The sequence below is a fragment of the Ruegeria sp. BA12 genome, from assembly GCF_056539625.1.
In genome coordinates this window covers 1-57671 of record NZ_JBQFVF010000007.1, presented here as the reverse complement: position 1 = coordinate 57671, position 57671 = coordinate 1, and the positions used below count along the sequence as shown (strand labels likewise).

The 57671-nt window shown below is 56.3% G+C and carries 42 protein-coding genes, 1 pseudogene and 1 riboswitch (1 of these 44 running past the window's edge); of the genes and pseudogenes, 21 read left to right on the top strand and 22 right to left on the bottom strand.

The features are described from left to right. Positions 1 to 943, top strand: partial view of an ROK family protein gene (locus tag ACR0B0_RS14175; RefSeq protein WP_413247492.1) — the 3' portion only. Its footprint begins 14 nt before the window's first position; the window shows 943 of its 957 coding nt (coding positions 15–957); the start codon falls outside the window, past its left edge; its stop codon occupies positions 941 to 943. Positions 944 to 1258: 315 nt separating this feature from the next. Here ACR0B0_RS14175 and ACR0B0_RS14170 read toward each other — a convergent pair whose 3' ends face one another. The 5 genes from ACR0B0_RS14170 to ACR0B0_RS14150 form a co-directional block, all read right to left on the bottom strand. Further along, positions 1259 to 2404: an ABC transporter permease gene (locus tag ACR0B0_RS14170; RefSeq protein ID WP_480648309.1), complete on the bottom strand. Its 1146-nt coding sequence runs from the start codon at positions 2402 to 2404 to the stop codon at positions 1259 to 1261. After that, positions 2401 to 3327, bottom strand: a complete 927-nt coding sequence (locus ACR0B0_RS14165; protein ID WP_480648307.1) for an ABC transporter ATP-binding protein — start codon at positions 3325 to 3327, stop codon at positions 2401 to 2403. Before ACR0B0_RS14165 ends, ACR0B0_RS14170 begins: the two co-directional genes overlap by 4 nt. Next, positions 3324 to 4286 carry an HlyD family secretion protein gene (locus ACR0B0_RS14160; protein WP_480648305.1) on the bottom strand — a complete coding sequence of 321 codons (963 nt, stop codon included), beginning with the start codon at positions 4284 to 4286 and terminating at the stop codon, positions 3324 to 3326. Before ACR0B0_RS14160 ends, ACR0B0_RS14165 begins: the two co-directional genes overlap by 4 nt. 353 nt (positions 4287 to 4639) lie before the next feature. Next, positions 4640 to 5515 (bottom strand): aminotransferase class IV, encoded by an 876-nt coding sequence (locus ACR0B0_RS14155; protein ID WP_480648303.1) that lies wholly within the window; start codon positions 5513 to 5515, stop codon positions 4640 to 4642. A gap of 11 nt (positions 5516 to 5526) precedes the next feature. Continuing rightward, a complete protein-coding gene (locus ACR0B0_RS14150) occupies positions 5527 to 7002 on the bottom strand; it encodes an N-acyl-D-amino-acid deacylase family protein (protein WP_170351264.1) in 1476 nt (491 codons plus the stop codon). Positions 7003 to 7566: 564 nt separating this feature from the next. Between ACR0B0_RS14150 and ACR0B0_RS14145 the strand changes: the two genes are divergently transcribed. After that, on the top strand, positions 7567 to 7755 hold the full coding sequence (locus ACR0B0_RS14145) for a methyltransferase family protein (RefSeq protein ID WP_170351265.1): 189 nt from the start codon (positions 7567 to 7569) through the stop codon (positions 7753 to 7755). Between the two features lie 135 nt (positions 7756 to 7890). On the opposite strand, the gene ACR0B0_RS14140 is transcribed toward ACR0B0_RS14145, so the two are convergent. From ACR0B0_RS14140 to ACR0B0_RS14130, 3 genes are all read right to left on the bottom strand, one after another. Continuing rightward, complete coding sequence (locus ACR0B0_RS14140) at positions 7891 to 8799, bottom strand: sigma-70 family RNA polymerase sigma factor (protein ID WP_170351266.1); 909 nt, start codon at positions 8797 to 8799, stop codon at positions 7891 to 7893. Next, on the bottom strand, positions 8796 to 9257 hold the full coding sequence (locus ACR0B0_RS14135; protein ID WP_170379721.1) for a carboxymuconolactone decarboxylase family protein: 462 nt from the start codon (positions 9255 to 9257) through the stop codon (positions 8796 to 8798). Before ACR0B0_RS14135 ends, ACR0B0_RS14140 begins: the two co-directional genes overlap by 4 nt. Positions 9258 to 9553: 296 nt before the next feature. Then, positions 9554 to 10339: a helix-turn-helix domain-containing protein gene (locus tag ACR0B0_RS14130; RefSeq protein ID WP_480648301.1), complete on the bottom strand. Its 786-nt coding sequence runs from the start codon at positions 10337 to 10339 to the stop codon at positions 9554 to 9556. A gap of 105 nt (positions 10340 to 10444) precedes the next feature. Here ACR0B0_RS14130 and ACR0B0_RS14125 point away from each other — a divergent pair, with 105 nt between their 5' ends. Then, positions 10445 to 10852, top strand: coding sequence for a hypothetical protein (locus ACR0B0_RS14125; RefSeq protein WP_170362711.1), 408 nt, complete (start codon positions 10445 to 10447; stop codon positions 10850 to 10852). Positions 10853 to 10930: 78 nt separating this feature from the next. Here ACR0B0_RS14125 and ACR0B0_RS14120 read toward each other — a convergent pair whose 3' ends face one another. From ACR0B0_RS14120 to ACR0B0_RS14110, 3 genes are read right to left on the bottom strand one after another with little or no spacing between them, the layout of a single operon-like run. Continuing rightward, on the bottom strand, positions 10931 to 11308 hold the full coding sequence (locus ACR0B0_RS14120; RefSeq protein WP_480648299.1) for a nuclear transport factor 2 family protein: 378 nt from the start codon (positions 11306 to 11308) through the stop codon (positions 10931 to 10933). Next, a complete protein-coding gene (locus tag ACR0B0_RS14115; RefSeq protein ID WP_480648297.1) occupies positions 11292 to 12284 on the bottom strand; it encodes a DMT family transporter in 993 nt (330 codons plus the stop codon). The genes ACR0B0_RS14120 and ACR0B0_RS14115 overlap by 17 nt, the downstream gene beginning before the upstream one ends. Beyond that, a complete protein-coding gene (locus ACR0B0_RS14110) occupies positions 12284 to 13234 on the bottom strand; it encodes a glutathione S-transferase family protein (protein ID WP_170351272.1) in 951 nt (316 codons plus the stop codon). The genes ACR0B0_RS14115 and ACR0B0_RS14110 overlap by 1 nt, the downstream gene beginning before the upstream one ends. Positions 13235 to 13346: 112 nt before the next feature. On the opposite strand from ACR0B0_RS14110, the gene ACR0B0_RS14105 reads away from it, so the two are divergent. Both ACR0B0_RS14105 and ACR0B0_RS14100 read left to right on the top strand, forming a co-directional pair. After that, positions 13347 to 14270, top strand: a complete 924-nt coding sequence (locus tag ACR0B0_RS14105; RefSeq protein ID WP_170351273.1) for a LysR family transcriptional regulator — start codon at positions 13347 to 13349, stop codon at positions 14268 to 14270. 367 nt (positions 14271 to 14637) lie between these two features. Beyond that, positions 14638 to 15393, top strand: a complete 756-nt coding sequence (locus ACR0B0_RS14100) for an SDR family oxidoreductase (RefSeq protein ID WP_170351281.1) — start codon at positions 14638 to 14640, stop codon at positions 15391 to 15393. Between the two features lie 173 nt (positions 15394 to 15566). Here the strand turns inward: ACR0B0_RS14100 and ACR0B0_RS14095 are convergent, their stop codons facing one another. After that, entirely contained in the window at positions 15567 to 15977 is a 411-nt protein-coding gene (locus ACR0B0_RS14095; protein ID WP_480648295.1) for a helix-turn-helix domain-containing protein, read from the bottom strand. 908 nt (positions 15978 to 16885) lie between these two features. Between ACR0B0_RS14095 and ACR0B0_RS14090 the strand changes: the two genes are divergently transcribed. Next, positions 16886 to 17677, top strand: coding sequence for an inositol monophosphatase family protein (locus ACR0B0_RS14090; RefSeq protein WP_425082295.1), 792 nt, complete (start codon positions 16886 to 16888; stop codon positions 17675 to 17677). Between the two features lie 3 nt (positions 17678 to 17680). On the opposite strand, the gene ACR0B0_RS14085 is transcribed toward ACR0B0_RS14090, so the two are convergent. From ACR0B0_RS14085 to ACR0B0_RS14070, 4 genes are read right to left on the bottom strand one after another with little or no spacing between them, the layout of a single operon-like run. Continuing rightward, positions 17681 to 18247 (bottom strand): histidine phosphatase family protein, encoded by a 567-nt coding sequence (locus ACR0B0_RS14085; protein WP_480648293.1) that lies wholly within the window; start codon positions 18245 to 18247, stop codon positions 17681 to 17683. Next, entirely contained in the window at positions 18248 to 19318 is a 1071-nt protein-coding gene (locus ACR0B0_RS14080) for an ABC transporter ATP-binding protein (protein WP_480648292.1), read from the bottom strand. Then, positions 19315 to 21531, bottom strand: a complete 2217-nt coding sequence (locus ACR0B0_RS14075; protein ID WP_480648290.1) for an ABC transporter permease — start codon at positions 21529 to 21531, stop codon at positions 19315 to 19317. Before ACR0B0_RS14075 ends, ACR0B0_RS14080 begins: the two co-directional genes overlap by 4 nt. After that, positions 21532 to 22557: an ABC transporter substrate-binding protein gene (locus ACR0B0_RS14070; RefSeq protein WP_170352083.1), complete on the bottom strand. Its 1026-nt coding sequence runs from the start codon at positions 22555 to 22557 to the stop codon at positions 21532 to 21534. A gap of 351 nt (positions 22558 to 22908) precedes the next feature. On the opposite strand from ACR0B0_RS14070, the gene ACR0B0_RS14065 reads away from it, so the two are divergent. From ACR0B0_RS14065 to ACR0B0_RS14040, 6 genes are read left to right on the top strand one after another with little or no spacing between them, the layout of a single operon-like run. Further along, positions 22909 to 23718, top strand: coding sequence for a DeoR/GlpR family DNA-binding transcription regulator (locus tag ACR0B0_RS14065; RefSeq protein WP_480648289.1), 810 nt, complete (start codon positions 22909 to 22911; stop codon positions 23716 to 23718). Positions 23719 to 23777: 59 nt separating this feature from the next. After that, positions 23778 to 24752: a phosphate/phosphite/phosphonate ABC transporter substrate-binding protein gene (gene phnD, locus ACR0B0_RS14060; protein WP_170352081.1), complete on the top strand. Its 975-nt coding sequence runs from the start codon at positions 23778 to 23780 to the stop codon at positions 24750 to 24752. A 60-nt stretch (positions 24753 to 24812) separates the two neighbouring features. Then, complete coding sequence (phnC, locus tag ACR0B0_RS14055) at positions 24813 to 25607, top strand: phosphonate ABC transporter ATP-binding protein (protein ID WP_170352080.1); 795 nt, start codon at positions 24813 to 24815, stop codon at positions 25605 to 25607. Beyond that, the gene (gene phnE, locus ACR0B0_RS14050; RefSeq protein WP_170352079.1) at positions 25604 to 26419 is read left to right on the top strand and encodes a phosphonate ABC transporter, permease protein PhnE; all 816 of its coding nucleotides are present in this window, start codon (positions 25604 to 25606) and stop codon (positions 26417 to 26419) included. The genes phnC and phnE (ACR0B0_RS14050) overlap by 4 nt, the downstream gene beginning before the upstream one ends. After that, complete coding sequence (gene phnE, locus ACR0B0_RS14045) at positions 26419 to 27234, top strand: phosphonate ABC transporter, permease protein PhnE (protein WP_170352078.1); 816 nt, start codon at positions 26419 to 26421, stop codon at positions 27232 to 27234. Before phnE (ACR0B0_RS14050) ends, phnE (ACR0B0_RS14045) begins: the two co-directional genes overlap by 1 nt. Further along, entirely contained in the window at positions 27231 to 28136 is a 906-nt protein-coding gene (locus tag ACR0B0_RS14040) for an HAD-IIA family hydrolase (RefSeq protein WP_480648287.1), read from the top strand. The genes phnE (ACR0B0_RS14045) and ACR0B0_RS14040 overlap by 4 nt, the downstream gene beginning before the upstream one ends. A gap of 177 nt (positions 28137 to 28313) precedes the next feature. On the opposite strand, the gene ACR0B0_RS14035 is transcribed toward ACR0B0_RS14040, so the two are convergent. Continuing rightward, positions 28314 to 28949, bottom strand: coding sequence for a glutathione S-transferase (locus ACR0B0_RS14035; protein WP_480648285.1), 636 nt, complete (start codon positions 28947 to 28949; stop codon positions 28314 to 28316). A 413-nt stretch (positions 28950 to 29362) separates the two neighbouring features. Here ACR0B0_RS14035 and ACR0B0_RS14030 point away from each other — a divergent pair, with 413 nt between their 5' ends. The 8 genes from ACR0B0_RS14030 (at position 29363) to ACR0B0_RS13995 (ending at position 38163) form a co-directional block, all read left to right on the top strand. After that, positions 29363 to 30319, top strand: a complete 957-nt coding sequence (locus ACR0B0_RS14030; protein WP_170352075.1) for an isopenicillin N synthase family dioxygenase — start codon at positions 29363 to 29365, stop codon at positions 30317 to 30319. Positions 30320 to 30691: 372 nt separating this feature from the next. Continuing rightward, positions 30692 to 31813 carry an aromatic ring-hydroxylating oxygenase subunit alpha gene (locus ACR0B0_RS14025; protein ID WP_480648283.1) on the top strand — a complete coding sequence of 374 codons (1122 nt, stop codon included), beginning with the start codon at positions 30692 to 30694 and terminating at the stop codon, positions 31811 to 31813. Then, positions 31810 to 33345 carry a choline-sulfatase gene (betC, locus tag ACR0B0_RS14020; protein WP_170393428.1) on the top strand — a complete coding sequence of 512 codons (1536 nt, stop codon included), beginning with the start codon at positions 31810 to 31812 and terminating at the stop codon, positions 33343 to 33345. Before ACR0B0_RS14025 ends, betC begins: the two co-directional genes overlap by 4 nt. After that, positions 33342 to 34136, top strand: coding sequence for an SDR family NAD(P)-dependent oxidoreductase (locus tag ACR0B0_RS14015; protein WP_170352072.1), 795 nt, complete (start codon positions 33342 to 33344; stop codon positions 34134 to 34136). Before betC ends, ACR0B0_RS14015 begins: the two co-directional genes overlap by 4 nt. Beyond that, positions 34136 to 35068, top strand: a complete 933-nt coding sequence (gene kce / locus ACR0B0_RS14010) for a 3,5-dioxohexanoate:acetyl-CoA acetone transferase (RefSeq protein WP_170393431.1) — start codon at positions 34136 to 34138, stop codon at positions 35066 to 35068. The genes ACR0B0_RS14015 and kce overlap by 1 nt, the downstream gene beginning before the upstream one ends. Before the next feature lie 10 nt (positions 35069 to 35078). Further along, positions 35079 to 36497: an aminobutyraldehyde dehydrogenase gene (locus ACR0B0_RS14005; protein WP_480648281.1), complete on the top strand. Its 1419-nt coding sequence runs from the start codon at positions 35079 to 35081 to the stop codon at positions 36495 to 36497. Then, on the top strand, positions 36497 to 37231 hold the full coding sequence (locus ACR0B0_RS14000) for an SDR family NAD(P)-dependent oxidoreductase (protein ID WP_480648279.1): 735 nt from the start codon (positions 36497 to 36499) through the stop codon (positions 37229 to 37231). The genes ACR0B0_RS14005 and ACR0B0_RS14000 overlap by 1 nt, the downstream gene beginning before the upstream one ends. Further along, positions 37231 to 38163 carry a 3-hydroxyacyl-CoA dehydrogenase NAD-binding domain-containing protein gene (locus ACR0B0_RS13995; RefSeq protein WP_480648277.1) on the top strand — a complete coding sequence of 311 codons (933 nt, stop codon included), beginning with the start codon at positions 37231 to 37233 and terminating at the stop codon, positions 38161 to 38163. Before ACR0B0_RS14000 ends, ACR0B0_RS13995 begins: the two co-directional genes overlap by 1 nt. Here ACR0B0_RS13995 and ACR0B0_RS13990 read toward each other — a convergent pair. Then, entirely contained in the window at positions 38141 to 38989 is an 849-nt protein-coding gene (locus ACR0B0_RS13990; protein ID WP_226688868.1) for a GlxA family transcriptional regulator, read from the bottom strand. The genes ACR0B0_RS13995 and ACR0B0_RS13990 overlap by 23 nt on opposite strands. Before the next feature lie 947 nt (positions 38990 to 39936). Continuing rightward, positions 39937 to 40056: riboswitch (TPP riboswitch) on the top strand. 108 nt (positions 40057 to 40164) lie between these two features. Here ACR0B0_RS13990 and thiC point away from each other — a divergent pair. Beyond that, the gene (gene thiC, locus ACR0B0_RS13985) at positions 40165 to 41955 is read left to right on the top strand and encodes a phosphomethylpyrimidine synthase ThiC (protein ID WP_480648276.1); all 1791 of its coding nucleotides are present in this window, start codon (positions 40165 to 40167) and stop codon (positions 41953 to 41955) included. Positions 41956 to 42016: 61 nt separating this feature from the next. On the opposite strand, the gene ACR0B0_RS13980 is transcribed toward thiC, so the two are convergent. From ACR0B0_RS13980 to ACR0B0_RS13965, 4 genes and pseudogenes are all read right to left on the bottom strand, one after another. Then, on the bottom strand, positions 42017 to 42496 hold the full coding sequence (locus tag ACR0B0_RS13980) for an invasion associated locus B family protein (protein WP_170352065.1): 480 nt from the start codon (positions 42494 to 42496) through the stop codon (positions 42017 to 42019). Positions 42497 to 42514: 18 nt separating this feature from the next. Continuing rightward, positions 42515 to 55834 (bottom strand): hypothetical protein, encoded by a 13320-nt coding sequence (locus tag ACR0B0_RS13975; RefSeq protein ID WP_480648275.1) that lies wholly within the window; start codon positions 55832 to 55834, stop codon positions 42515 to 42517. Positions 55835 to 56095: 261 nt separating this feature from the next. After that, on the bottom strand, positions 56096 to 56608 hold the full coding sequence (gene thpR / locus ACR0B0_RS13970; RefSeq protein ID WP_480648273.1) for an RNA 2',3'-cyclic phosphodiesterase: 513 nt from the start codon (positions 56606 to 56608) through the stop codon (positions 56096 to 56098). Between the two features lie 123 nt (positions 56609 to 56731). Continuing rightward, positions 56732 to 57328: pseudogene (locus tag ACR0B0_RS13965) on the bottom strand (LuxR C-terminal-related transcriptional regulator). Positions 57329 to 57671: the final 343 nt, after the last annotated feature.

Below are 57671 nucleotides of genomic sequence, written 5' to 3'. Positions count from 1 at the left end.
GGAAGGCATCTTGTCAGTCGGGATGAAGATAGGGCGACGCAGTGCCGATCTGCTTTTGATCGACTTTACAGGCAAGCCGCGCCGCCAACTTTCCACAACCTATGATTATCCGTTGCCAGAGGCCGTTTTCGGGTTTTTGGATTCTGGCTTGGAAACGCTACTGGCTCACGAACCGCAAAGGCTTCGTGATCGCGTATGCGGGATTGGAATCGGCACACCGTTCGAACTTTGGAAATGGCACGACCTGTCTGGGCTTGCCGCCAAGAAGTTTAGTTCCTGGAAAAACGTTAACTTCTTCTCGGAGGTCGCCAAGTTCAGCGACTTGCCGGTTTTTGTAGTCAACGACGCGACCGCTGCGTGTCACGCGGAGCATCTATATGGTCGTGGGGCTGAGTATCGCGATTACTTTTATTTCTTCATTGGGTCAATGATCGGCGGCGGAGTCGCGTTGAACGGCACCGTGTTTGAGGGCAACCAAGGCAATGCTGGTGCCTTGGGCGCGATGCGCACGACGGGTCCATTGGGTGAAAGCCAGCAACTGATCGACACCGCCTCACTGTTTCTGCTTGAGGACAGGCTGATCGAAGGGGGCGTCGATCCCGCGATTCTCTGGAAGAAGCCGCAGGACTGGACCAGCATCACACGGTATGTCGAGCCGTGGATTGGAGCGACTGCGCAGGAGTTGGCCAAGGCCTCTCTTTCAATTTGTGCCGTCATCGACTTCGAGGCCATTTTCATCGACGGGGCGTTCCCGCCGGACGTAAGAGAAGAGTTGGTGGCAAGGGTTCGGCGCTATCTGGTCAACCAGGACAAACGCGGTCTTATCCCTCCGGTCGTGGAAGCCGCAGCAGTCGGAGAAAACGCCCGTGGCATTGGGGCGGCAAGCAGCCCAATTTTTCGCCAGTTCCTACTAAACACCAATGCAGGCCTTTCTGGGATGTAGCAGCAGTTCGTCGTCAAAATTCCTAATCAGGAAAGAGTCGCGGATTTCGGAGGGGGCGGGGGACTCGCCTTTCTGGCCGGGGCCAGCCGTAGGTTTCCTTTCTGGGGTTTGTTTTGGCGGCAGCGATTGCCGTTGCGCCTTTTCCCATGATTTTTATCTTCCTTGGCTAACCGTCGTGTGCCCGAATGGGTGCGCTGCGTTTTTCTGCTGAGCCGATAGTTCTCTTTCGATACCTTCGGCGTGTGCACCGTCCGCTATCTGGAGGCTGCAATGCTGTAACGTCAAAATCGACGAATGTTCGGAACGGGCCGTAATTCAATCCAACTGTTTCTTGAATCTCAGAGTTGCCGCCAACAATCCGAATACCGCAAACCCGATCATCCAGAGAATCCCCCAGCGCAACTCATAAAGGGAAGCATCGCGCAGGACCACGCCGCGGATCATGTCCATAAAATGCGTGGCCGGCAGGACTTGTGCGATGGTTTGGACAGGTCGCGGCATGCCGTCGAAGGGGAACATGAACCCGGACATCAGGATCGAGGGCAGCAGGACAAAAATGGTCATCTGCATCGATTGGAGCTGGTTCTGTGCAAGTGTTGAAATGACCAACCCTAGCGACAGGCTGGCAATGATAAAAAGCAGCGTCACCACAAGAAGAACGCCCAACCCACCATTGATTGGGACATCGAACAACACGTGCCCGATACCAAGGATGATTGCGACCTGCAGCAGCCCCAGGAAGATATAGGGTATGATCTTGCCAATCATCAGCTCGATGGACTTGATCGGTGTGTTGATCAACATCTCCATATTTCCCCGCTCGCGCTCACGGACGATAGCGGCCGAGGTGAACAGGATCATTGTCATGGTCAGGATAACCCCAACCAAACCGGGTACGATGTTCACCGCCGACCGCTGTTCGGGGTTGAAGTAGAGCGTGACTTCAAACGTAGGCACCTGTCGGTTGGGCGGTTGCTTGAGCAACTCGGTCAGTGGCATCGTGCGCAGGGACTTGATCGCGCTGGCGACCATCGTGTCCGAGCCGTCCACGATCCAATGGGCAACAGGCCGACTGCTGGTCTGGTTGGTTGCGTCGGGCAATCCCAATCCGACGGAAGGGCTTCGGGCAAGGCGGTGGCTCACATCCTGAGGAATAATTAAAGCGGCGCGTACGCGAGATTCGGTGATCACGCGTTCGGCCTCTTGCGGGCTGGTCAACTCCTCGGTGATTGTTACGACCTGCGTGGCCTGAACAATCTGCGCCAGCGTGCGCGACAGTTCAGTTCGGGATTGATCCACCAGTGCGACGGGCACGTGACGCAGATTTGTGTTTATCGCATAGCCGAACAGCAGCAGTTGGATCAGTGGTATCATGACAACCATGGCAAAGGTCATTCGATCTCGCCTCAGCTGAAGCAGCTCTTTTTTCAAAACGGCTGTGATACGACGCGGCGAGATCATTGTTCCGGCCCCCGCGTTGCGCTGACAAAGACGTCTTCAAGGTTTGGACGTTGAGACGTCAGGGTCAGGTCCGCAAACGCATCAAGCCGGGCGCGTAGCATATCAACTGGCCGAGGTTCGGACTTGTCGACCAGCACACGCAGCCGCGAGCCGACCTGAGCCGTTGAGAGTATCTTGGATTTGCCATCCAGCTCGTGTTTGACTTTTCTCAGGTCCGGCCCTTCCACCTCTACAACATCGGCGTCCAGATCATCCATCAATTGACGGGGGGACCCATCCGCCTTTTTTACGCCGTGCTGCAGTATCGCCAGCCTGTGACAACGCTCTGCCTCGTCCATGAAATGGGTCGACACAATCATCGTCGCACCCTGATCGACCAGATCGAACAGCTGCTCCCAGAACGTGCGGCGGGTTTCGGGATCAACGGCCGACGTTGGTTCGTCGAGAAACAGAAGTTTTGGCTGGTGCATGACGGTTGCTGCCAGCGCCAGTTTCTGCCGTTGTCCGCCGCTCATGCTGCCGCTTAGCTGATGCACGTTCGTTGTCAGGTCATAGGTGTGCAGCAACTCGTCAATCCGGTCCGCGGCTGATTTAGCCGGAATGCCGTAAATTTCAGCCGCGAACCGCAGATTCTCAAGAACGGTCAAATCGCGATAATACGAGAAGATCTGGGTCATATACCCAATCTCGTTCTTCAACGGTTCCGCCGCTTCGGGCATGGACTGCCCCAGAACCGAGATCGTTCCGCTGCTAGGGGTCAGCAAGCCGGTCAACATGCGCATGGTAGTGGTCTTGCCACAGCCATTGGGGCCAAGAAACCCGTAGATCTGGCCCGTTCTGATCTCAAGGTCCAGATTGTTGACCGCTGTGTTTTCCCCAAACCGGCGGGTCAGGCCTTTCGTCGAGACAACGATGTCGCTCATGGTAAGGGAACCTGCACAGGCACTCCGGCGGGTAAGTCCGGCGATGCGGTTGGCAGGTCAATTTCGGCGAGATAGACAAGCCGCGTACGGTCATCCTTGTTCAGTCCGTAATATGGCGTGAACGACGCATCGTCGCTGATCCAGCGGATCACGCCGTCCAATGGATCGGAGAGTCCGTCAATGCGCACTCTCAGTTTATCGCCGGGCTTTAGTTTGACGCGATGCGGTTCGGGCACATAGACACGCGCATAGGGTGTTTGACCGGTGACCATAACGACAACCGGGCTGCCGGATGTTACCCGCTCGCCCAGATTCCAAGGCAGTGAATCCAGTACACCATCGCGGGTCGCAACAACTGTCAGGTCATCCAACACGGTCTGCTCGGCAGCAACCGTGGCTTCTGCTGCACGTACGTTGGCCTCGGCGACAGCAATATCTTCGGGACGGGTGCCGTTTTGCAGCTCTTTCAAAGATTCCTGAGCGCTGGCCAACTCGGCACGCGCAGAATCGCGTAAGGCCAGATCATTTGCCACCTGTGCTTCGGTGACGACCGAGTTTTCGACCAGTCTGGCGTTTCTTTCATAGATGGCTTCGGCGTCAACCAGTCGCGCAACAGCACCTGCGACCTTGGCTTCGGCAATTGCAATCTCTTCTTCCCGCGGTCCGACCTGCAGCTTCAACAGCGTGGCCTGCGCCTTTTGAAGCTCGGCCTGTGCCAGGCTGAGCTTGGCAGTCTGTAATGTTGGATCGAGTTGAACCAGAATATCTCCTGCTTTGACGACAGTTCCTTCGGCGATCGGTAAATCGACAACGATTTCACTGGCCGTCGCAGTCAAAGCCACCCGGTCGCGGGCCAGTACGCCCAGGGCCACGCTCGTGTCGGAACCAGAGCACCGATCCAGAACGGCGGGCAAAACGGCGACCAATATCAAGGGTATGGGAATCGTCAAATTCAGCAAGGCTACCTTCCGGTTTCTGGCCGCTATTCAGGTGGGCCGGTTATTGAATCATACAATCAGGAAATTCGATTTGTATATATCGTCCTGCAGCAGCGTCACTCAAGCAGGCACCCCAGCCAATCTTCGAGGTTTTGGATGTTCTGGCGGCAGCATTCGACTTCATTCGGGCCAATGACACCGCTGGGCGTGGCGTGAGCAACGTATTTTAAGCTCACTTTGTCCCGCGTACTGTGTGTTTATACGCATCGATATTTCGCGCACGCAGCGAACGGTGGGCTTTATGGCTGCGACTGCAGCACCACGGCATTAGGTTGAATGTCGACTCTGGGCCGCGAACGCCTATCTGTTGCTATCTATTGAAGACTGGCGCGGTTGTTTCGGAAGGAGGCGCGCACGGCTTTGAGATATTCGCGGCGCAGCAAGGTTGTAACAGTGCCCGTCTCACCGTCACCTATTTGTCGGCCATCGACTTCGGGCACCGGCTGAACATAGCTGGAAGCGCCAGTGGCAAAAGCTTCATCCGCCCTGAAGACGTCGTCTAGCGTATAGGTGGCATCGACCACTTTCAGCCCCAGGTCGTCGGCAACGCGTAGCATGGTCTGGCGGGTGATCCCTGGCAGAATATCACGGCTGAGGGGGCGGGCGTAGATGCAGCCATTTCTTACGATGAAAAACGACATTGCCCCGCATTCTGTCACTGTGCCATCGGGCGCAATCATCAGCGCCTCATCCGCACCGGCCTTGCGGGCAATTTCTTTCGCCAGAACCTGACCTAACAAGTTGCTGGTCTTGATATCTCGCCGTGCCCAGCGAATATCCGGTGCGCTGGCCAGTCGCAGAGGTTGCGGCGGATCGGCGGCCAGCCCCCCGTGCAGCGGCTGGGTGAAGGCAAAAACGTTGGGTGACAGGCCGCCGGGGTAAAGATAATCGCGATCATGCGCGCCACGGGTGACGTGCAGATAGAGAAACGCTTCCTCCACCCCGTTGCGCGCAATCAGCCCCATCAGCCCGTCATATAACGCACCCTCGCTCATCGGTGGCCGCATTTCCAACTCGGCCAACGACCGGTTCAGACGCTGCATATGGTAATGGAAATCGATGATCTGCCCGTCCAGAATGCCAAAGCCTTCATATACAGCGTCAGCAAACAGCAGGCCCCGATCAAAGATTGGCAATTGCGCTTTTTCCTCGGGCATATATGTCCCGTTCAGCCAGACTGTTCTGCTCATGTTTTTCCCCGCTATTGTTTGTTGTTGTTCAGGAAGCGACCTGCGCGCGTGTGGGTCTGGTGCCCCTGAGAAAGGGTGACCTGCCCGTTTACAAAAACGTAATGAATGCCTTTGGCGGGCTGCTCTGGAGCGTCGAAATCAGCCACATCCGAGATTGTCTCTGCATCAAACAGTACAAGGTCTGCCTTTTTCCCGACTGCAACTTCTCCGCGATCGGTCAGGCCGAACTTTGCTGCGGTCAGGCCGGTCATCTTGTGCACAGCCTGTGCCAGCGAGAACAATTTCAGATCCCGAGTGTAATGCCCTAAGACCCGTGGAAAAGTGCCCCAGAGCCGAGGATGCGGTTTTTCGGTGCCAGGCAGCCCGTCCGATCCGATCATCGACGCCGGGTGTTGTAGGATCCGCTGTACATCCTCTTCGTCCATGTCGAAATAGATAGCGCCAGCGGGTTTCAACTTTGTACAGGCTTCTTCCCGCGACACGCCCCATTCTGCAGCAATGTCATCAAGCATCCGTCCTCCAACCTCCGGGTGCGGGGCGGACCAGATGACAATCACATCTTTAGCGGCATCAATGAAACGCTCCATCAGAGCAGAAGACGAGGCGGTATAGGGGTAGACATCCATGGCGACCTCTGCTTTCGCGCGGGCTGCGTCAATCATGGCGAGCGTCGTTTTGCTTTTACCGAAGTTGCGAAAACCTGCGCATTTGTGGTGCGACAGGATCAGAGGAACATCGGCGCGTTGTCCAGTGGACAGGGCTTCTTTGATGGCTTCGATCACGCCGTCACCTTCATCCCGAACATGGGTTGTGTAAACGGTGTTCGGGTGGTGACGTAGCACCCGTGCCAACATCACAACTTCTTCCCCAGGAGCCGCCATCGCGGCGGGATAGTCCAATCCACTGGAAAGCCCGGCCGCGCCCTCGGACAGCGCCTTATCAAGCAATTCTGCCATTCGGTTGATTTCTGCACTGGTCGCGGCATGCTCCAAATCCGACCCCATTACGGTGGCACGTAGTGATGAATGCCCGGCCAGCAGTCGCACATTGACGGCGGGCGCTTCATCCTTGATCGCGCGTCGATACTCGGTGACGGTTTCAAAGCTGATTGACTGCACGTCCGGAGTGACATTGAACGGGTCTGGCAGATCTTCCTGCACCCTGAATGGAGCGGCGCTGATCCCGCAATTCCCAGTCACAACCGTGGTCACCCCCTGTGTCACCTTAAACGACATATCCGGGGTGCGTAGAAGCGCCCAGTCGTCATGAGTATGTGCGTCAATGAAACCTGGGGCGAGGCACAGGCCGGTCGAGTCAATTTCCGCCTGCGCACGAATACCGTCCAGTGGCCCGACACCGACAATTTCGTCTCCTGATACTGCCACATCTGCATTGCGGATGGAGCCACCGGTACCGTCAATTACCGAGGCATTGCGGATCAGAAGGTCACATTCTTCCAACGTAGTTTTTCGAGTACTTCCTGGCATGGCGACCCGTCCCAGTTTTCCCCAGACTATTGCCAATCGCGCCGCAAAGGTGGTTTCAAATGAACAATTTCTGGTCGCAAATGAGCAAATACCTCTGACAATACACCATCCAACCTCGACAATTTTTGAGAGGTTGTAAGTATTTCTGGTTCTGATCCAAGGATTTACTATAGCCAATCCGACGTTGCACTGGGTGTGGTTGCGAAGAATACGATCGACAAGCTGTGGTAAGATTCCTCTATGTTTTGGCGCATGACTAAAGCGGTACTTATCCTTCCGGGTACAGCACTGATCTACATCCCGATTTTGGTCCAATGTTTCAGCGACCAATGGCCATTTGGTGCAAGTGTGGGAACGCGTCTGCATTGGGCTGTGGCAGCGATGTTGGCTGGCCCCGCGCTTGCCTTGGCCGCGAACACGATGAAACTGTTTGTTCTTGAGGGATACGGAACTCCTGCACCGTGGGATCCACCTCAAAGATTTGTGGTCAGTGGACCTTACCGCTACGTGCGCAACCCCATGCTTTCATAGGTTATTCTAATGATACTGGCGGAAGCACTAGCAATGAGCAGCCTATTCCTGTTGGGTTGGGCGATAGTGTTCTTTCTCCTCAACACACTTTACTTCAAATTCGTAGAGGAGCCGGGGCTGGAACGACGCTTTGGCGAGGACTACCTGCGGTACAAGGCGAAGGTGCCGCGATGGGTTCCCATGTTTCGGCCGTATGAGCCCTCAGGCGCGAACGACAATTGAATAGCAGGTTTTCCCGCGACGTGTGAGTTTGCTTATGACTTGATTTCGCTGTTTCCGCGAATGACTGCAACGATGAGCCGCACCGCGGCATCACGACACCTGAGCGCGTGCCCGCTTTGGGCCGATGTAGTCATCCTAGTCAGATAGGCCGCCATTGATGGGAGTGTGTCCGTCGAAAGACAGATGACGAGTCTTTTCTGGATTACGCACGACGTAGATCGCTGTGATCATCCCACTTTCTATCTCCAACGACGTGGTTTGCAAAATGTCCCCCGTTTCGTGGCTGAGGATCGAAGGCAGATTGTTCAGGTGGCAGAATTGCCATTGCTGGGCAGGTTGATCAGTGTATTTACGCGCCAGACCAGACAATAACCGCATCACTTTGTCTCGGCCCAAAATCGGGTTGAGTGTCGCCAATACTTTGCCGCCGCCATCCGAAACAAATCTTACGTCTTGCGCAAGTAATTTGGCGAGAACGTCAGTGTCGCCGCTTTTGGCGGCCATGAAAAATGCCTTCGCGATGGCTTCGCCTTGTTGGGGCTCAACCTGCGTTCGAGGTTTGTTGCGCTGCACATGTTTCCGAGCTCGGCTAACAAGCTGGCGGCAGGATTCAGGTGTGCGTTCCAATGCCTGTGCCAATTCGTCATATGATTGCTCGAATACATCGTGGAGCAGAAAGGCTGCCCGCTCGAGAGGTGTCAGCCGCTCCAGCGCCAGAAGGAGTGCCACCGAGACGTCACGATCCAGTCGCTCGGTGGCATCATCTGTGATCAGTGGTTCCGGCAACCATTCACCGGGATATGTTTCGCGTCGAGTATGCGCGGCCCGCATGTGATCCAAACATAACCGCGTGACCGCTCGGATCAGAAACCCAGTCGCGTCCCGCACGCTAGCATGATCAACCTTCTGCCAACGCAAAAATGCATCCTGTACTACATCCTCTGCGTCACTAACAGTGCCCAGCATTCGATAGGCGACCGCGAACAAGCGCGGTCGCAGATCGACAAATGTTTGGTCGTTATCGAGTGAAGTTATATGACTCATTCGGCCGTGGCCTCCTTGGCGGCAGGATGTGGCGTTGCAAACCCAATAGCAATGCGGTTCCAGGCGTTGATCGTTGTCACTACCAGCGTCAGGGCGATTTTTTCCTGATCTGAAAACTGAGCGGCCATCTCATCATAGGTGTGATCCGGTGCACCATTCTGCTCGATGCGGGTCAGCGTTTCGGCCCAGGCAAGAGCGGCGCGTTCACGCTCGGAATAAAGAGACGACTCTCGCCACGCATTCAGCAAGTGAAGCCTGTCTTCACTCTCGTCCTGCGCACGCGCGTCATTGGTGTGCATATGAATGCAGAAAGCGCAGCCATTGATCTGCGACACGCGCAACTTTACTAATTCGATGAGACTGTGCTCAAGGCCCGCTGTTTTGAGGCATTCCTCCATGTCGAGCATTGGCTGCATCAGTTGCGGGGCAACGGCGAAATGGTTGAGACGGGATTGCATGAGGTGCTCCTGTATTTGGGTGTATAGAAACAGGACGCGGCAGGCGTGGAGTTTGTGACATGGGTGCGCAACAAATCAGTTTGTATTGCGTGGCAAGGACAGCTGAATCTCAATCGAGTTGCGCAATTTTCACCAGCATTTCGCGAAAGTTTTCTCGAGAGGTTACGCAGGCCGACGAGATCAACCAACAAAGCCGGCAAGTGCAGAGGGAACCGCATGGAAGAGGTAGCAAGTATCGAGACAACTTCAAACTGCTAGGCCAACTAGGCAAATTCCGACCGTTCGGAGACACAAAGTCAGCTTGATATCGGCAGTTGGAGGTCCTGTGGCTGACTGGTAAGTGCCGTCAGCAAGACAGCGCTCTGTTCATCAGACGGGAAGAACAATTCAATTTTTAGATCGTCGAGTGTTTCGTCGGCTACAGTGCTGAACTGCGCTATCGTTCCGAACATCGAAAGGCGATGTCCGGCAAATCGATAGACCGTGGGAATGGATGGTCCCACTATTGCGTCACTTGGTGCATGCGCGTGCGCCGCCAGTTCTCTTATCGCAACCTCCAAATCAGGTATGCCACCTGCCGCTGCACTTTCCGCGCGAAGGCGAAGCATGGTGTAATGCGCCACTTCAGGCCAGTTTTCAACAACCTGTGCCATCGTAGGGCCAGTCAGCAATTCAAGGAGGCTATTGCCTGCAGCCAATCCGAGAGGTGCAAACAGCACCGCAGCAGGACCGTTTAATTCTACAACCCGCCAAAGACGATCAAGCACCAGACCCGGGTAGGGGGCATGTCTTTCCAACGTCCATGTGACAGCGTTCCGAATGGGTTCCATCGCCGCATTGTCAAGCGGCGTCGCCGCATATCTCGGCGCGAAACCAACCGCCTTCATCATATGATTCCTGGCGTCAACAGGTACTTCCATAACCTCTGAAAGATGAACGATCATCTCAGGGCTAGGTCGGGAACGTCCGGTCTCCAGAAACGATATGTGTCGCGCACTGACGTCGGCTTCAACAGCTAGATCGAGCTGGCTCATCCGACGGCGCTTGCGCCATTCCTTCAATAGAACTGAGTAAGAAGTCATAAGGTAATCTTACACAATCAATTGTCAGAGATCACTTACCTCTGAGGTAATTGCTTTGAATACTCCTGACCGCGCATGACAGATCAAGTGAATTAGGAGGAAAACATGACATCACAACAATCTGCCATGCGTCGTTCAGGATGGATCCTGATTGGAGCGGGAGCGCTTTTTGCTTTGGCAGGGTTATCGATACTGCATCCCGTCGCCCACCTTTTCCTTAAGGTTGCCTATTGGCCGATGCAGGAGGTTGCGCCCGACATGGCGATACCGTCGCCATTGCTATTGGCCATCACCGGTGGGCTGACCGTCGGGCTCGGCGGAATGTCATGGGCATTAGGTACATATGTTGCGCCAATTTCCCCGGATGCGGCTCAAAGAGTAACCTGGGTTGCAACATGGTCCTGGTTTTGCACCGATAGCACTTTCTCAATCCTGGTTGGTGCGCCGTTCAATGCGGTGCTTAACCTGACATTCCTGGTCCTGCTTCTGGCTTCTTGTCGAAATCGTCGTTGATTGAACGGAATACGGTATGGTGGTTTGTAGCGGCTTTGAGGGAGTCAAAGCCGCTTATCTGTACCACCATCAATCCCTCTAGAGTCCTGAAATATCCACGTAGACTACGTAATCAGCCACTTTTCCCTCTTGCAGGCCAAGTCGTGTGGCGAAGGGGACTTCATGCTCGCTGCTGTCCTTGCGTGTATAGTGGACCGTGCCGTCGCAAAATACAGTGCTACTACTGGACCAGATGCCGGTTATCGTATGACGCATGGCGGCGATGGTCTGAAAGAAACATTCGTTGGCATGCTCAACAGGCCCGCGCCCGTTGATCGGGTCGAAATTCCCGAGGCGAAATGTAACGTCCTCTGTCAAATAGCTAACGACGTCGCTGGCGTTCATTGCGTCGACGGCCGCATAGAGTCCGGCAACCAGTGGTGCATGGGGCGAATTGTGTTTATTGGCAATCTGCATCTTTGTTCTCCTTGGCGGGTGATTGAAAACTTGTGATGTTCAGCGGCGCTTCGGCCTGCGATTTGTACGGAAGGCGCAGGATGTGGGCGAGGCGGATGTGCCCATTGGTTATGGCCAACCCAAGAAACAGCACCGCGAGCGCCGCGACCAATGTGAGGTGTATTGGTTCGTCAAAGGCCAGAGCCCCGAAGCCAATGCCGAAAAGAGTGGCGAAATATCCGACCTGAGCAAATCCGACGCCATCGGTGCGCCGCTGGACTTCGAAAGTCAGCACATAACTGAGTGCGGTGATCAGTCCGATCCCGGTTAACGCGGCAACCGGTCCAGGACCTGGCATCGAACCGGCCGCGATCTGACCACTTACAATGATCGGAAGACCGATCAGCAACAGTTGAAGCCCCAGTGTTCCGGCCGCCAGCGCTATGGGATCAGCACCCTGCGGGTAGGCCCGACTGCGAAAGACATTGCCCATTGCCAGCAGGAGAGGACCCGCCAGCGCAGCGGTGATCCAGCGCGGCGCAACGCCCGACAGGTCAAAGCCGCTATGGGTGGCAAAGCTGATGCCGACCAACCCGATCAGGATTCCGATCAGCCGGTATGACGGTAACATTCTCTTTTCGACCAGGGCCGTGATAGCGAAAGTGAAAAGCGGCGACAGTGTAACCAGCGCAGAGTAGAAGCCGGTCGAGACGTAGCCTAGTACTGTAAAGCCGATCAATGAAGGACCGCTGATGCCCAAAATCCCCGCCCCCAAGTAGTAGAACAGATACTTGCGATGTAGTGGCGGGCGGTTACCGGTGATCGCAACGATGGTGAATAGTACAACGCTCGCGACCAGAAGCTGCCAGAACAAAGCTTGCTGTGGCGCGCTACCTGCTATGGCTACATATTTGGACAATGTAAAACTGACCCCAACCAGCGCACCGATCGCGATGATCAGGGCAGTCGGCGGAAGGCCTGTGGCAAAGCGGGGCATCACGCGGCACCCTTTGTCAGATCTGCAATGAAATTCGTCGACTCCGGTCCGATCGGGATGATGCCACTCGGGTTAATGTGGCGGTGGCTAAGAAAATAGTGGGCGCGGATATGCTGCAAATCGATGGTTTCAGCGACGCCCGATAAACTTGATACGTCCGTCAGATAACGCGAAAGGGCCGGATAATCCGAGATCCGTTTCCAGTCGATCTTGAAATGAGTCACATAGACAGGATCGAACCGCAGGAGCGTCGGAAAGAGCTTCAGGTCAACCTCAGTCGGCACCGCTCCAGCCAGGTATCGCCGCATCATCAGCACTGCTTCTACGGTATCCAGCCCTGCATAAAGCTGATGGATCGCCTCGTCATATGCTTCCTGCGTGGTGGCAAAACCGACGCGATAGACACCGTTGCGAATGGGGGCCTGGATCATTTCAGCCAGCCGATCGATCTCAGCGGCGAATTCGGTTGGATAGAGGTCCAGAATGGCCGCGTCGACGAAGGCAGTGTCGATCATCCGCATGATGTCGGCGGATTCGGTGCTGATGATCTGACCGCTTTGCTTGTCTAATAGCACCGGGACCGTAATCGCGCCGGTATAAGAGGGCACAGCGCGTTGGTAAACTTGATAGAGGTAATGATCACGTGGCACACCGGCGGACTCGTCAAAGTCGGATTGGTCGATGACCCAACCGTCCTCAGACATCACCGAGTCCATCCAGGTTATGCTAATTACCTCGCGCAGCCCCTTGAGTGCCAATACCAGGTCGACACCATGACACCATGGGCAGGCTTTGGACAAATAGAGGTGATAGCGGCCAGACGCGGTCGGAAAGTCTGCCTCGGCGTCCGAACTGATCCAGCCACGAAAGGAACTGGGCAACCGGTGAAAGCGCCCGTCGGATTGCGCTGGCTTGTCGCGCAGAATTCCGTTGATGAGCATTTTGGGCATGGCCGTCTCCATCCAACATGTGTTGAGGACGACCTAATGTGTTTCCAATGGCATGATAATTGGCTATCAGGTTTACATTAGGGTGAGAAAAAGTTGACTATACGAGAGAAACATGATCGAAATCGGCGCTATCCCCGTATTTGTCGCTGTGGCTGAATGCGGCGGTTTTGCTGCAGCTGCGCGGCGATTGGGGATCACCAAGTCAGCCGTCAGCAAACGGATAGGTGCACTGGAAGCGCATCTTGGCACCCAACTGTTTCATCGCTCGACGCGCAGCATCTCGCTGACCGAAGCCGGTGAAATCTACCTGACGCATGCAATACAGGCGCTTGGATCGGCGCAGGAGGCGGAAGACGCGGTTGCGGCCGTTCAGGGTCACCCGGTCGGACACCTGAAGATCAGTGCGCCCATGTCCTTTGGACGGCTGCATATTGCACCGATGCTCACCGAGTTTCTGACCACTTATCCTGATATCACACTGGACCTGACTATGGATGACCGGGTCGTTGATCTGGTCGATGCGGGGTTGGACATGGCCGTTCGGGCCGGCACCCTGCCTGACTCTGCCATGATCGCGCGTCGGCTGGCGCCTATCCACAGTGTTCTTGTCGCCGCGCCGGATTATCTATTGCGGCGGGGTAATCCACAGCAACCTGAAGACTTACTGACGCACAACTGCCTTCACTATGCCTATTCACGCGATCCGATGGAGTGGGTGCTGCATGGACCACATGGTGAACTGCGGGTACGCACCAAAGGCACTCTGCGCATCAACAATAGCGAGACGCTTTGCGCTGCCTTGCTTGACGGACTTGGTATTGGGCGGTTGCCGACCTTTGTGGCGGGTGCTCATTTGGCCACCAGCGATCTGGTCCGGGTCTTGCCGGATTACGCATTTCCGGAACAGGCGCTTTATGCCGTATTCCCCGAGCGACGTCATATGCCAATGAAAGTTCGCGCCTTTGTGGACTTCCTCGCCGAACGGATCGGGAAGGACAGACCGTTCTGGGATGCCGAAGCGAGGCTTGATGCCTAAAGTTGCCGTCATTGATTATCGCGATCGTTACGCTCGGCGCAAAAAGCGACTTAGCACGCGCGGTAATTTACTTCTATTGCGGTCCAGGAGGCATCGGCCCGTGAGCCTGATCAAAAAGTGATAGGCGCGTGTTATTGGCCAACACTGATGAGGCCAGAGATCGCACGGGAAGGGTGGGATTGGCATCGTTGAGAGCAAAATACCGAGTGCTGCGGGACCCGCAAATGACGGTTTCCGTTTGAAGGTTGTCTGCCGACCCGGTTCTTGCTCATTCGATATTGGCCGCCCGACAAGCACAGGAAACGGATCGCTCAGCACGGATGTTTTTTCTTAACTGACTGGCATGCAGAAACTGAAAGGCATGACCATGGAACTGAAAGACAAAACGATCATCATCAGCGGGGCGAGCAGCGGAATCGGTGCAGCCGCAGCGCTTTTGTTTGCATCAGAAGGGGCAAACCTCGTTTTGGGCGCGCGTAGAGAGGCGCGGCTGAAGTCAATTGTTGAGCAGATAGAGCAAAGCAATGGGCGCGCCGTTTATCTGGCAGGTGATGTTCGCGATGAGGCATTTGCCAAGGGCCTGGTTGACTTGGCAGAACAACGGTTTGGTGGCCTCGATGGCGCATTCAACAATGCAGGCATTGTGGGTGATATGAGTCCAATTCCGGAAATGGAACTAAGCAACTGGCAGTCTGTCCTTGCAACCAACCTTACCAGTGCATTCCTTGCGGCCAATGCCCAGCTTCCCGCTTTGCAAAGACGTGGCCGTGGGTCAATCGTCTTTACGGGAACATTTGTTGGCTTCAGCAACGGCGGCATGCCGGGCATGGCGGCGTATGCTGCATCGAAAGCAGGACTGATAGGATTTACACAGTCGCTGGCATCGGATCATGCGGCGCAAGGCATTCGCGTCAATACAGTTCTGCCGGGCGGAACAAAGACTGACATGGCGGGTGACGACCCGGCGACGCACGACATAATCGCGGGTTTACATCCCGTTAAGCGCATGGCTGAACCGACCGAGATCGCTCAATCAGCCTTGTTCTTGTTGTCGGACCGAGCAAGCTTCGTGACTGGCTCTCCGTTAGCTGTTGATGGTGGTATGGCGACACGCCTGCTTTGAATACCTGCTGTTGGTCGCTTCATGGTCAACGGCAGCTGTGTCCACTTTTCCGGCGGGGCGGATCAAATGTCTGCCACCGCATGTTCACTCCGAACCCACATGTTCAATTAGCCAAATCGCAGCAAGAGATTGGCCTATTGCTTGGTGGTTGCAATCAGTCTGAGCTGGCGCTTTCATCGCTTTTGAGTGGCGACGGAACGCGACGCAAACTCCATGAGGCGCCTGAATTTTGGGCAATCCATATGGGTCTCTGCTAGACAATCCGCCACGTGACGCAACGCATCGCGTAGCCGGGTGAGACCACGGATTTGTTCATCAAGAGTATCTGCGCGCAGGTGCAATTCAGGGCGTGGCAATTGCGGAGTGCCATCATTGGCGAACATGTCCTTGATCTCAGTAAGTGAGAATCCCGCCATTTTTCCTAAAGAGATCAGAGCAAGCTGCGTCGCGACGCGTATCTCGAATTGCCGTCGAAGCCCATTCCTAGCGGCGGACTGGATCAGCCCGATCTCCTCATAATAGCGCAGTGTTGAGGGGGGGACGCCGCTCCTTTTGGACAGGACGCCAATATCGAGAAGTTTCATGGTTGACCTCAAGTGGACTTGAAGTGGCAGGATAGCTCCTCACTGGCACATGAGACAAGAGAGTTTACGATGACTGATACAGTGCAGGCGCAATCTTCTATTCCCATCCTGATCACTCTCGCTGCAACGACATTGCGCGACAACCATAATGTGCAGATAGCCTGAAATGAGGTTATTTACTTGGAATTGGCACTTGAAAAGAGCTTGTAGGAGCGATCAAGTGCCGAGAACAAAAGCGAATTCCGAGACTTCACCATGGCGTTCGCCAATGTTCTGATGAGATCAATCCGGCTCGGCCGCGCGCCTATAGACCTCTTTTCTAGTGTCGCCTACCCGGCACAACCAAACCCTCGCAGCATCACCTCAATGGAACGGCCTTACCGCGCTTCTTCGATCGCCGTACGCCGAAAAACTCACGGTTTGATCGCAACCATTCTAAAACGCCGAACAAACCTGTTTTCTATCAAAGGCGTATACGAGAAGCGTTGGGGCAGGGCACCTTTGATGCAAGAACTAAGATCCGAGCTCGAGCCGGAGCAGAACAATGAACTTGATCGGTTACTACTGCGGTTCCCGGCAAAGTGGTTTTGAAAACACAGGGCGGAAAACGGACTTTCGCAGCGAGTGCGAACCAATGAAGGTGCTTGCAAGAAAGCCGACATTCAAATGGTGAACACTTCAGAATCTAAGCTGCACCATCGTAAGTTGGATCTTAACCCAAATGCGTACTTAAACTAGCGAATAACTGACTTGCAGGTTGTTTGCAGAGAAGATCATCAACACTAAAATTATTAGGTTTGCGGCATGGAAATGGCTCTCGAAAACAAACGAAATGACTCTTTGATTGCTAGGCATTCGATTGGCTTGCAATGTTGCGTGGCAGCTCTTTAATCGGAAAAGGACCTCCCATGTCTCGACTTTCAAAACGCAGAGATTTTGCCATCGAAGTTTGTGAGGAGGCTGGGGCAATTGCCGAAGAGTATTTTGCGGATCGGGGTAATCTTGTCGTTGATCAAAAAGGCGCTCAGGACTGGGTGAGCGAGGCGGACAAGAATGTTGAAACCTTTATTCGTAAGAGGATTGCAGAGGCGTGGCCCAACGATGGAATTTTTGGTGAAGAGCACGGCGCTACCGTTGGTAAGAGCGGTTTTGACTGGGTGATTGACCCAATTGATGGGACAACGAATTTCGTCAACGGCATACCTGCATGGACTATTGTTCTGGCTGGTGTCACGGAAGGCCATACTGAGATCGGTGTGATACGTGATCCAAATGTGGACGAGACCTTTGTAGCGATGCGCGGAGAAGGTGCGACGCTTAACGGATCACCAATGCGCGTCTCGTCAGGGGTGTCGCTGCGGGACGGAACAGTCGCCGTGGGATATTCGAACCGGATTGAGACCCGGCATGTTTTACCTATTGTCGAGAATTTAATCGAGCACGGGGCTATGTTTCACAGAAACGCCAGCGGAGCGCTATCATTGGCCTACGTCGCTGCCGGGCGACTCTTGGGATACGTGGAAGAACACATGAATGCCTGGGATTGTCTGGCTGGGCAATTGCTGGTCTCGGAAGCGGGTGGCATTGTTGAGGATCAGAACGCCGATGTGATGATCCGCGAAGGTGGGCGCGTAATCGTGGGTACATCAGATGTGTTCGAGACCTTGGTTAAAATCGCAGAGAACGCTTGGAACGACTAATGTTTATTCCAACAAAACCCAACCTGAATAGGGTTTGAGCGTCAATAGATCTGCCTGCCAGAAATGGCCTTGTGAGGGCTGATCGTACTTGCGGTCTATCGAACAGTCCGAGAGTGCGCACCACAGCAATGTGCCGACCGCCCCGTGTGTCACGATTGCAATATCTCCGGCGCCATGCATCTGGACAATCTCGGTGACTGTCCGATGAATACGATTCTGCGCCTCGACAGCTGTTTCCCAACCGCGATAGCTAACTTCCGGCTGAGCAAAGAAAGCATCAGCAGCTGCCTCGAATTCGTCCCGAGGCAAATAACCGGTGCCGCTGCGGTCGTTCTCACCAAGACCCAAGTGGTAATTTACAGGTAGCGTTCGAGATGCAGCAAGAATCTCGCCTGTTTCGCGGGCCTTTCGCTCGCCACTGGTCCAAATTTGTGTGACTTTCGATAAGACTTCATTGGATGCAAATTCGGCAGCGCGTTTGCGGCCCGTCGCACTCAAGCACCACTCTGTTATCGGAATGACCGGATCGATAGAGACCTCGGGGTGTGTGATGATCGTGAGATTCGGCATTTAGTCAGGCAAAAGCACGGGCCCTTTGTCAGCAAAACCCATCATGATTTCAGTGCCGGGTTCTAGCGGTACATCGACATCATCTTGAACGGCAAAAACCTGACCGAATGCACCTTTCAATGTGTATTCCATCCGAACGCCAACATAGGTCGCCTTGGCCACTGAGGCTGGAATACCTTGATCTGAACCGATCACCAAACGTGAGGGTCGCACGGCGATGGTTGCCGGTCCTTCGGACAGACCGCGGCGTGGCAGCGTGTGGCGGTAGCCTTCGACTTCGATGGTTGCCATATCGCCATCAATACTTACGATTTGGCAGCTCAGAAGGTTTGCCTCACCTATGAAATCGGCGACAAACCGGTCATTCGGCGCATCGTAAAGCTGGCGCGGAGTGCCTATTTGAGCGATCGCTGCGTTACGCATAACAACTATCTCATCCGAGACTGCCAGTGCCTCTTCCTGATCATGGGTAACGTAAACAACTGTTAAGCCAAGGTCTTGCTGAATTGCCCGAATATCTTCACGAACTTGACGGCGAAGCTTGGCGTCGAGGTTGGATAGCGGCTCGTCGAACAACAGCACTTGCGGCTCAAGAACCAGTGCGCGCGCCACGGCGACACGCTGCTGCTGGCCGCCCGATAACTCTGAGGGAAGGCGGTTGTCGAACCCCTGAAGGCCAACCAGCTCCAAACCATACAAGGCGCGACTGCGGGCCTCGTCCTTCGCAAAGCCCGAGAATGTGAGGCCATACTTCACATTCTCCAATACGCTCATATGAGGGAACAACGCGTATGACTGAAACACCATAGATACATCACGGTCGGTGGCTGGCAGTTTGGTCACGTCCCGATCACCGATCAGGATCTTGCCCGAACTTGCCATCTCCAACCCTGCAATCATGCGCAGTGTCGTTGTTTTTCCGCAGCCTGACGGGCCAAGCAGCGTAACGAGTTTTCCTGCGTCTACGTGAAGGTTGATGTTATCGACGGCGACCACATCCTTGCCGAACACTTTCGACACGTTCTCAAACCGTACCGGGGCGGCCTTGGAACCGATTTTGGTGTCGGTCATGGCGATGTCTCCGTTCCGTGCTGGGTGCGTCGACCAATCTGAACCCGGCCAACGAGAAGTTGCAATAAGCCGACCGTCGCGAGCATCACGAAGATCAGCGTCGTCGAATAGGCGATAGCAAGGCCATAGTCGTTATTCTCGACCCGACCGATGATATAGCTGGTTGCCATGTCATACTCTGCGCTGACCAGAAAGATGACGGCTGAGATTGCCGTCATGGCACGAACAAAACTGTAGACAAGAGCAGCAAGTATCGCAGGGCGCAACAGCGGCAGGATGACATTCCGGAACGTCTGCCACGAGTTTGCGCCAAGGGTCAGCGAGGATTCATCAAGGCTGCGGTCAAGCTGTGACATGCTCGCAATGCCAGCGCGAACACCAACTGGCATATTGCGGAAGATGAAGCTGACAACGAGGATGACACCTGTGCCGGTGATTTCGATTGGCGGAACGTTGAAGGCAAGGATGTAGCTAACGCCAATTACCGTGCCGGGGATGGCGAAGGACAACATTGTTCCAAACTCAAAGGCGTTCTTGCCTGCAAAGCTTTGCCTGGTCAGCAGATAGGCAGTTACTAGCCCAACAGCGGCAGTCAATGGCGCTGCTATGGCCGCGATGGTTATTGTGGTCCAGAAACTGTCCCAAGCGGCTCCGGTCCAGCGTATACCCTCTTCTTCGAAGCGGACTGAGAATGCAGTGATGTAGTGCTTGATCGTCAGCGAATTATCGACTCCCCACAGCTCAACCACACTGCCGTAGATGATCATTGCATAGACAATAATTGTGAATAGTGCCCAGCCCAGGGCGATGAGCAGTACAGGCACCGAAAGGCCGGTTGGCATTAGAGGATGCACCCCCGCATCACCCTTGCCGGTGACGGTAGTGTAGCTCTTCTTTCCCAGCCAGACACGCTGCGCGTAAAAGGCGGAAAGGGTAAAGAACAGCAGCACCATTGCCAGAACCGCAGCACGGCCTTGATCGTATTGAGCGCCGACAATTGCGAAGAAAATCTCAGTCGACAGCACGTCGAAATTTCCACCCAATACAAGCGGGTTCCCAAAGTCGGCCATGCTTTCGATGAAGCCCAGAAGAAATGCATTTGCAAGACCGGGCCGCATCAGGGGCAAGGAAACCGTCTTGAACGTCTGCCATCTGCTGGCCCGGAGGGTCTGGGCCGCTTCCTCCATCGAAGGTGAAACACCTTCCACCACGCCTATTAGTACGAGAAATGCAATGGGAGTGAACGCGAGTGTCTGCGCGATCAGAATGCCTGGCATTCCATAAAGCCAGCGTGTCGGTTGTGTGCCAAATAGCTCGGCAAAGAACCGGGTTACAGAACCGGACAAGCCAAAAAGTAGGATAAGCGCCAAGCCGATCACGAATGGCGGGGTGATTATTGGAAGAACAGTCAATGCTCGCAGCGCCCGCTTATAGCGAAAGCCTGAGCGCGTCACGACCAACGCGAAGCACAGACCCAGACCCGTGGTGATGACGCCTACAAGGATGGCTAGGAACAGTGAATTCCACGCAGCACCGCATCGCGCACCTTGTAAACACCCCAATCCCCACAACCGGTCGTCGAAGAACTTCGAGAAGAAAACCGCAATGGAATAAGCGCCGTCTTCGGTGATGAAAGCAGCAAAAAGCATCTTGGCGATGGGGAAAAAGACAAAAGCGGTAACGATGGTAATCACACCGCCAATAGCGCTTACGACGAAGACATCACCATTAATAGCACCCCTCGCCGCGATACCTTGAGTGAGCAGGAACAGAAAGCTTGATGCGCAGATCATCGCGCCATAGCCCATTCCGAACTGACGGTCGCCAAGCTCACCAAACAACGCATCCAACCAATCGAAGTTGAAGCCTCTGATACCGATGCTGAACCCCTGAGCGATCAGCCAGCTGAACCCCAGCGCGCCGGACAGTATCAGCATACGGGCGTAAAGCGGATCAGATTTGGTACGCTTCAACACCAAAAGCGGCAGGGCGAGGGCGATAAGGAGCGGAGCGAGCCACAGCTTCTCACCTTGTCCAATCAAAAACGCAGCGGGGGCATAATCCTCATCGAACGGGTAGCCGTCCACGAGCCACCCGAACGACCACAGGCCGCCGTCGACCATGTACCAGGGCAGCAGGCAGAATCCGACCCACCCGGCGATGATCCAGAAGATAAGGACCGGATGGGTCGTTTTTGATGTAGTGTCAGCCATTTACTGCGGCAGAACCGAAACCTCTTCATCCCATTTCTGCAACAGACGCTTCCGTTCGTCTGAGGAGCCATATTTTTTGAAGTCATAGTCGATCAGCTTGATCTGACTCATGTCAGGCGCGCTATCCGAAGTTTCCGCGCCCTTGTTCGATGGCACCTGAAACGCGTTAACTTGAAGAGCAAGGTTCTGAGCTTCGGGCGACAGGGCCCAGTCATAGAACTTCTTCGCTTCTTCTTCGTTACGAGCCCCGTCTATAATCGACATTGAGCCAATTTCGTAACCGGTGCCTTCGCATGGCGCGACGACTTTGATCGGGAACCCCGAAACGGCCTGCTTTACGGCGTCATGCATGAAGACGATACCAATCGTGTTCTCGCCACGACCGGCGGCCTTGATCGGCGCCGAGCCGGACTTGGTGTACTGGTTGATATTCGAGTGCAGGCCCTTCATGAACTCAAAGCCTTCATCCTCGCCGAAGATCTGCACCATTGAGGCCAGCGTCGTATAGGCCGTACCCGACGAGTTCGGGTTCGCCATCTGAACGTGTCCTTTGTATTCGGGCTTCAAAAGATCCTTCCAGCAGGCAGGTTCGGGCAGGTTGTTTGCAGCGACAAGGTCGGCATTGTAGCCATACCCAAGCGCGCCTGAATAGATGCCGATCGTCTTGTTGCCAGCACTTTCAGCCTGAGATATCGCCCAATCATGAAGCTGGTCGCGCATTGGGGACATGTATTCCATCGTCAGGCCTTCTTCAGCGGCCTGCAGATGCGGGTCGCCCGTACCACCCCACCAAACGTCACCTTTCGGGTTCGAGCTTTCGGCACGGATTTGCGCAAATGTCTCGCCCGAGGACTTTCGGGTCATGTTAACGTCGATGCCAGTTGCATCTTCGAAGCTACGTGCCATCAGTTGACACCAATCCTCTTGAGCTGAGCAATAGAAAGTCAGCTTATCGGCATGCGCTGCGGACAATGACGCGGTCAAGGCAATCAGTGATCCCACGGCAGTGGATGTCAATTTCTTCATTATTTTTCCTCCCTTAGGGTTTAATTCGTCCGGGTTTCCCGGATCTATTTTGCCCTTCCTCATGCAGCCTTACGAAATTTTTCTTAGAGTGTTGAGGCTTCCTAATTATCTGTCAAAACCTTTGGAAAATGCGTCCGGATACTTTTACAACCACCAACTTCACCAAGAGAAAACCGACGATGCGCCCGGCCTTTCTTTTTGAAATTGATCAGCCTGCGTATATTGCTCTGTCCCTTGAAATCTTTGATGTCATGTGAATTTTCACAACGGAATGAGGATTATGCAACAAAAAATATTGCAAAATGCCCGAAACCCCACAAAATTAAATTCTGAAAATATTCGAGTCGTTGAATGTCCAAAACCAAAACGCGCGGCAAGAAATCTGAAAAGAGTCCGGGTCGGGTAAAAAAATCCGACAGACGCCAGCAAATCCTGCTGGAATTGAAACTGCGCCCGCACGTTCGCATCAACGAGTTGGCACAGCGTTTCAACGTTTCGAATGAGACCGTGCGCCGGGATTTCGAAGCCCTGTCCAATGAAGGCCTGATCGCGCGTGCGCACGGTGGGGCATCAGCCCCAGTGCAAGGGCATTACCCAAGTCTGGAAGAACGGACCAGCGCGCAGATCGAGGAGCGCGAGCGTATAGGCATCAGCGCGGCGGGGCTTGTTCAGGACGGCGAAACAATCATGGTCGATTCCGGCTCGACGACTGTCGAGATGGCACGCGCGCTGGCATTTCTCGATATCCATTGCACGGTGATCACGAATTCAATCCCCGTAGCGATGACCCTTGGCCATGGTACTGCCCAGGTCTTGCTGTGCCCCGGAGAATACCTGGCAGCTGAATCTGCAACGATCGGAACCGAGACACTGGAATTCCTTTCTCGTTTCAACGTTGACAGGTGCATGATCGGTTCTTCGGGTTTCTCAGTAGAAGGCCCGTCAGAGACGGTAAGGGGCTTTGCGGCGATCAAGAGGATGATGCTGACGCGTGCTGCGAAACGCCACCTTCTTATCGATTCCGGGAAATTTGGCCGCAAGGGTCTGGCTCAGGTAGGCGATCTTGCCGAGTTGGATTCCATAGTCACCGACACAAAACCAACCGGGGAACTGCTCAATGTAATAGATGGTGCCGAGGTCGATATTCTCGTCGCCGGTTAAGAACGAAAAGGAATGACTAACAGCGGCTGATAAATGCTGCACATAACTGGGAGGAAAACATGAAGATTGACATCAAATTATTGGTTGGGGCTTCCGCAATTGCGCTATTGTCGCTGTCGGGGACAGCCTCGGCGCAGGATTGTCCACGCGGTGACCTAGACGAGCGTTTTTGTGACGCCGATGGGGATTTGATCGCGGATATTCCAACAGATGCCTCCGAGCAAATTGATCCAGACACCTTGATTTTTGCATATACACCAGTCGAAGACCCGGCCGTTTACAAAACCGCATGGTCAGACTTTCTTGAGCATTTGAAGGCGGAAACCGGCAAGGACGTCGTCTTTTTTCCGGTTCAGAACAACGCAGCTCAGATCGAAGCGATGCGTTCGGGGCGTCTGCATATTGCGGGCTTCAACACCGGTTCCAACCCACTGGCTGTAAACTGCGCCGGGTTCCGGCCATTCACGATCATGGCTTCGAAAGACGGTAATTTTGGCTATGAGATGGAGATTATTACCTTTCCTGGTTCGGGCATCGAAAAGGTTGAGGACATCAAAGGCAAGCAACTGGCCTTTACGTCCCCCACATCCAACTCAGGTTTCAAAGCGCCATCAGCAATTTTGAAGAGCGACTTTGATCTTCTGCCGGAACGCGATTTCGAACCTGTCTATTCGGGCAAGCATGACAACTCGATCTTGGGCGTGGCCAACAAGGATTACCTGGCGGCTTCGATTGCAAATTCGGTAAAATCACGGATGATCTTGCGTGATGTCATCAACGAAGACGACGTTGTTACGATTTATAAATCGCAGACTTTCCCGACCACAGGATTTGGCACCGTTTACAACCTGAAGCCCGAGCTGCAGGAGAAAATCCGCAATGCTTTCTTCAATTTTGACTGGGAGGGCACGACACTTGAAGCTGAATTCTCGAAGTCGAACGAAGGCCAGTTTCTTGAAATGACCTATCAGGAATTCTGGGATGTCATTCGTAAAATTGACGCAGCAAATGGCGTCTCCTACGCCTGCCAGTGACCCTTGGCCAATACTGCGGGCCCGAAAGGGCCCGTTATTCAACCTAATCTGGGGCATTTTATGCTGCGTCTTCAAAAGCTGACGAAAACATACAAGACCGGAGATCAGGCGCTAAAGGCCATCGATCTTGAGGTGCCCAAAGGACAGGTGCTTGCGTTGATCGGACCCTCGGGTGCAGGCAAGTCGACCATGATCCGCTGTATTAACCGCTTGGTCGAACCCACAAGCGGCGGCGTCCTTCTGGATGATGTGGACCTGACAAAACTCGGCTCGGGCGCTTTGCGGAAAGCGCGCCGCGAAATGGGTATGATCTTTCAGGAATATGCCCTGGTCGAACGCCTCACGGTGATGGAAAATGTTTTGTCCGGCAGGCTGGGATATGTGGGATTCTGGCGCAGTTTCCTACGGCGATATCCGCAGTCGGACGTTGACGAGGCTTTCCGCCTGCTTGATCGGGTGGGGTTGTTACACATGGCTGACAAACGCGCCGACGAGTTGTCAGGGGGGCAACGCCAAAGGGTTGGCATCTGCCGCGCCTTAATTCAAAACCCAAAATTGCTGCTGGTCGACGAGCCAACAGCATCGCTCGACCCGAAAACCAGCCGTCAGATCATGCGACTTATAACCGAGCTGTGTCAGGAGCGCGGATTGGCGGCGATTATCAATATCCATGACGTGGCACTTGCCCAGATGTTCGTTCCTCGCGTCGTGGGCCTCCGCTTTGGCGAAATCGTCTATGATGGTCTTCCAACAGGCCTTACCCCCGAAAAGCTGACCGAGATTTATGGGGAGGAAGACTGGGAAGCGACCATCGAAAAAGTGGACGAAGATGAAGATGTCGAGGCTGCAGAATGAGCCATCGAGAGTTAGACGACATGCTGGGAAAAGGCTGGCGTAAACCGGCCTTTGTAAAACACCCTTTGCTCCGCTGGGTATTGATCCTGGGCTTTTTCGCCTACCTGATCGCGGCCTTCATGACCATCGATGTTGATTGGGGCCGTGTCTATGAAGGGCTGGATCGGGGGTGGGCATTTGTACTTGCGTTTACCAGCCCGGACTTCGTTTCGCGGTGGTCAGACATTTGGAGCGGTCTTCTGGAGAGTATCATTATGACCGTGGCTGCGTCGGTCGTGGGTATCTTGATCTCGATCCCAATAGGGTTGGGCGCGGCACGAAATATCGCCCCTTTACCAGTCTACATGATTTGCCGGGGCATTGTTGCCATCAGTCGAGCCTTGCAAGAAATCATCGTGGCCATTTTGCTGGTGGCTATCTTCGGTTTTGGTCCGCTGGCCGGATTTCTGACCCTTTCCTTTGCGACCATCGGGTTTCTCTCAAAACTTCTGGCCGAAGACATCGAAGCGATGGACAAGGTTCAGGCCGAGGCGATCAAGGCTTCTGGAGCGCGTTGGCCGCAATGGATCAACTATGGCGTTCAGCCACAGGTTATGCCGCGACTTGTGGGCCTTTCCATGTACAGGATCGACATCAATTTCCGAGAAAGTGCAATTCTTGGTCTGGTCGGTGCCGGCGGGATTGGCGCGACGTTGAACACTGCGTTCGATCGATATGAGTACGACACAGCGGCGGCCATTCTCATCCTGATCATCGGGATCGTCATGGCACTTGAATACCTTTCGGGAATTATCCGCGCGAGGGTTCAGTAGTGCCTGTTCTTGAACAAAACGATACGCAGATCTGGCGCAGACGGACGACGGGTCAAAGTCTTGTTCGCTGGTTTGGCTGGCTTTTGGGTGTGGCTGTCTTTGTTTATTGCTGGCAGTTCATCTCGGAATCGACGACCTGGTTTTTCGTTTGGGATGCCCCCCGCATTGCCAACGATATCTGGACCCGCGCAACGCCTCCCAAATGGGACTACATCACACAGCTGGGCCGCCCGATTTGGGATACGCTGAACATCGCCACCCTAGGTACAATCATCGCCTTGTGCATGGCAGTGCCGGTTGCCTTCTTGGCCGCGCGCAACACCACACCGTCGACATTGTTCATTCGACCCATAGCGTTGTTGATCATTGTCTCGACCCGCTCTATCAACTCGCTGATCTGGGCGCTTCTATTGATCGCAATTATTGGCCCAGGCGTCTTTGCAGGTGTTATTGCAATTGCCATCCGTTCAATCGGGTTCTGCGCAAAGCTTCTGTATGAAGCCATAGAGGAAATAGATCACACTCAGGTCGAAGCGATCACGGCGACCGGTGCGTCGCGCTGGCAGGTCATGGCTTACGGGATTGTTCCACAGATCCTGCCCGCTTTTGCAGGCATTGCCGTTTTTCGTTGGGACATAAATATCCGCGAGTCCACGGTTCTGGGTCTGGTTGGCGCCGGAGGTATTGGATTGCAATTGTCAGCTTCGCTCAACGTTCTGGCTTGGCCACAGGTCAGCCTGATCCTGATTGTGATTCTCGTCGCGGTTTTGATCAGCGAATGGGTCTCGGCAAAAGTTCGAGGGGCGATCATTTGACCGGGTTCTCTGCGCAAGAGGCTTTTGATGCCTATGAAGCTGTACGACATCGCCTTCCGGAAGCCAGACCTACTGAAGTGACATATCGTCAGGTTGAAACGCTTGATGACATAGCTCATGAGTTCGATGTATTCCTCCTCGACGCCTTCGGGGTTCTTAATATAGGCGACACGGCAATCCCGGATACACCGGATCGGGTCAGGTCACTGAAAGCCGCCGGCAAACGTGTTTTGGTCGTTTCAAATGCTGCTGGGTTTCCTCACACAACTCTGTTGGAAAAATATTCTAGGCTTGGTTATGACTTCGCGCCCCGAGACGTGATCACCAGCCGGGCCACGTTGCTATCAGAAATAAGCGGTCAAAGTGGGTTGCATTGGGGCTTGATGGCGACCCCCAGCGCCGGTCTTCGCGATTTGGAAGGGCTGAAACTATCCTACCTCGAGGATGACCCGAAGCCCTACGAAACCGTTGACGGGTTTCTAATGATAGGATCAGCGGTTTGGACTGAATCGCGTCAAGCTATGCTAGAGACTGCCTTGCTTGAACGGCGTCGCCCGGTAATGGTCGGCAACCCTGATATCGTCGCGCCCCGCGAGTACGGGTTTTCAAAAGAGCCCGGTCTTTTCGCGCACAGGCTGGCAGACCGGACAGGTGTTGTTCCTCAGTTCTTTGGAAAGCCTTTCGCCAACATCTATGACCTTGCTTTCCAACGTCTCGGGCACATCGACAGGTCCCGGGTTCTGATGGTTGGCGACAGCCTGCACACCGACATTCTGGGCGCATCCAGCGCTGGCATAGATTCGGCACTCATTTCCGGATATGGATTCTTCGCAGGGCATGATGTTGAAGCAGCGATCAAGAAGGCGGGGATAGTGCCAAACTTTGTAGTAGGCCGGCCTTGAGTTTAGAGCATTCGTTTTCGATAAGTATCCCGTTCAAATCGAATGTCCTGCAAGCCCGCATTTCGAACATGCTGACCATGGAAATACTGCGCTGTGCACCAACGGCAGCTTTGCCCCCTCGCGGCAAAGCGACCCCCGGTCTAAAGTCTGGATTGGGCTGGATGCGACGTGTCGGGCTCAGCCGTTGAACCAAATCGGAGCATCGCCTTCAGACCAAGTTGTGTACTTTCGCATCACCAGCAAAAATACTTCACTGTCCAGGAATTGATCTAGCCACGCCACTAAATTCGGCCACTCCTGTGCGTCAAACCACGCCCGGTCTATGTGCGCAAACTGGCGAACAAATGGTAGAAGCGCCAAATCGGCGAGAGTGGGGCGATCTCCAAAAAGCCAGGACCTCCCGACTAACCGCTCGTCGAGGTTGAGCAAGTAGCTCGCCGCTTTCCTGCGCTCCTTTTGGACGTCTAAATCCGGATACCGCACGACGTATTTTGTGTGATCTAATGCATCCTTGAATGGACCATCATTTGCCGCGATTAGGCCCCAACCTTCTTGAGGCATATCCAAAAGTCGCTGCGGATCATTTTGTTGAAGCGCCCAAATCATGATTTCCAGGCTTTCATCTATTACTTTGTCTGGAAGTCGAAGCGCGGGCACTGTCCCGGACGGGGATGTTTGTAAGAAAGCCTCTGGTTTGTCCTGCAAAAGAATCTCGCGCAGCTCGACTGTGACTCGTGAACTCGCCAATGCGAGACGGGCCCTTATGGCGTATGGGCAGCGACGGAACGACCATAAGATAGGGTATTGAGCCATACGAAGATATATCTCCAATCTACCAGCGTGGTTGAACCTCCCGTCGTTTCCCAACTGTTACTTCTGCTTGAACGCTGTCTGATACTATCGGATGGGCCATTGCTTCACAAACATCGGCCTCAGTAGCCGTCTGGTTTGGAGATTCGGAACGAGAATATGCGGAATTGAGTACAAGTGACTTGTCTTGTGAAGTTGCAACGCGAAAGTCCCCGAGATCTTAGAAATTGGCCCTGGGCCGGTCGCGGTGGTTATGGATTGATCGAAGAATTAGTCTGTCATAGCTTGCAGCATATGCCCAAGTTTCTCCATCTTGTCGTCTTAGAGCGCCACAGCGCTCATCGCCGAAAACGTTTTGCCGGATAGCTGGTCTTCCATTTGTGACCTAGCCAGTAAAACAATTTTGGAGACCTCAGATGACTGAATTCACTGAAATCCCGGTGCTTGATCTTGCACCGCTGATCAATGGAGAGGATACGTCCAACCTCGCCTTGGAATTCGCCGAAGCCTATGGAAAAACCGGATTTGGCTATGTTGTTAATCACGGCGTTGATCCTGACTTGCGCGCTGCCGTGTTTGCCGCCTCGACGGAATTTCATGCACTGCCGGAGATCGAAAAACAGGCAATTGCATTAAATAAATGTCATCGTGGCTACATCGCGATCAACACCTCCACGGACGTGAACTCTGACCTGGCCAAGGTGACTAAACCCAATCAGTCCGCATCGTTCATGATGATGCGCGAGGATGCCGAGGTCGACCCTGCCGTCTATCTGTCCGGACCAAATCAATGGCCCGCCCTGGAAGGTTTCCGAGAGGCCTGCGAGGCTTATGCCGACGCGATGACAAAACTGGGTTACAAACTCATGGGTCTTGCCCTTGACGCTGTTGGCGCCGCGGATCGTTCGATCCTCAGTGCATTCCAGACGCCAACGATTTGGCTGCGCCTACTCCACTATCCACCACAACCGCCACAGGCTTTGGGTGATCTTTACGGATCTGCACCCCACAAGGACTTTGGATGTCTTACATTGCTTGCACAGGACAATGTTGGTGGTTTGCAAGTCCAGACGCCTGAGGGTCATTGGGTGGATGCACCGCCTATCGACAATGCCTTCGTGGTCAATGTAGGCGATATGCTGCACAGACTCTCTAACGGAAAGTTGTTGTCCACCCCGCACCGGGTTATCAATGCGACCGGACAACAGCGCTATTCCGTACCGTTCTTCTTCGACCCACATGTCTCCGCTGAAATCGCGCCGCTCCCTGGGACAGGGACTGCGAGATTCGATCCCCTGAAGTTTGGACAGTTTTTGAGAGGAGAACTGGAAGCAAGCTACGACGCACATCAGGTTGGCCATTCGGATACCTAAAAGCACGCTGCGTTGGCAGTGACATTTCACTGACCGATATGAAACGAACGTCCGCATTGCAGTTGGTGCGACGCAGCTATGCGGCTTCAGATCAAAACCCTCAATGGGTCGTTTCGGTACATGTGAGTAACGTCTGCCGTCCGGATGCTGCGTTCGGTCCGATGTCCGTATTGAGCCCATACTCACCGATGCTGCGCTTTGAACAAATGACCGCTCCGTAGTCACCAGTGAAATCTGGACCCGCAAATGCAACCAATGTCTTGACTATGATTTCGGCCGTCCGGCTCAATCCAAAAACATCAAAATTCTGACCAATTATGCATATCTCAGATTCGCAAATGGAATACTCTATGCCAACACTGGAGGAACCACATGACAGATTCTGATACGATTTCTCTTGGCTATGATCACGATCCATCGCGTTCCAGTTCACTGCGAGCGGAGGCCTACACGGAAGAAAAGTGGTTTGACGCTGATCTCAAGGTCATCATATCCAAGACTTGGCAGTGGGTCTGTCATGTGGAAAAAACCCGCGAGCCAGGGTCCTACGTTACAATCGAGATTGCAGGGAAGCCTATTGCCGTTGTGCGCGACAAGGAGGGCACGTTGCGCGCTTTCTACAACGTCTGCAAGCACCGCGCCCACGAACTGCTTTCTGGCGAAGGAAACACAACTCGGATCATGTGCCCTTACCATGCTTGGGTTTACAAGTTGGACGGGCAGTTGGCCCGCGCGCCCCACACCGAGAACCTAGAAGATTTTCGCACCGATGAGATTAGCCTCGACGCGGTGCAAGTCGAAGAGTTTTGCGGATTTGTATTCGTCAATCTGGACCCAAAGGCACCCTCTTTGGCGCAGCAGTCAGGCAATCTGGAAACTGAAGTGCGCCACTGGGCACCGGACGTGGATCAACTGACCTTCGGGCACCGATTGACCTATGACATCAAATCAAACTGGAAGAACGTCGTTGATAACTTTCTTGAGTGTTATCACTGCCCGACGGCGCATAAGGATTTCTGTGATCTTGTTGACATGGATACTTACAAGGTCACAACCTATGGCATTTATTCCAGTCACATGGCCGATGCGGGAAACAGCCCCAATGCCGCATATGACGTGTCGAACGCTACGGTCAAAACCCATGCGGTTTGGTGGCTTTATCCGACAACTTGTCTGATGCGGTATCCGGGTCGGTCCAGCATGATCGTGCTCAACGTCATCCCTGTCGGGCCGGACCGGACGTTGGAGACCTATGACTTTTTCCTCGAAACGCCTGAGCCCGACGCGATGGAGCTGGATGCCATTCGCTATTTGGATGAGGTGCTGCAGGTTGAAGACATCAGTCTTGTCGAATCCGTGCAGCGCGGTATGAGCACACCTGCTTTCACCCAAGGCAGGATCGTCAATGACCCGGATGGGTCGGGCAAATCCGAGCATGCGGTGCATCACTTTCATGGGCTGGTTCTGGATGCCTACGCCAGGGGTGCAACGTGACGCGGCCAAATATCCTTGTGATCATGGCGGATCAGTTGGCCCCGCATTTCACGGGGGCCTACGGACATAAGGTTGCCAAGACCCCGCATCTTGATGCGCTAGCGGCGCGCGGGATGCGCTTTGATGCGGCCTATTGTAATTCGCCGCTTTGCGCGCCGTCGCGGTTCGCCTTTATGTCGGGCCAACACATCTCCCGTATCGCGGCCTATGACAATGCATCAGAATTCAAGGCGTCTGTTCCTACCTTCGCGCATTACCTAAAGTCGCTGGGCTATCGCACGTGCCTGTCAGGTAAGATGCACTTTGTCGGCCCTGATCAGATGCACGGGTTCGAAGACCGCGTGACGACCGATATTTACCCGTCGGACTTTGCATGGACGCCCGACTGGGAAGCCCCCGATGAGCGGATCGATAAGTGGTATCATAACATGCAGACCGTCAAGGAAAGCGGTCTGGCGCATGCGACGTTCCAGATTGATTACGATGATGAGGTTGGCTTTGCCGCCAAACGGTGGCTTTTCGATGCGGCACGTGACAAAGCGCTAGGGCATGATGCGCCCTTTGCGATGGTTGCCAGCTTCATTCATCCGCATGATCCATATGTCGCCCGCCCCGAATGGTGGAACCTCTATTCAGACGACGACATCGACATGCCGGCCTTTACGCCTGCTTTGGATGATCAGGACCCGTTCTCGCGCCGCCTGATGGATGGGATCGAAGCGTCCTATGTGCCGCTGACAGAGGAAGAGGTGCGCCGCGCGCGCCGCGCATATCTGGCGAATGTCAGCTACTTTGACAGCAAGATCGGCGAACAGGTTCAAACGCTCGAAGAGATTGGAGAACTGGACAATACAATCGTGATCGTCACGGCAGATCACGGCGACATGCTGGGCGAACGTGGGCTGTGGTACAAGATGAATTTCTTTGAACATTCGGCCCGCGTGCCGTTGGTCATGGCGGGACCTGGCGTGGCGGTTGGGACAGCGCGAAACGCTGTGTCGCTCGTGGATATGTTGCCGACGTTTATTGAGATCGCTGGCGGTAGTGAAAGCATGATCGGCGAACCTATAGATGGCCGAAGCCTTATGCCCTTGGCGCGGGGCGAGGACGACCCCGTTGATGAAGCAATCGGCGAGTATTGCGCTGAAATGACGGGCTTTCCCGTCATCATGATCCGGCGTGGTTCATTGAAATACATCCACTGCGATAGCGATCCACCACAGCTGTATGATCTGAGCGTTGATCCGTTGGAGACAAGAAATCTGGCCTCCGACCTCAGTTACAATGAGGCCGCTCAAGCCTTTGCTGATGAAGTAGCCGCGCGGTGGGATGGCAAGGCATTGCGTACAAAGATCATTGCAACCCAAAAATCCCGCCGCGCGCTGCATGCCGCGATGGAAGCAGGCGCAAGTGTGCCTTGGGACTACAACCCACCATCCGACGCGAGCAAGCAATATGTGCGTAACGATATGGATTGGACCATTGCGGCCAAGCGTTACCGTTATCCCCCATTGAAGGACCAATACCAATGATGCTGAATGGAAAAATTGCCCTCGTTACAGGGGCAAGGGGTGGAATCGGACGTGCGATTGTGGCGCGTTTCGTCAAAGAAGGTGCGACAGTTTACGCCGCAGACCTGACGCTCGAAGGGTCACTGGACAGGCATGACGATGACGGCAGCCACTTTGTAAAGCTCGACGTAACACAGGAGGCGGACGCAATCGCCGCGATGGATCAGGTCCGCAACGCTCATGGCAAGCTTGACGTCTTGGTGAACGCGGCAGGGATCGAGATTGAAAAGACGGTCGAAGACACCACGCTGGAGGAATGGAACCAAAGCTTTGCGGTGAATTCCACGGGTACTTTTCTAACCTCAAAATACGCCATTCCATTGATGCGCGAAGCCGCGAAATCTGGCAACAGCGCTAGCTTGATCAACTTTGGGTCTTACGATGGGTTCATCGCTGACCCCGGCCTTGCCGCTTATTGTGCAACCAAGGGGGCGGTGCATGCGCTAACCCGGGCAATGGCCTGCGACCATGGCCCTGAGGGTATCCGCGTCAATGCGATCTGCCCCGGCTATATTGATACTCCGATGCTGCAGAGTTTCTTCAACGGTGACGGATCTGGCGGCGGGGGGGGCAACATCGAAACACTTCAAAAAGCTGTCCGAGACGTGCACCCGATGCGTACCTACGGAACGCCAACGGACATTGCCAATCTGGTCAATTGGCTGGCCAGCGACGAGGCGCGCTATGCCTCTGGTCAGCTTTGGGTTTTGGACGGGGGGCTGTCTGCGCAAGTGCAACAGATGAAATTGTAATGCCCAAGTCAGTCATCATCACCTGTGCGCCAACGGGCGGCATTCACACGCCGTCAATGTCGCCCCACCTGCCGATCACACCTGCCGAAATTGCAACAGCAAGCATTGAAGCGGCAGAGGCTGGCGCGTCTATCATCCATCTGCACGCGCGACATCCCGAGACCGGCAAGCCAGATCCCAGACCTGAATTGTTTCAGCAATTTCTGCCTGTGATCAAACAATCCACTGACGCGGTGGTGAATGTCTCAACCGGCGGCGGATTGGGCATGTCGATGGACGAACGTCTGTTGGCCGCGACTTCGACGAGCCCGGAAATGGCCTCGCTCAATATGGGCAGCATGAACTTTGGCATCTTCCCGATGCTTCAGAAATACACGGAATTTCAGCACGATTGGGAACGTCCATTCCTTGAGATGACGGAAGACTTCATTTTTCCCAACACGTTCAAGACCATTCGATATGCGATTGAGAAACTGGGGGGTGATCATGGCACCAAGTTTGAGTTTGAATGCTATGATCTGGGCCATCTCTACAACGTCAAATGGTTCGTGGATCAAGGGCTTATCAAACCGCCGTTCTTCATCCAGATGGTCTTTGGCATTTTAGGAGGCGTTGGCGCTGACCCCGATCATCTGACCCATATGCACAATACGGCGGACAAACTTTTTGGCGCTGAAAACTATGAATGGTCTGTACTGGCAGCAGGGCGGCACCAAATGCCTTTCGCTACACAAAGCGCAATGCGCGGTGGCAACCTGCGTGTCGGGCTCGAAGACAGTCTCTTTATCGGCAAGGGAGAGCTTGCCACATCGAATGCCGAGCAAGTGAGCCGCATTCGCACAATCATCGAAAATTTGGGCCTTTCAGTTGCGACACCGGCAGAAGCACGCGAACGCCTCGCACTAAAAGGCGGCGATCGGGTTGGGTTTTAGAGAGGATTACATGCAGACAAAGATGTTAATCAATGGCGAAATGGTTGAAGGGGGCGGAGCGCCGATCTTTGTCGTGAACCCAGCCACGGGCGAAGAGATTTGCAAGATCAATTCCGCGACGTCCGAACAGGCAAGCGCTGCGGCCGCAGGGGCCCACGAAGCCTTTGAGACATTTGGCCAGACCAGCCCTGCAGAACGTTCTGAGCTTTTGACCAATATCGCAACTGTCTTGGAAGAGCATGTCGAGGAACTGGCAGAGCTGGAAAGCTTGGATGCCGGTAAGCCCTGGCCCTCGGCTTTAGATGACGAAATGCCGTTGACGCTGGACACATTCAAGTTCTTTGCCGGTGCGGCGCGCACGATGTCTGCCGTTGCTGCGGGCGAATATGTGGCCGGTCATACCAGCATGATCCGCAAAGATCCGGTTGGCCCCGTAGCCGCGATTGCGCCATGGAACTATCCGCTGATGATGGCGGCCTGGAAACTGGCAGCGCCATTGGCAGCTGGCTGCCCGGTCACGCTGAAGCCCTCGCAGCTGACGCCGCTTTCCACGCTGAAAGCCGCCGAGCTGATCGCAGGTGTTGCGCCCAAAGGGGTGGTAAACGTGCTGCACGGCCCCGGTCGTGAGATTGGCGAGCAGATGATCAACGATCCACGGACCGAGGCGATCTCGATCACGGGTTCCAACGCGACGGGTTCTGCCGCGATGGCTGCAGCCTCTCGTCAAATCCGCCATGTGCATCTGGAACTGGGCGGGAAAGCCCCGGTCATTGTTTTTGACGATGCTGATATCGATGCGGTTGCCGAAACTGTGCGCTATGGTTCGTTCTTCAACGCCGGTCAGGATTGTGCACAGCCCTGCCGTTTGCTTGTCGCTGATGAGGTTTATGACAAGGTCGTTGCCGCCGTTGTTGATCAGGTCAGCCAGATCAAAGTTGGGGCTCAAAAGGCCGAAGGCACCGAAATGGGGCCGATCATCTCGGCCGCGCAACGCAACGCTGTAGCGGGGTTTGTCGACCGAGCGCGCGATAACTGCGACGTTGTATTGGGAGGCAACATGATCGACGGACCAGGTTTCTTTTATGAACCCACCGTGCTGATCAATGTGGCGCATGATGCCGAGGTATTCTGCAACGAGATCTTCGGTCCTGTCGTGACCATCTCGCGGTTTGGCGACGAAGAAGAGGCGCTCAAGGTGGCAAATGCAGGCCCGTTTGGTTTGGCCTCATCCGTCTGGACCAACAATACCGGTCGCGCGATGCGGATGTCTTCGAAGTTGCGCTATGGCTTTACGTGGGTGAACACGCATGGTGTTGCCACGCCTGAAATGCCTTGGGCCGCGATGAAGAGCTCTGGCACTGGTTGTGATATGTCGGTCTACGCCTTGGACGCTTATACCGCCGTGCGCCATGTGATGGTCGCGCACTGATGCGGTTGGCTGGCAAACTCGCTTTCGTTACAGGCGGCAGGCGGGGCATTGGGCGCGCTATCGTAGAGGCCTTCATGGCCGAGGGTGCGGACGTTATCACCTGTGGTCGGGGACCAAAGCCGGATGGTTTGAGTACTGATTGGATATCTTTGGATGTGTCAGATGCCGCCGCCGTTGGCGAAGCTGCGCAAAAGCTGGGTGTATTGGACGTCATCGTAAACAACGCTGGCGTCCAGGTTGAAAAGACTGTTGTGGACAGCACTGATGCCGATTGGGATTTGGTTATGGGAGCGAATGCAAAGGGCGTTTTCAATGTCTGCCGGGCACTCATTCCGCAAATGCAGGAGGGTGGCTCCATTATCAACATCGGGTCGATCTCGGGCAATGTCGCGGACCCGTCGATGGCACTCTATAATGCGTCAAAGTCTTTTGTGCACGGGCTCACCAGGTCCATCGCGGTGGATCACGGACCGGCAATTCGCTGCAATGCGATCTGTCCGGGCTGGATTGAAACCGGCATGCTAGATGCAGGGTTTGACCTTGCCCAAGACCCTCAGAAAGCGAAGACCGACGCATTGGCACGGCACGCGGTCAAACGCTTTGGCAAACCTGCTGACATAGCAGCAATGGCTTTGTGGTTGGCCTCTGACGATGCATCGTTTGCAACGGGCCAATTGTTTACTGTTGACGGTGGCATGACAGCGGCCTCTCCTCTCAATCCGGGGTTGTTCTGATGTCTCAGATTGAAAGAACCGCCATTCTTGGAGCCGGTGTGATCGGGGCAAGCTGGGCCGCATTGTTCCTCGCCTCGGGCCGGAATGTAACTGTCTTTGATCCTGACGAAAACGCTGAGAACGCCGTGCGATCCTACGTTGAAAACGCATGGCCTGCGCTGGAAGACCTAGGCCTAACTGAGCGAGCGACACCTGACGCCATCACCTTTGTGGCGACCGCTGCCGAGGCCGTCACAGAGGCGCAATTCGTTCAGGAAAACGCGCCTGAGCGGTTGCCCATCAAACATGCAATCTATGCGGAGATTGAGCCCGCGCTGGCTGCTGACGCAATTGTCTCCAGCTCGACATCGGGTCTGACGCTCGAAGCGCTCCAAGAAGGGTGGCGCGATCCCGCGCCGCTTATTCTTGGCCACCCCTTCAACCCGCCGCATCTGATCCCGCTGGTGGAACTGACAGCGAATAAGGCCACCGGATCAGACATTCTGGACCGCACAGAAGCGTTCTACAATGACATCGGGAAAGTCACGATCCGCATCAAGAAAGGCATGCCGGGGCATGTAGCCAACCGGTTGCAGGCCGCAGTTTGGCGAGAGGCCGTTCATATGGCCGTTGAAGGTGTTGCCAGCGTCAAAGACATAGACAAGGCGATGTGGGCCGGACCGGGATTGCGTTGGGCCGCAATGGGGCCAACCACTCTTTTTCACTTGGGCGCGGGCGCAGGCGGTTTGCAGGCTTTTTGTGACCACTTCAAAGACACGTTCAACAGCTGGTGGGACGATCTTGGTGATCCACGCTTAGACGATGATGTGATCAGAAAACTGGTCGATGAAATGACAGCGCATGCACACGGGCAAAGCACCGAGGAACTCTCAGCGCGGCGTGATGAGATGCTCACAGCTATGCAGAAGGCTACGAGACACCTTCGGACCTAATGTCAGGCTTGAACATTGGCCAGGCGCGAAACTCGAACGGCACACGACCTTCAATGCGATCAGCAGTGGGCGTCAGGCCGAACCGGTTGCGGTAAGCGCGGCTGAAATGCACTTGACCGTTGAACCCCGACGCCTCTGCAATCTCGCTGAATTTCAGCTCGGTTTGCGTGACGAGGCCACGCGCTCGATCAAGGCGGATATCTCGGTAGTATTCGACGGGTGACTTTTGGACATACTGCCGGAACAATCGGCCTAGTTGCCGCTGCGAAACGCCTAGCTGTTGAGATATAGCGGGAATTGACAACGTGGTCTCCAAATGCGCTTCCATAAGGTCGATCGCATCCCGGACAACGCCAGATGTGACATACCCAAGCGGCTCCACATCCTTGGGGTTTTGTGACTGACCTTCCCCACGCACATCATGGTGAAACAGATACCGCGCTGAGGCGTTTGCGATGCTTTCGCCAGCGACGGAATGGACAAATCTCAAACCAAGGTCGGTTGCCGCTGATCCTCCACAACATGTGAAGATCTTGCCATCTGTTACAAACATGTTCTCAGATACCGTCGTGTCCGGTGCAATTTCGGCGAAGGCATCGATGTGCTCATAATGGACCGTCGCAGTTTTGCCCTTTAGCAATCCAGCCTGCGCGAGCACAATTGCACCCGTATCCAACCCACCAACTATTGCACCGCCTGCATCCCATTTTTGAAGAGCCGCCTTGAACTGGCGTGTCCCGTGGCGTTCAGGCGTCCAGCTTGTACTTACGAGAACGAGCCAAGGCTTGCCCCTGACCACGTTTGCCAAAGGAGCAGTATCAACCACCAGGCCGCTGCTGGATTCGATGTGACCACCAACCTCCGAAACATAGGTCCAGGAAAACCGCACCAATCCTGACAGGTAATTCGCAGTTCTAAAAGGATCGATGAAAGATGTCGTTGCCGAAACGTTGAAATGCGGGCTCACCAAAACTACGATGCCTAACGTTTGATCAATTGATTTCGCCATGGCTGATTTTGTAAAGTATGGTCCAAAAATATCAAATCGATTTCTTTTCTTTCATTTGTTTGGTGTCTTTTGGAGCTCCAAAACCAACAGCTTGCCGGGGACAGAAAGCAGTCCTGCGGTAGTTTAGAAGCACCACAAGCAGACCTTGGCGCAAATTTGACGAAGGCCCGCTTCGTCCGCAAACTGTAAATTCACCCATCTTTTGATTGCGCACTTGCAGCGAATGTCCGTAATGTCGAGCCGCACTGCAGAATGCTGAACGACCGACTAAAGTCCGGTAAGGGCCGGAAGTGATCAGGGCAGGGCACTTAGTCGCTCAACATTGTTCAGCACAAAACCTTACGCTGTGAAGCTTTCGGTCTGCGAGTTGTGTCCGCTCTCGGAAGTTCCCAATGCGCGTCGCAGTCGACGATCGTATTGCTGCAGTCTGAGACAAGCTTGATAAGTCCAAGTCAGCGAAATCCACCAAAATGCATGAAAATCTTAAGTCGTTGAATTATGGGGAAGACAAGTCTCATTAATTACGTACTCCGACAATTCTCCCTCAAAAGAGGCAATATTTCTATAATACGTCTTATGTTAAATAACAGCGTTTAACTTACCGTCGATGTGCGGAGTATCTGTCGAATAGGTCGGCCCGCACATCAGATAGCGACCGTATTTCTGGTGACGTGCTGCACCGAACGGAAGGTCCCGGCCGTTCGAGAAAATCTGAAACAAATGAATTTTGGTGCTTGTTTAAGCCGTGAACCTCAAGCTAAACCACCTGTACGCAGGGGAGTCCCACCAAGGGGACTGAGAGGCTGACGGGGCAATGCCCGGCGACGCGACCCTTTGAACCTGACCCAGTTGATACTGGCGTAGGAAGCTAGGGCGCGCAGGCCACAATACCGGGCAAGCGCACTCCGAACAGGGGCTGTCTGCCTTCTCGTTTCCCCAAGCCAAAACTCATCTGGTGTCTTTTTAAGTTGAACTGCTTGAGGAGCACCAACATGAACGTCCCTAACCCCAAAATCACCGCCGGTGAACTGCCCGCATCGCGCAAGATCTATGTAAACGGCACAGTGCACCCGGATGTGCGCGTGCCAATGCGTGAAATTTCGGTCCACCCCACGGCGGGGGAGCCACCCTTGCCCGTGTATGACAGTTCAGGGCCGTATACCGATCCGCAGGTGATGACGGACATTCGGCAAGGTCTGGCGCCGCTGCGTCGCAAGTGGATTGAGGCTCGAGCAGATGTCGAAGAATATGATGGACGTGAGATCAAACCGGAAGACAACGGTTTTGTCGAAGGTGATCGGCTAACGCCCGAGTTCCCTGTGCGCCCGCGCCCTCTGCGCGCCAAGGATGGAAAGGCTGTGACGCAACTGGCCTATGCTCGCGCCGGCATCGTCACCCCGGAAATGGAATTCATCGCCATCCGTGAAAACCAACTGCGCGAGGCTGTCGTTGAACAGCGCGACGGCAATGATTGGGGTGCAAACATCCCTGATTATGTGACCCCGGAATTCGTGCGGGACGAGGTCGCCGCTGGTCGCGCCATTATCCCTGCGAATATCAACCACCCTGAAAGCGAACCGATGATCATCGGGCGTAATTTCCTGGTCAAGATCAACGCCAATATGGGTACCTCGGCTGTGACCTCTTCGATGGAAGAAGAGGTCGATAAAATGGTCTGGTCGATCCGTTGGGGTGCTGATACCGTCATGGACCTGTCGACCGGCCGCAACATCCACAACACCCGTGAATGGATCATCCGCAACAGCCCGGTGCCGATTGGCACCGTGCCGTTGTATCAAGCGCTGGAAAAGGTCAACGGCATTGCCGAGGACCTGACATGGGAAGTGTTCCGTGACACGCTGATCGAACAGGCCGAACAAGGCGTCGACTATTTCACCATCCATGCAGGCGTGCGCCTGCATATGGTACCGATGACGGTAAAACGGGTTACCGGTATTGTGTCGCGCGGTGGGTCGATCATGGCCAAGTGGTGCTTGCATCACCACAAGGAAAGCTTCCTCTATGAGCATTTCGACGAAATCTGCGACATCTGCCGGGCCTATGATGTGTCGTTCAGCCTAGGCGATGGTCTGCGCCCCGGCTCTATCGCCGACGCCAATGATGAGGCACAATTTGCCGAGCTTGAGACGCTGGGTGAGCTGACCAAAATCGCGTGGGCCAAGGATTGTCAGGTGATGATCGAAGGCCCCGGACACGTAGCCATGCACAAGATCAAAGAAAACATGGACAAGCAATTGGAGTGTTGCCACGAGGCGCCCTTTTACACGCTTGGCCCCCTGACCACCGATATCGCGCCGGGCTATGACCACATCACCAGCGGTATTGGTGCTGCGATGATTGGCTGGTTTGGTTGTGCGATGCTCTGCTATGTCACGCCGAAGGAACATCTGGGGCTGCCGGACCGGGATGATGTGAAAACTGGGGTTATCACCTATAAGATAGCGGCTCATGCCGCTGATCTGGCAAAGGGTCTGCCGGGCGCACAACGTCGTGACGATGCGCTGTCCCGCGCCAGGTTCGAGTTCCGCTGGGAAGATCAGTTCAACCTGTCGCTGGACCCGGAAACGGCGCGGGAATTCCACGACCAAACCTTGCCCAAACAAGCGCACAAGGTGGCGCATTTCTGTTCCATGTGCGGGCCGAAATTCTGCTCGATGCGGATCAGCCACGACATTCGAACTGAAGCGCAGAAAGAGGGGATGGAGGCCATGGCCGCCAAATTCCGTGAAGGCGGCGACCTTTACATGCCCGTGAAAAACTAAACACCGCGGCGGAGCCGATCCTTTCGGCTCCGCACGCTCTTGCATTGAAGGGAAACTACTCTCAGGGCAATAGATCGGATACTTTGCTGAACCCAGTCAAATCGAAGCCAAATGAAATTGGCTCTCCGACCCTGTTTTTAGCGTCGATCTGCAATTGATTACCTGCCCGCATCGCAGACATCCATTCCTGGGAAACTGGCGAACGGGCAAAACAACCTTGTGCCTCGCATGTCAGGAACTCCAGACGGGCGACCTCGGCATCATCCACCTTTGCAACCAGCCCTTCCGAGAACAAAAGACCGAATGGCAGGGTCAGCACGGTCTCAGTCTCGTCCTTACCTGCAGCCTTTATAAATGCGATGGACGTAAGCCTTTGGTTGTTTTCGGTCAAAACGATGCTTTGGGTCATTTCGCAGATCAACTCGGACCCAACGGCCCGATTGCTGCAATTGACCGACCATGGCGGCGCTGCGCCTTCCTGCGCAGCAAGGGGAGTTGCCAATCCCAATGTGACCCCCAAAGCGCTTATCCAAGTTTTCATCCTGCTGTCCCTCATCGATTAGAATTGTAGTCCAAGGCCAAGACCTACCTGCAGGGCCCTGGTTGAGTCTCCGAACAAATGATCGAGGCTCAGATTGACAAAGCTGCTGTCATCCAGCGCAAACAGCCCCAACCGGGCCGAGACCAAGCCATGCGCGTCGCCGACAAAGCTGGTGTTTGAAAACCCACCGTCAGCGGTGCTCGCTCCGTTGAACCCGGCGGTGACCGATACGGTATCATCCGACGAGACAATGGCACCAACCTGAAAACTTGCGCGGAGCTTCTGCGAGGCACTCAGGGTTTGCTCGGTTCCGATTTCCAGCGAAGGCGTGAACGAATAGATCATCTCGCTATCGTCTTGCAGAACGACCCCCGCCAGGGTTGCATCGCCATTGCTTTCGGTTGCCAGACGTGTGGCATCAACGGCTACCTCAGGGCGCAGATAGGAACTGCCGCCCGCGAACCTGTGGTCATAAGCAAGGCTGAGACGCAGGTTCTGATGGTTCATCTTGTGCTTGATCTCGCTGACACCAACGGTGCTTACGATTTGACCGTTGGGCAACACACCACTGATCCCGCCCGCGCTGAGCGTATCATAGTCTGACCAACCGGCCGACAGCTGGGCTGCAAACTCCCACGCGCCGGTGTATTTGGTCAGCGAGGCACCCAGATTGAACCGATCACCAGTTGCATTGTAATTCGACCCGTTCCGTAGGCTCATCTCGTCATAGCCTACCGCGAACCCGGCGAATAGCTCATCCCCAACCGGCAGACGGACACCAGCCGATAGGTTGGTGTCGTTGATGTCCAACTCTTCGTACATGCCGGTCTGATCGCGGTCATAAAAAGACCGCCCGCCTGAGAACCAGACACAATTGCGCGGGTCATCCCCGAACTGGTAATCGGTAAACCGTTCGCAATTGTGCAGCGTGTCCGCAAATACCCGGGTGCCATAAAGCGCATCCACGGCATCGGCGGCATAGTCGGCAGTCGACAGGCTTTCGATTGCGGCGATGACATCGGCCTCGGACTGCATGTTGCCGATCAAGGCGAACAGTTGGCCTTGGGCAGCCGATCCCTGCCCGTTCAGAACTTGGTTGATGTAATCCCCGATGGCCGCCTGATTGGCGTTCATGCCGGGGGTCGAATAATCCGGCGTGATCACCAGGTCGACCGAACTGCCGTCAGAGGTGGAGCCGTTCAGGCCGATGGAATAATCTAGCACCACAGTGTCCTCGATCAGCGTGCCCGCGTCTGCGGCTGTTCCATCAGGATTGATGATGACAAGCGGCAAGGCCCTTTCCAGCGTATTCAGCAGTGGCACCAGCGTACCGCCCATGGTGGCATTACCGGTGGCATTAACCAGGTCGCTGTTGCCACCCGATGCCCCAGAGGTCAGGAAATACACGTCGAAGGTTGACGTTGCCGTTGCTCCAAAGGCCAGGCTTCCGGTCAGGTTCAATGTCTGGCTGACATTGCCGCTGAAGGTAAAGTCACTGGCCGCAACCGTCGCCGTCAAATCTCCGTCCAGACCCAGATTGGCCCCCAGTACAAAATCACCGTTCACCTGCATGAAGCCGTCAGCACCCAGATTGACGGTATCCAACGCATAGAAGTCCGCGCCGTCTTCGACGGTAAAGCCGTTAGTGCCTGCGCCAAGATCCATGTTGCCAAGGGCCGTACCCGCAAGCGAGATTTGTTCGTTGCCGTCGCCCCCATTCACCAATTGATCGTTGCCGGCGATCAACAGGGTATCTTTAGACAGGGTCAGCACATTGTCGGTGCCGCCGTCCACAACGATTGATGCGACTGACCCCGCCTCACCAGTGCCGCCCATGACGACGCCGTCAAAGCCAAGTGTGATCGCGTCTGCGCCATCGCGCCCCTCGGATTGTGCCAAGACGCCGATGCCGCCCTCGCCCACCGACAGGATGTTACCATCAAGCGTCATGTCGATGGCGCCACCAGAGCCCGCACCACCGGCAGCCCCGCGATAGACCGAGTCCACCATGCCACCGCCGCCGCCAAGCGACTGCGCCACAACACCAATCGCATTTTCGCCCGTCGTGACGATGTTGCCGGATTGCGAGAATCCGATATCGCCGCCATCACCGCCATTTGCAGCAGACAGGTTTACCGTGATCCGGCTGGCCTCCATATCGGTTGAAACGAGACCGCCGCCGCCACCGATACTTTGGATGACGAACCCGTGCGATCCAGTTCCACTGGTAGTCATGTCCCCGATATTTGCAAAGCCGACATCACCACCGTCACCGGTTGAATCGTCTTGCGCGCCCAGCGTTACATCCGCACGCCCAAGACCCGAGATGACAACTTCGCCCCCACCGGCACCGATACTCTGAACGCTTTGGCCAAAGGATCGGTCTCCACTTGTGAACACGTTGCCGTCTAGCAAAAGGTCGATATCGCCGCCATCGTTGTTGAAGCTGGGATCAGAGCCCAGGATCACAGACGCGGCCTTTTCGATCCCGGCTTCGCCATCCGTATTGCTGTTCAGCACAAGCTTACCGCCGCCGCCGCCGATGGATTGCGCCGCTCCGGCGGACGAGAACGCGCCATCGGTGCCAACATCACCAGTCCGGCTTCCGTCCACGTCTCCGCCACCAGCGTCGTCCGTGTCAATCGCACCCAGACGTGCGGTGATGTCGATAGCGTCACCGTCTTGAACATCCACCGTGGTCGCGGATGTACCGCCGCCGCCACCGACACTCTGCAGCATCAGGCCGGTCGAGCGATCGCTTGTGGTGGCAATGTTGCCGTTATGGGCCTGCGTGATCTGGTTGCCCGCCATACCCGACACGTCGTCGCCACCAAGGGCGATATCGCTGCTGACGACCGAGCCGGTCGCGCCAGCGGTCGTGGTGGTGAAATCGACAGAGGCATCAGTATTGCCGCCGCCGCCATTCACCGATTGGACAAAGACCGCTTCGCTGCCCACGCCATTGACCAGAATATCTCCGGTCGAATTGACAGTTACAGTGCCCACCGAACCGGTGGATCCCTCCCGAGCCCCCAGCGCCTGCGAGATTGTGTAATCCAGCACCGAGACCAGCGGGGACGACACCGAATAACCCGCGTTGCCGCCGCCGCCGCCAACGGATTGGGCATAGATGCCAAACCCGTTTTCGGCATTCACAACAATTGTGCCAGTGTGGTTGACCGTGACGTCTCCTCCATCAGAACCCGATCCGCCTGATCCGCCAATGGCGATCTTCGAATAGGATTTGCCCGTCATTGTGTTCTTAAGGTCGTTCACGTCCATCGCAACGGCCAGACCGCCATTGCCGCCGCCGCCACCGACAGATTGTGCAAAGATGCCGTAGGCGCCTGTGCCATCCACTTGAACGTCTCCGGTGTTGGTGACGACCACGTTGCCGGCAACATTGCCGCTGCCGCCCGATCCGCCGATATTCAGCTGCGCGGTCGGAGAGCTGCTGTCCCCGGTCTTTAGCCGCAATGTCCCCGTGATTGAGCTGCCGCCATTGCCACCGCCGCCGCCGACGGATTGGGCAAAGATACCATGCGCACCGGCACCCGTTGTCACGATCGTACCGGCATTGGTCACCGCGACATTGCCGCCCGTGCCACCCGTACCGCCTGATCCGCCCAGACCAAATTGCAGCGCCCGCCGCGTAGTGGCCTCGGCCCCGCCATAGCGCCCGTCAACCGAGATGGTCGAGCCGCCATTACCGCCGCCGCCACCGATGGACTGGGCAAAGATCCCGTGACTTTCCGTACCATCGGTCAGGATCGTGGCATCGGTTTCGTTTACTACGGTTACCGTGCTGCCCGCGCCGCCAGTGCCACCAGTTCCGCCGATCAGAATGGCGTTTGTCGTTGATCCTTCCGAGGATCGGCCCAAGATGATGTTGCGCACCTGTTGCGCGTCGCCTCCGCCACCGCCAACGGATTGCGCATAAATACCGATAGACTTGTCACCTGTTGTTGCGATGACATCGCGGTTAGTGACCGACACTGCCGCAGACATCGCACCGGTGCCGCCATTGCCGCCAATCGAAATTGTCGCTGTGTTGCCGATCTCTTTGCGCAGGTTGATGATGCGGTTTTCCACCAGGCCACCCATGCCGCCTCCGCCGCCGACGGATTGCGCATAGATGCCGTGCGCCATCGTGCCCGCCGTGGTGATCATGCCGTCATTCACAACGGTCACAATGTCCGACGTCATGCCGTCCCCGCCAGTGCCTCCGATGTTGATCGAGGCTGCCGTCCCCACGGTTGATGGGTTAACGAAGGATTTGATCGTATCAAGGTTTCCCTGACCTGCCTGCACCATGCCGCCGGTGCCACCTGCACCGCCGACCGATTGCGCCAGCAACCCGATTGAGCGTTCCCCCAACGTTGCGATCCGTGCGGTACTGGTGACATCGACCGTGCCACCTACGCCGCCAGAGCCACCGGTGCCACCGATGGACAGTGATGCCGAAATGCCGCCGCCGGCCGAGTTGCTGGCCTTGCCGCCATTACCGCCACCGCCGCCCACGGATTGCGCGAAAACCGCATGGGCATCGTCGCCCTGGGTGACCACGATACCCGCGACCACAGAGGTCACGTTACCTGCCGCACCACCAGTGCCGCCCGCCAAACCGACCGACACGCTGGCCTTGTTACCCTTGCTGTCGCCGGTCTTTGGCGTGCCAATGCTGACCGAGGTTGACGAAGAATTGCCGCCGCCGTTGCCAATAGATTGGGCAAAGAACCCGTAAGATCGGTCGCCCGAAGTGCTGATGATACCGTCCGAGCTGGCATAAACATCACCGCCACTGCCGCCGGTACCGCCGGTCCGGCCGATCTGAATGTTGACGTTGCCGCCATCCACCGAGGTCGAGGCCGAGTTATAGCCCGCGTTGCCGCCACCGCCACCAACGGATTGAGCGAACAGCCCATGGGAATCCGCACCGAGCGTTGTGATGTCGCCGGTATTGCGCACGTCGACTGTCCCCCCGGTGCCGCCCTGACCTGTCCCGCCGCCAACGGCCAGGCCAAAACCCTTGTTGGTTTGGTCCGAGGCAAGTTCATAGGCAAAGGCCAGGTTCAGGGCTGCGTTACCGCCGCCGCCGCCAATCGATTGGCCGAATACCCCATGGCTACTGTCTTGTTTCGTGAGAATATCGCCGTAATGGTCAATATCGACCGTCCCACCATCCCCAGCGGTTCCGGCATCACCGCCAATGGCAACCACAGCTGACATGCCGGTTTTGTTGCCAGAAGAATCCGCTGGATTAACTTTGCCTTCAAGCTCATCCAGCACGTTGTTGTAATTGGCAATTACCGAGTCATCCACACCCGTGTTGGTTGGTGTCTTGCGGTCGGTTGAATCGCCCGTGCCGCCGTTGCTCTGACTGCCGTTGGTCTTGCTGATACCCACAACCGCGTTTACCCCGGCGTCACCGCCACCGCCGCCAATGCTGGACGCCTCGATCCCGTGCGCGCCGACACCGTCTGTCGTGATGGTGCCTGCTGCCGCTAGGGCGGTTCCACTCATGACGGTCACGTCCCCAGCGTCACCACCGCCGCCACCAAAGCCGCCGATGCCCATGGCAATGGGTGAACTGTCCTTGGTGCCGACAAAGGTCGCGTTGATCCCGCCAGTACCGCCACCGCCGCCGATGCTTTGGGCAAAGATGCCACGCGCGTGATAGCCATTGGTCGATATATTGCCGGTTTGCGTAACAACGACGTTGCCCGCATCTGCGCCGGTGCCGCCATGACCGCCCAGACCACCAACGATGCTCAGGTCGGTTTTGCCGTCGGAATTGTTGGAATCGCCATAGTTCAGCTGCCCGGTCACATTCAGCGCGCCGTTACCGCCGCCGCCCGCGATGGACTGGGCCAGAACGCCGTGCTTCCAATTGCCCGCAACGGCAACCGATCCGGCATGATCCACGGTCACATCGCCCGAGACATTGCCATTGCCGCCGAAACCACCGACACCAAATGTGACCGAGGGGATCTTGCCATCCTTGCTCAGCGCAATCCCGCCCGACACGTTCAGGCCACCATTGCCACCGCCGCCGCCGATGGATTGCGCCATCAAACCGGCCGAGCCATCGGTATCCGGCTTTTCTTCGTTGAAGACCCCCATGTCGATGAACAGACGCTCCAACCCATAGGTCGAGGCCAGCTCTTCGGTCTGATCCACGATGGTATCGCCCAGGAAATCGCGCAACTTGTCTTCAAAAGTTGTGGTGTCAGGGATCGAAATATCGTCCGGGTCCGTCGTGACCGTGATATCCGCCTGCGACGTGACTGTGACATCGCCCGCCTGGCCACCGTTTCCTGCGAACCCCCCAACACCCACGATCAGCGAGCTGTCGGACACGATCCCGCCCGACACGTTCAAACCGCCATTGCCACCGCCACCGCCAACGGATTGCGCCAGCAGACCGGATTGGCCGGTGCCATGCGCCATGATCGTGCTGCCGGAGCCAATGTTTACGTCTACGTTCCCGGCATTGCCGCCACCCCCGCCAAAGCCGCCGACCCCGACAACGACTGCATAGGATTTGCTGCTATCCGTTTGCCCCGCCCCTGGTTTGCCGCTGATCGCGATTCCGCCAGAGACATTGGTGCCGCCATGACCACCGCCGCCGCCCAGCGATTGCGCGATAATTCCGCTGGCGCCTTTGCTTTCATCGACGGCGAAAGTTCCGTCGGATTGCAGCACCATCGGCACCGCCTGCACGTTGCCGGTGTAATCCAGGTCGACATCACTTGCGTCGCCGCCTGATCCACCAAATCCACCCACGCCCGCTGCAACGGAAAAGATCGTGTCAGACCCCGACGGTTTGGTCAGCGCCAATGAGCCCGAGATATTCACACCGCCGGTACCGCCACCGCCGCCAAGACTTTGGGCGAAGATACCATGCGCCCCGTCGCCTGCGGTCACTACATCGCTTTGAACGTCCAGCGTTACCGTACCGGCATCACCGCCACCGCCACCAAAGCCACCAAGGCCCAATGCGACCGCTGCACCGGATTTGCCCGTCAGGTTCACCGCGCCCGAAACATTCAGACCGCCATTACCGCCGCCTCCGCCGACGGATTGCGCCATCACACCGATGCTGTCGACGCCCGTCGTGACCACCGAAGTTGTGCCACTACTGTCCGTACTGGAACGCAGGGTGCTGATAACGTCGCCAGCATTGCCAGCCCCGCCGCCAAAGCCGCCCACGCCCAGGCTGACCGAACCGCCGTTTTGCTGGGTGATACCCAGCGTGGCCGAGATGTTCGTGCCGCCATTGCCACCACCGCCGCCAAGGCTTTGTGTCAGAATGGCCGTGCTGCGATCGCCAGCAGTCAGAACCCCGCCTGTAACGGTCGATTGAACCAGCGCACCGGCATCCGCGCCGCCACCGCCGAACCCGCCGACGCCAATGCCTACGGCCGCATTGGTCGAGCGGGACAAGGACAAGGCCGCCGAGATGTTGGTGCCGCCGTTACCACCGCCCCCGCCAAGGCTTTGTGTCAGAATACCGACTGAGTCATCGCCAGCCGTGGTGACATTGCCGGTGACTTGCTGAGTGACGTTGTCCGCTGTGCCGCCGTCTCCGCCGAATCCGCCAACGCCGATCCCAAGACCGCCCGAGAAATTGCTGGCCAGAGAAATCGCGCCGGAAATATTCGTGGCCCCATTACCACCGCCACCGCCCAGGCTTTGCGCCATGACGCCAGCCGAGCGCGCGCCCGAGGTGCTGACATTGCCCACAAAGGTGTTGTCGACCACGCCGCTGGTGCCTCCGCTGCCGCCGAAACCACCAACACCGATCCCCGCCGCGCCGGAACCTGTCCGCGCAATGCTAAGCGCGCCCGAGATGTTGACACCGCCATTGCCACCGCCGCCACCGACGGATTGCACCAGAACACCAGTTGCGTTTTCTCCGCCCGTGGTGACATCACCGGTGACCGAGCCGGTGGCTGAACTTGCATTGCCACCATCCCCGCCGGACCCGCCAATGCCAACGCCAACAGCACCACCGCCAGTACCCGAAAGGTTCACGGCGGCCGAGACATTCAGTCCTCCGTTACCGCCGCCGCCTGCTGCGGATTGCACCAGAACGCCGCCCGAATTGTCACCAGCCGTGGTGACGTTTCCAACAACTGTCCCGCTCGCCGTGTTGGCGTTGCCACCATCGCCACCGCTGCCGCCAAGTCCGACCGAGGCACCACCGCTGCCGGTTCCGGCAACCGTGACTGTGGCGGAGACATTCATACCGCCATTGCCACCGCCGCCGCCAAGGCTTTGGACGATGACACCGCCGGACTCGCTCCCTTGGGTCGATACATCGCCGGTTAGCGAGGCTTCGGCGGTGCCGCCGTCACCGCCCGTACCGGACGCGCCGCCGAGACCCATCGAGGCACCGCCCGATCCCGTGCCTGCCGCAGCAACCGCGACCGAGACGTTCAGGCCCCCATTACCGCCGCCGCCGCCGACGGACTGCGCTAGCAATCCTGTCGAAGTGTCACCCAACGTTACCAGATTGCCCGTGACATTTGCCGTGACAGCCGAGGCATCGCCGCCACCCGTCCCGCGGCCACCCAGACCTACAGCCGCCGCGCCGGAGCCTGTACCTGCACCGCCCACGGATGCTGAAACATTGAACCCGCCATTGCCGCCGCCGCCGCCAATGGATTGCGCAACAACTGCGCTGGACTGCGCGCCTTCGGTCTGTACATCGTTAGCGACGGTCAGACCCACGATGCCGCCCGTGCCACCGCTGCCACCCGATCCGCCCAGACCAACGCTGATCGCTCCTGACCCGGTGCCTGCGCCCGCCAAAGCTGGCGATACATTAAAACCACCATTGCCGCCGCCGCCGCCGACAGATTGTGCCAAAATGCCAACCGAGGCCTCGCCCTTGGTGACCACATTTGCCGTTGTGCTGGCGGTAACCTGGCTACCGTCACCCCCACCCGCACCAGAACCGCCCAGCCCAACCGAGACTGAGCCCGCGCCCGTGCCTGCACCCGAAACAGTGGGGGACACATTGAACCCACCATTGCCGCCGCCACCGCCGATGGACTGCGCGACGAATCCGCTTGAGGCAAACCCGTCTGTCAGAATGGTTCCGTTCGAGGTCAAGGTGACGCCGCCGCCCCGCCCGCCGGTATCACCCGACCCGCCAAGCCCGACGCTGACCGCGCCGCTGGCCGTGCCCGCGCCCGACAGGACCGGAGCAACATTGAACCCGCCATTGCCGCCGCCACCGCCAATCGATTGCGCCACAACGCCCGAGGACTGGTCACCGCGTGTTTCCACTGCATTGTTGGATGTGGCGATGACGGTGTTGCCATCTCCGCCACCTGCGCCGTCGCCGCCCAGGCCAACGGATACTCCGCCCCCCGCTGTGCCCGATCCCTGAACCGCCGCACTGACGTTAAAGCCGCCGTTGCCGCCGCCGCCGCCAATCGATTGCGCCAGAAAGGCTGTGGCTGAATCGCCCTGCGTCAGGATCGTTCCGTTTGAGGTCAACGTGACTGCTCCACCATCACCGCCACCATCGCCCGTGCCACCCAGCCCAACGCTAACCGCGCCAGAGCCGACACCCGCGCCCGCGCCAGTACCAGAGATATTGAAGCCCCCATTGCCGCCACCGCCGCCAATGGATTGTGCAACAACGCCAGACGACCGGTCTCCGGCGGTCACAATGGAATTCGTCGTGGTCAGGTTGACCGTTCCACCCACTGCGCCACTGCCGCCATCGCCGCCCAGGCCGACGCTGACAGCGCCGCTGCCAACCCCTGCACCTGCGAGCGAGGCGCTGACGTTGAACCCGCCGTTGCCTCCGCCACCGCCAACGGATTGCGCCAGAACCGCAGTCGAATCCGCGCCGCCTGTGCTGACTGTGCCGGAGACTGTGCCAGTGACCGATTTTCCAATCCCGCCGCCCGAGCCACCGCCGCCAAGGCCAACTGTGACAGCACCGCCACCGGCGCCAGCCCCCGCGATCCCGGCCGTGACGTTGAACCCGCCATTGCCGCCGCCGCCGCCAATGGATTGGAACACAACACCACTTGAATTGTCGGACAGAGTTGTGACGTTCCCAGCAACCTGAACCTCGACCACGCCGCCGTCGCCGCCGGTCGCACCGTTTCCGCCCAGCCCGACGCCAATTGACCCGGCACCAGCACCCGCAGCGGCGACTCCTGCGGTGACGTTAAAGCCACCATTGCCACCGCCACCACCAATGGATTGAACCACTACACCTGTGGACCGCAAGCCTTCGGTTCGAACGTCCCCATTGACGCGAACGCCCGTGACAGTTCCTCCACCGCCACCACTGCCGCCGTCACCGCCAAGGCCCACACCGATGGTTCCGGCACCGGCACCCCCGGCAGCCAGACCCGCCGCGACGCTGAAACCACCATTGCCGCCGCCGCCACCGATGGATTGCACGACTACTGCACCGGAATCGTCTCCGCGTGTGGTGACATTGGCGTCGACAGTGGCCGTTACGTTCCCCCCTGCCCCGCCACCGCCGGATTTACCACCAAGACCAACGCTGACCGACCCCGCCGCAGCGCCGCCGATATCGGCGCTCGCACCGATGGCATAGCCGCCATTGCCGCCACCGCCACCGACGGATTGCGCCACAACGCCGCTGGAAAACGCGCCGCTGGTCTCAATCGACGTGCCGCCTGCAACCAGAGTCACATCACCTCCGGTTCCGGCACCGCCACCATCACCGCCGACGCCGACATTGATGCCAATCGCAGCAACACCACTGGCACTGACCCCGGCGGCGATGCTGCCGCCGCCATTGCCACCGCCGCCGCCGACGGATTGCGCGATGATCGCGCTGGAGTTCGTGCCCGTCGTGGTAACGTCCGCATTGGTATAGACTTGAACGGTCCCACCATTGCCAGCGCTGCCCGCCTGCCCGCCGATCCCGACGGAAACATTGCCGGAAAACAGTGCCGAAGCACCGCCGGTTGCTGCAACCGCCAGACCGCCATTGCCGCCACCGCCACCAACGGATTGGAAAAGCATCCCGGTCGAACGATTTCCTGTGGTGACAACTGTGCCCTCGAACCCTGCGACCGTCGCAACCCCGCTGCCATTGAACTGGCCGACCGTTACGTCTCCGCCTTTGCCACCCGTGCCGCCATCACCGCCGACACCAACTGCCAAAGATCCAGAAACCGGGCCGCCGGACACCGCAACCGAGACAGCATAGCCACCGTTGCCGCCGCCACCGCCAACCGATTGCAGCATGACACCGACGGAATCCTCTCCTCCGGTTTGCACCGAAGCTGAGCCGCTGCCGCTTAGCGTGACGTCGCCACCGTCACCACCATTACCTGCCGATCCGCCGACCGAAACTGATGCCGCACCAAAGGCCCCGACGGCCACCGAAACAGCACCGCCGCCATTACCGCCACCGCCACCTACGGATTGGGCAAACACACCTGCCGAGCGGTCGCCAGAGGTTTGGATCGCCGAAGGCTGGCTACCGTCGATGTTGGACAGGGTCACATCAACGTCTCCGCCGGTGCCACCTGCCCCGCCATCACCACCGATGGCCACGCCGACAAATGCACCAACAGACCCGGACGAGCCACCGTTGCCGCCACCGCCGCCGATGGATTGGGCCAGAACGCCCATCGCGTCGTCTCCGGTCGTGGTAATGATGCCGTCGTTCACGATCGTCACGGTCGAACCGCTGCCACCGCCATTACCATTGCCGCCGACCGAAACCATGCCGCCAGACGATCCGCCGTCCCCGCCGCCACCGCCGATGGATTGCGCGATGATGCCGCGCGCGCCGTCGCCGCCCGTTACGATGCTCCCGTAATTGCTGACGCTGACTGCTGCGCCCGTGCCACCCCGCGACCCGGTGCCACCAATGGCTACCAAACCATAGGAATTCGCGCCCGTGCCACCGCTGCCACCGATGGACTGAGCCATAACCCCGTCAGAGCCTTCGCCTGACGTCAGAATGCTGCCGCTGCCCTGGACTGTGACGGTCACAGTGTCTCCGCTACCGCCGTTTGATCCGACCCCGCCCAGAGACAATGCAACCAGCCCCCCTGCAGTGCCCCCCGAACCGCCACCGCCGCCAATGGATTGGGCGACGATTCCGCGCGCGAAATCCCCTTGCGTCTCAATCGCCCCGCCATGCGAGACCGAAACCGCGCCGCCATTGCCGCCATTATCTGCGCCACCGATCAATGAAACCAGCAAGTTGCCACTGGTACCGGCCGAGCCACCGGACCCGCCGATGGACTGGGCATAAATCCCGTTGGCGTAATCTCCTGTCGTCAAAATGCTGCCGCTTGATGTTGTGTTGACTGTGACCGTACCACCACTGCCACCATAGCCGCCGTCACCTGATGCGCCGACCAACCCCCATTGCGAGCCACCATTGCCACCATTGTTCGATACACTCAGAGCATAGATGCCATCGGCCGAGTCTCCGGTCGTTGAAATCGACCCGCTCTGGTTGACTGTGACATTGCCCCCATCGGCTGAATGCCCACCGGTACCACCGCCCGGTGCCGCGAAACCGCTGCCGCCATTACCCGCTTCACCGCTACGGCTAAATGCAAATATGCCGTCGTTATCGGAGCCTGATGTTTGGATTGTGCTGCTGGAGTTTTGCGTTGCGGTGACTGTGCCACCTTTGCCACCATCACCGCCGTCGCGCCCATCCCAGAAACTCAGATACGAGTCGCCCCCGTTGCCGCCGTCGCCCCCGACGCTGCCGATCTCCCAGCCGACGTTGCTGGTGGCGTTGACATCGCTGGACAGAGATTTTGTCTGCGTTGGGCCATCATCACCATCACCGCCCGATCTTGGCGGAACGACCAAGGCGCCGTCCCGTCCGTTGCTGCCATTCTGTCCGTATACAACTTGATTTACTCCGTTGGGCCCAGAGACATTCACTGGCGGTGTGACGGTACCCGGAGTGTCCGAGCTGTTGAAGTTGCTGTTGTACTGGGACAGCGTCAATTGCGTCGACAGGCTGGATGTACCGGTCGCCCCGGAATTGCTGATCTGCGCCGTTGTTCCGCTAATGGAGACAATATCAAATGCAAGCGGTGGATTGTCCGAATTATAGATTGTGTCGCCCGCACTTTTAACGAGAAAAACATATCCGTCAGCCGTTTCCACAAAAGCGGTTGTACCCGCTGTTGGCGTCGAGGCCGGATCCACAATTAGCGCGCTTACGGTCGTATCCAGACCAGTCACAGGGTTGGTGACTGTGTCGCCAACTTTGGAAGCGGCTGTTGGCGCAGCAAGCAATGGGTTTGAAATCAAAACAAAAAATGAAATCGCGAGCAGCAGATTTGATTTCATTGTCACCCTCGAACCTCGCAACCGACATAGTCAGAACACATGGCAATCGGGTAAAGTCCCGAAAAACAGTTACCTGCAATTCGGCATTTCCCCATCACCATTTCGGGCAGAATACGCGCAAGCTAAAGGAGATTAATTTCCTAAAATTCACCTATTAACAGTTTCGTGAACCGTATTGCCTAAATGCAACATTTTTAATGCGCCAATAGGCTGTCACACGGTTTGAACAGGTAAACCACCTAAGGTGAGACAGCAGCCCTATTAAAACGTGAAATGTGCCAAGGCGACATGACGGGCGCCTTCCGGACGAAGAGTGGATTCGTATAGGGTAAAGCCGGTCACAAGCATCTCTGGCAACGTATTCACCGTCCAATCGTGGGGAATGTGAGCCGCCTGATGACGTTCGTGTTTAAGCCGCGCGATCGTTACATGTGGGCGAAAACGTCGGCGGGGCAACACAATTCCGGCACGCCGTGTTGCGATCTGTATCTTGCGATGCAGCGCAACAAGTGGCGCGCTGTCCTTAACCCCAATTGCCAATGCACGCCCGAAACACTCGATGCCAAAAAACGTGATGTGAAAAGGTGCAGAGGAAAGCGCCAAAAGCTCGTCATGCAAAGCCTCCAATACCTGTTCGGGCTGATCATCCAGAAATGCCAGCGTCAGATGCAGGTTCTCAGGTGGCACCGGCCTGCTCGCGGGTAACGCGCGTTGTAGCGGCGCAAGAGCCACCTTCGCCTCATGGTTGAGTGATATGGCGACGAAGGAACGCAATTGACCCTCTTGCTGTGTCTATTGTTGAACGCACGTAAAGTTAACCGTTCATGCCCGCGATGTCAGGTCTTTGCGCGATCTGCATGAAAGCCCGAAATTGATGAATGACTGGCCCGAGCCGACTTATTCTCGGGCGATCCGGGATAAATAGAACTGGGTAATGGCTTGTGTTCTGTTTTTCACCCCAAGTTTTTCATAGATATTCGACAGGTGAAACTTGATGGTGTTGGTCGAAATCTGCAGCTCTTTTGGCAAATCCTACTGCGACATTCCTTGTGCCAACGCTTCAAGGATGACGCGCTCTTTACGAGACAGGCTTTGAATCGGGTCCTGCTGCATTTTTCGTACGTCGATAAACGGAAATACCATCTTACCTGCCGCCAAATTGGCACAGGTTTCCAGCAGGCCTTCGACCTCGCCGGACCGGGCGGCAAACCCTGCGGCCCTGGCCTGCATCGTCAGACGCGGTCTATCACCCGTCGCATCGCTATAGACCACAAGCCGCGGGGCGTTGGCCTGTTCGCGCAGCACTTCGATCAGTTTGGCTGCCCCCAGCACAGGCAGATTCCAGTCGATCAGGCCGAACTAAACGGGAATCCGCATAACAGTCCCAAGAAACCCTTCTGCCGTGGCAGATGTCGCCACCAGCGAGAATCGGGGGTCGCGTTCGGAAACTTCGGACATGGCGGGCAGGACCAGCGGATTGCTATCCGCCAGCATGACATCAATCGGCACTCCTGAGGCATCAACCATCTATTACTACCTTATTTTTGCTAAATACCACCCGGTTGGGTAGGTAGAAATTTGGTATACTGCGGTATTTTTACCATTATGGGTGGGTTTTGCCCATACCTTTAGCCATCCTAAAGCAGTAGTAAGTTACGTTGTGTCGTAAGACAAGGCCGCGTTTTCTATTCGGCAATGAAACACGACGGGCCGCAGCGCCCGGTCAACAGCCGAGAGTGTCAGACGATGACTTTTCAGATTTATCCCACGCTTGAGATCCCCGAGACACTGGCTGCTGGTCCGGGGCCGGGCAATACCGATGCTCGTGTTTTGCAGG

Coding starts and splice junctions, on each gene's coding strand:
- ACR0B0_RS14170 (WP_480648309.1), bottom strand. CDS start 2,404: ATGATCTCGCCGCGTCGTATCACAGCCGTTTTGAAAAAAGAGCTGCTT.
- ACR0B0_RS14165 (WP_480648307.1), bottom strand. CDS start 3,327: ATGAGCGACATCGTTGTCTCGACGAAAGGCCTGACCCGCCGGTTTGGG.
- ACR0B0_RS14155 (WP_480648303.1), bottom strand. CDS start 5,515: ATGAGCAGAACAGTCTGGCTGAACGGGACATATATGCCCGAGGAAAAA.
- ACR0B0_RS14150 (WP_170351264.1), bottom strand. CDS start 7,002: ATGCCAGGAAGTACTCGAAAAACTACGTTGGAAGAATGTGACCTTCTG.
- ACR0B0_RS14145 (WP_170351265.1), top strand. CDS start 7,567: ATGAGCAGCCTATTCCTGTTGGGTTGGGCGATAGTGTTCTTTCTCCTC.
- ACR0B0_RS14140 (WP_170351266.1), bottom strand. CDS start 8,799: ATGAGTCATATAACTTCACTCGATAACGACCAAACATTTGTCGATCTG.
- ACR0B0_RS14135 (WP_170379721.1), bottom strand. CDS start 9,257: ATGCAATCCCGTCTCAACCATTTCGCCGTTGCCCCGCAACTGATGCAG.
- ACR0B0_RS14130 (WP_480648301.1), bottom strand. CDS start 10,339: ATGACTTCTTACTCAGTTCTATTGAAGGAATGGCGCAAGCGCCGTCGG.
- ACR0B0_RS14125 (WP_170362711.1), top strand. CDS start 10,445: ATGACATCACAACAATCTGCCATGCGTCGTTCAGGATGGATCCTGATT.
- ACR0B0_RS14120 (WP_480648299.1), bottom strand. CDS start 11,308: ATGCAGATTGCCAATAAACACAATTCGCCCCATGCACCACTGGTTGCC.
- ACR0B0_RS14115 (WP_480648297.1), bottom strand. CDS start 12,284: ATGCCCCGCTTTGCCACAGGCCTTCCGCCGACTGCCCTGATCATCGCG.
- ACR0B0_RS14110 (WP_170351272.1), bottom strand. CDS start 13,234: ATGCCCAAAATGCTCATCAACGGAATTCTGCGCGACAAGCCAGCGCAA.
- ACR0B0_RS14105 (WP_170351273.1), top strand. CDS start 13,347: ATGATCGAAATCGGCGCTATCCCCGTATTTGTCGCTGTGGCTGAATGC.
- ACR0B0_RS14100 (WP_170351281.1), top strand. CDS start 14,638: ATGGAACTGAAAGACAAAACGATCATCATCAGCGGGGCGAGCAGCGGA.
- ACR0B0_RS14095 (WP_480648295.1), bottom strand. CDS start 15,977: ATGAAACTTCTCGATATTGGCGTCCTGTCCAAAAGGAGCGGCGTCCCC.
- ACR0B0_RS14090 (WP_425082295.1), top strand. CDS start 16,886: ATGTCTCGACTTTCAAAACGCAGAGATTTTGCCATCGAAGTTTGTGAG.
- ACR0B0_RS14085 (WP_480648293.1), bottom strand. CDS start 18,247: ATGCCGAATCTCACGATCATCACACACCCCGAGGTCTCTATCGATCCG.
- ACR0B0_RS14080 (WP_480648292.1), bottom strand. CDS start 19,318: ATGACCGACACCAAAATCGGTTCCAAGGCCGCCCCGGTACGGTTTGAG.
- ACR0B0_RS14075 (WP_480648290.1), bottom strand. CDS start 21,531: ATGGCTGACACTACATCAAAAACGACCCATCCGGTCCTTATCTTCTGG.
- ACR0B0_RS14070 (WP_170352083.1), bottom strand. CDS start 22,557: ATGAAGAAATTGACATCCACTGCCGTGGGATCACTGATTGCCTTGACC.
- ACR0B0_RS14065 (WP_480648289.1), top strand. CDS start 22,909: ATGTCCAAAACCAAAACGCGCGGCAAGAAATCTGAAAAGAGTCCGGGT.
- phnD (WP_170352081.1), top strand. CDS start 23,778: ATGAAGATTGACATCAAATTATTGGTTGGGGCTTCCGCAATTGCGCTA.
- phnC (WP_170352080.1), top strand. CDS start 24,813: ATGCTGCGTCTTCAAAAGCTGACGAAAACATACAAGACCGGAGATCAG.
- phnE (WP_170352079.1), top strand. CDS start 25,604: ATGAGCCATCGAGAGTTAGACGACATGCTGGGAAAAGGCTGGCGTAAA.
- ACR0B0_RS14035 (WP_480648285.1), bottom strand. CDS start 28,949: ATGGCTCAATACCCTATCTTATGGTCGTTCCGTCGCTGCCCATACGCC.
- ACR0B0_RS14030 (WP_170352075.1), top strand. CDS start 29,363: ATGACTGAATTCACTGAAATCCCGGTGCTTGATCTTGCACCGCTGATC.
- ACR0B0_RS14025 (WP_480648283.1), top strand. CDS start 30,692: ATGACAGATTCTGATACGATTTCTCTTGGCTATGATCACGATCCATCG.
- ACR0B0_RS14015 (WP_170352072.1), top strand. CDS start 33,342: ATGATGCTGAATGGAAAAATTGCCCTCGTTACAGGGGCAAGGGGTGGA.
- kce (WP_170393431.1), top strand. CDS start 34,136: ATGCCCAAGTCAGTCATCATCACCTGTGCGCCAACGGGCGGCATTCAC.
- ACR0B0_RS14005 (WP_480648281.1), top strand. CDS start 35,079: ATGCAGACAAAGATGTTAATCAATGGCGAAATGGTTGAAGGGGGCGGA.
- ACR0B0_RS14000 (WP_480648279.1), top strand. CDS start 36,497: ATGCGGTTGGCTGGCAAACTCGCTTTCGTTACAGGCGGCAGGCGGGGC.
- ACR0B0_RS13995 (WP_480648277.1), top strand. CDS start 37,231: ATGTCTCAGATTGAAAGAACCGCCATTCTTGGAGCCGGTGTGATCGGG.
- thiC (WP_480648276.1), top strand. CDS start 40,165: ATGAACGTCCCTAACCCCAAAATCACCGCCGGTGAACTGCCCGCATCG.
- ACR0B0_RS13980 (WP_170352065.1), bottom strand. CDS start 42,496: ATGAAAACTTGGATAAGCGCTTTGGGGGTCACATTGGGATTGGCAACT.
- ACR0B0_RS13975 (WP_480648275.1), bottom strand. CDS start 55,834: ATGAAATCAAATCTGCTGCTCGCGATTTCATTTTTTGTTTTGATTTCA.